This is a genomic window from Streptomyces sp. NPDC039424 (assembly GCF_055639495.1).
The window spans coordinates 167,546-225,216 of record NZ_JBVKAI010000010.1 but is presented as its reverse complement, the minus strand read 5'-3'; the positions used below and the strand labels follow the sequence as shown (position 1 = coordinate 225,216).

Here is a 57,671-nt window from a genome sequence, read left to right as displayed (position 1 = left end):
ACATTGGTGTCGAGCATCCGCTGCCACTCGTCGATGCGGCCGTCGCCGACCGGGTTCGGCAGCATGACGCCCGCGTTGTTGACGACCAGGTCGACGGGCCCGTACTCCTGCTGGATCCGCTCCTTGGCGGCGCCCACGGACGCGTCGTCGGTGACGTCGGCGACGACCGCCAGTGCCTGCCCGCCGTCGGCCCGGATCTTCGCGGCGATCTCCTCCAGCCGCTCCCCGCGCCGGGCGAGCAGCGCCACCCGGGCGCCCCGGGCCGCGAGCAGCACGGCGACGGCCTCGCCGATCCCGCTGGCGGCGCCCGTGACGACGGCGGTACGGCCGGAAAGGTTCTCGTACGACATGGGTGGCTCCCTCGGTTCGCGGCCGGGGCGTCTCCCCGGCGGCACTCACCACCCTGCGCCGCCGTCCCGGCCGTACCCAGGGATGCGTCTTTCCTGGGTCTGCCAGTACCAGGATCGGGGCCGGCCGTTCCCCTACGATCGAACCCATGGACGGGGACCTCGGAGACTTCCTTCGCTCACGCCGCGCCCGCATCCAGCCCGAGGAGGTGGGGCTGCCCTCGTACGGCCGGCGCCGTGTGCCGGGGCTGCGCCGCGAGGAGGTGGCGCAGCTGGCCGGGGTGAGCGTCGACTACTACATCCGGCTGGAACAGGGCCGCGGGACGAGCGTCTCGGACGCGGTGCTGGACGCGGTGGCGCGGGTGCTGCGGATGGACGAGACCGAGCACGAGTACCTGCGGACGGTGGCCCGCCCACGGCAGAAGGCGAGCAGGCGTGCGCCGGCGCCCCGCGTGCGCCCCGGCGTGCAGCTGCTGCTGGACGGCATGGAGCGCAGCCCGGCCTTCGTCATCGGCCGCCGCATGGACGTCCTGGCCTGGAACGCCCTCGGCGACGCGGTGAACGGCTTCAGCCGCATGGCCCCGGGCGAGCGGAACATCCCCCGTCATGTCTTCCTGGACCCCGCGGGCCGGGACGTCTACCCGGAGTGGTCCGCGGTGGCCGCGCAGACGGTGGCCTACCTGCGCCTGAACGCGGGCCTGCACGCCGACGACCCCGAGCTGTGCGCCCTGGTCGGTGAACTCTCCCTGAAAAGCGAGGACTTCCGGCGCCTGTGGGCCGACCATCAGGTCGCGGAGTGCGCGTACGGCGTGAAGAAGATCCGGCACCCGGTGGTGGGTCTGCTGACCCTCCCGTACGAGGCCCTGACCGTCCCGGCGGACCCGGAGCAGACCCTCGTGGTGTACACCCCGGAGCCGGGCTCGGAGACAGCCGAACGCCTTGCGCTGCTGGGCAGTTGGGAGTCGAGCCCCGCCCGCTGAGACAGCGGGCCGCCAAAGGTATGCGCGGGGACCGCCGCACCCCCGTTGCCGGGGGGCGGGACGACGGCGGTCCCCGCGAGGGACGCGGGCCGGGTCAGGGCCGGGCTTACGCGTCCGTGGCGTCCATGGAGGTCCGGGAGCCGCTCCGGAGGTCCTTGGCGCCGTTCGGCGCCGGCCGGGGCGGGGAGCCGCTCCCGCCCTGCCGACACCCACTACTGTGCCGGACGCGTGTTAAGCGGGTGCTGCGCGCACGTGACGCGCTCGTACCACTTCCGCGAAGTCCACCACTCCGGTAGGACACCGCAAGTTCCGCGCGGATACCGGCCGTTCACCGGACGTTCGCTACTGCTTCCCGCCCTTGGCCAGGAAGGCCAGCAGGTCCTGCCGGCTGACCACACCGGTCGGCTTGCCCTCGACGAGGACGATCGCCGCGTCCGCCGAACCGAGCACGGACATCAGGTCCTCGACCGGCTCGCCGGAGCCGACCTGGGGCAGCGGGGCGCACATGTGCTTCTCCAGCGGATCCTCCAGCGAGGCCCGCTTGTTGAACAGCGCGTCGAGCAACTCCCGCTCCACGACCGACCCGACGACCTCGGCGGCCATCACGTCCGGGTGACCGGCGCCCGGCTTGACGACCGGCATCTGCGAGACGCCGTACTCGCGCAGCACCTCGATGGCCTGGCCGACGGTCTCGTCCGGGTGCATGTGGACCAGGGACGGGATGGTGGCGCCCGCCTTGTCCTGGAGGACGTCGGCGACGCGGGCGCTGGGACCCTCGTCCTCGAGGAAGCCGTAGTCGGCCATCCACTCGTCGTTGAAGATCTTGCTGAGGTAGCCGCGCCCGCTGTCGGGCAGGAGGACCACCACGACGTCGTCCGGGCCGAGCCGCTCGGCGACCTCCAGAGCCGCCACGACGGCCATGCCGCAGGAGCCGCCGACCAGCAGGCCCTCCTCCTTGGCGAGGCGCCGGGTCATCTGGAAGGAGTCCTTGTCGGAGACGGCGACGATCTCGTCGGCGACGGTCCGGTCGTAGGCGGTCGGCCAGAAGTCCTCACCGACGCCCTCGACCAGGTACGGCCGTCCGGAGCCGCCGGAGTACACCGAGCCCTCGGGGTCGGCGCCGATCACCTGGACCCTGCCGTCGCTGGCCTCCTTCAGATAGCGGCCGGTGCCGGAGATGGTGCCGCCGGTGCCGACGCCCGCCACGAAGTGGGTGATCCGCCCCTCGGTCTGCTCCCACAGCTCGGGGCCGGTCGAGTGATAGTGCGAGAGCGGGTTGTTGGGGTTGGAGTACTGGTCGGGCTTCCAGGCGCCGGGCGTCTCGCGCACCAGCCGGTCGGAGACGTTGTAGTACGAGTCCGGGTGCTCGGGGGCCACGGCGGTCGGGCAGACGACGACCTCGGCCCCGTACGCCCGCAGCACGTTGATCTTGTCGGTGCTCACCTTGTCGGGGCACACGAAGATGCACTTGTACCCCTTCTGCTGGGCCACGATGGCCAGACCGACGCCGGTGTTCCCGCTGGTCGGCTCGACGATCGTGCCGCCCGGCTTGAGCTCCCCGCTCTGCTCGGCGGCCTCGATCATGCGCAGGGCGATGCGGTCCTTCACGGAACCGCCCGGGTTGAAGTACTCCACCTTGGCCAGGACGGTCGCCTGGATGCCCTTGGTCACGCTGTTGAGCCTCAGCAGCGGGGTGTTGCCGACGAGGCTGATCATCGAGTCGTGGAATCGCACCGTTGTCTCCGGTTGCTTGCAAAAGATGTGTTCGGGATTGGTTCCGTCAGCCTACGGCCCTGAGTCCCGGTGCGGTGGGCGTTCACTCCGCGTGGAGATTGGGCGACGGCCTGTACGGGGCAAGGAGTGGGTGTACGGGTACGAGGAGGTGGCGGCGACGCATGACGAGCATGTCGAGGGCGAGGGTGGCCAGGCGGATCGCGGCCGGCGCGGCTTACGGCGGCGGTGGGGTCGGGCTGGTCGGCGCGGCCGCCGTCGGTGTGGTGCTGGCCGAGCTGCGGATGGCCAGACGGCACGTGGGAAACGGCCCGAGAGGCGGCCGGGTGCCGGTGGCCGACGGCTTGTACGGGGGCGCGTACGACATCCCCGGCGAACCCCCGCTCCGCCTGACCATGCTGGGCGACTCCACAGCGGCGGGCCAGGGCGTGCACCGGGCGGGCCAGACGCCGGGCGCGCTGCTCGCCTCCGGCCTGTCGGCGGTGGCGGAGCGCCCGGTGCAGCTGCGCAACGTCGCTCTTCCCGGGGCACAGTCGGACGACCTGGACCGCCAGGTGTCCCTGGTCCTCGCCGACCCCTCCACCGTCCCCGACATCTGCGTGATCATGATCGGCGCGAACGACGTGACGCGCCGCATGCCCCCGACCCGCTCGGTCCGTCATCTGTCGGCGGCGGTACGGCGGCTGCGCACGGCCGGAGCCGAGGTGGTGGTCGGCACCTGCCCTGATCTCGGCACCATCGAGCCGGTGCAGCAGCCGCTGCGCTGGCTGGCCCGCCGCGCCTCCCGGCAGCTGGCGGCGGCCCAGACGATCGGGGCGGTCGAGCAGGGCGGCCGGACGGTGTCCCTGGGCGACCTGCTGGGCCCCGAGTTCGCCGCCAATCCGCGCGAGCTGTTCGGCCCCGACAACTACCACCCCTCCGCCGAGGGTTACGCCACGGCCGCGATGGCGGTCCTGCCGACGGTCTGCGCCGCCCTGGGCCTGTGGCCGGCGGAGGAGGAGCGTCCGGACGTCTCCCGGCGCGAGGGGTTCCTGCCGGTGGCCCGCGCGGCGGCGGAGGCCGCGTCCGAGGCCGGTACGGAGGTCACGGCGGCCATGCCCACCGGGCCCCGGGGACCGTGGGCGCTGCTGAAGCGCAGGCGCCGGAGGAGGGTGCCGGAGCCGGCGCCGGTCTCCGAGCCCACGCCTTCGACACCGCCCAGCTGACAAAGCAAGCGCTTAGAAAGTGCGGCCAGGGTCACACCGTGACACCAGTGACCCTGGCCATACGTACGGGTAACTTCCCAAGGAGCCCACCCAACTTCCCCGTACGCCAATGGAGCCGTGATGCCCGAAGCCGTCATCGTCTCGACCGCCCGCTCCCCCATCGGCCGCGCCGGCAAGGGCTCCCTCAAGGACCTGCGCCCGGACGACCTGGCCGCGACGATCGTCCAGGCGGCGCTCGCCAAGGTTCCCGAGCTGGACCCGAGGGACATCGACGACCTGATGCTCGGCTGCGGCCTCCCCGGCGGCGAGCAGGGCCACAACCTCGGCCGGATCGTCGCCGTGCAGATGGGCATGGACCACCTGCCCGGCTGCACGGTCACCCGCTACTGTTCCTCCTCGCTCCAGACGAGCCGCATGGCCCTGCACGCCATCAAGGCCGGTGAGGGCGACGTCTTCATCTCGGCCGGTGTCGAGATGGTCTCCCGCTACGCCAACGGCACCTCCGACATGCCGGGCACCCACAACCCGCTGTTCGCCGAGGCCGAGGGCCGTACGGCCGCCGTCGCCACGCAGGAGGGCACCACCTGGCACGACCCGCGCGAGGACGGCCTGATCCCCGACGCCTACATCACGATGGGGCAGACGGCGGAGAACCTCGCCCGCTGGAAGGGCGTGACCCGCCAGGAGATGGACGAGTTCGGCGTCCGCTCGCAGAACCTCGCCGAGGAAGCCATCAAGAACGGCTTCTGGGAGCGGGAGATCACCCCGGTGACCCTGCCCGACGGCACGGTCGTCAGCAAGGACGACGGCCCGCGCGCCGGCGTCACCCTGGAGGGCGTGCAGGGCCTCAAGCCCGTCTTCCGCCCGGACGGCCTGGTCACCGCCGCCAACTGCTGCCCGCTGAACGACGGCGCCGCCGCGCTCGTCATCATGTCCGACACCAAGGCCCGCGAGCTCGGCCTGACCCCGCTCGCCCGCATCGTCTCCACCGGCGTCTCCGGCCTCTCTCCGGAGATCATGGGCCTCGGCCCGGTCGAGGCCTCGCAGCAGGCCCTGCGCCGCGCCGGTCTCACCATCGACGACATCGACCTGGTCGAGATCAACGAGGCCTTCGCCGCCCAGGTGATCCCCTCCTACCGCGACCTGGGCATCGACCTCGACAAGCTGAACGTCAACGGCGGCGCCATCGCGGTCGGCCACCCCTTCGGCATGACCGGCGCCCGCATCACCGGCACGCTCATCAACTCCCTCCAGTTCCACGACAAGCAGTTCGGCCTGGAGACGATGTGCGTCGGCGGCGGCCAGGGCATGGCCATGGTCATCGAGCGCCTCAGCTGAGTTTTGAACGAGGTCCCGCACGGGTTCCCGTACGGTAACCGCCGCGGGACCTACGGTGACCGTTTGGCCCGGAGTTCGGAGAAACATCGAACTCCGGGCCGATTTGTGATCCAATCTCCCCCAGGATGTGACGCATCTCCCTCAGTGGAGGTGTTCACGCAGGTCAGAGCGACAAACGAGCAAACCCCGGGGCCAAAGTCCTGTCCGTTTCGTGACGTTACGCACTGACAGCTGGTTAGTCCGCCCTTCAAGCTGATGTAGGAAGTCGGGGGTCGACTTTGAACCGGGAGTACGTCAGTGAGCGCCATGCCGATCGTCTTGCTGCTCATCACGGCCGCCACCGGCGCCGTGGGCGTCGCCGTCCTGCGCACCCTTCTGGTGCTGCGCAGGCAGGTCGCGGCCCTGCACACGCAGCTCGCCGAGAACCAGGCCGCCGCGATGCGCGCCCTGCTGCCCGCAGCCCGAGCCGCGGCCGACACCACTGAGATACGCGCGGCCGTGGCCGAGGCGCTCGCCGAGGAGCGGGAGCGCGAGCTGGCCGAGGCGCGGGCGTTCTGGGCCGCCCAGGAGGCCCGCGACGCCTCCGACACGCCCACCCTGCTCGGTCTGGCCGACAGCGAGATGTTCCTCCCCCGGCAGACCGACTTCGCGGGCCTGGAGCCGGTGACCGAGTCCGGCGCGGACGCCGACGAGTTCGCCGGGGAGTCCCCGGAGCTGGCCGCGGCCCGCCGCCGCCACCCCTCCCATCCCGACTTCGTGCCCGTCCAGTCGCCCGTCGTCAACGACCACGAGCGCACGGTCACCATCCTCGAACAGCTCGCGGACTCCCGCACCGAGCTCACCGACGTCCGCCCGGGCCCCCTCGGCACCCTCGACGTCTACGTCTTCGCCGACGGCACCACCCTGTGCATGACCCCCGGCCACCGCGAGACGGCGGAACGCCTGGCAGCGGCCCTGCGCGCGGGCGAGCACCCCCACCTGCTGGGCGGCTCGGGCATCTCGGGCGCGTACACCCTGACGTTCACGTGCGGCGAGGAGACGGTCTACATCCTCGCGGACCGGGTCATCGCCTCGCTCTGAGGGTCAGACCCCCGCCCTCTTCTGCGCCTGGGCGACCAGCCGGACCGCCTCCTCGACCTCGGCGTCGCTTTCCAGCACGATCGCCAGGTCGTGCCCGGCCACGGTGATCTGATCGGCGGCCGCGAACATCCCCGCGTCCGGCATCTCCCGGGGTTTTCCCGAAGGATCCTCGATCCGCTGGGCCCACAGCGCCAACTCCCTGGCCAGTCCCAGCGCCTCGGCGGCAGCGCTCCGCTGGAGCCGACTCTGCGGCGCGGCCCGCAACCGGTCGGCGAAGTGATCCACGGCATGGGTCAGGGGCGTCGTATCAACCACGCGGTGAGCGTAACGCGTCCCAGCGGGACTGTTGCCAACACGCGGGAGCTAGGGCACGGTGACCTGAAGGACCGGCTTACATCCCCTTTGCGCACGGAGGCGCCGATGTCCCAACTCTTCTCCGAGGAGACCCACCGCAACCTGCTCGCCCGCATCCCCCACTGCACCGGCCGCGAAGTCTCCGACTGGCTTCGCGCCGTAGAAGAAGGCCCCGCTCTCTTCCGCTTCGAGGAGAAGGTCAGCTGGCTCCGGCACGAGCACAACCTCGCGTACGGCCACGCCAAGGCGATCGTCCATGAGTACGACCTGAGGAGGGCCGCGCGCAAGCTGCTCTAGGCGCGCACACCCGGAACCGTCCAGCACGACCGAAGGGCCCCGGGAGAACCCGGGGCCCTTCTCGTCACCGCTGGGCGGTGACTAGTCGCTGCTGCTGAAGATCGCCGCGAGCCGCAGCATCTCCACGTAGATCCACACCAGGGTCATGGTGAGGCCGAACGCGGCCAGCCAGGCCTCCTGGCGCGGGGCGCCGTAGGCGATGCCGTCCTCGATCTGCTTGAAGTCGAGGGTCAGGAAGAACGCGCCGATGACCACCGCGATGATGCCCACGACCGCACCCAGCGGGCCGAAGCTGCGCAGACCGCCGTCCGAGGCGACGCCGAACGCCACCAGCAGCAGGTTGACGGCCATGACCAGGATGAACGCCATGGCGATCGCCAGGCCGATCCGGGCGTACCGGGCGGTGACGCGGATCCAGCCCGCCTTGTAGATCAGCAGGGTGGCTGCCGAGACCGCCATGGTGCCGAGCACCGCCTGGAACGGGGCACCGCTCCACTCGCTGTTGTACATCTCGCTGATCACGCCGAGGAAGACGCCCTCGAAGGCGGCGTATCCCAGGATCAGCGCGGGCGAGGGGGTGCGCTTGAAGCTCTGGACGAGCGCCAGGGCCATCGCGACCAGGGCGGCCCCGATCGCCAGGCCCCAGCTGCCGGCCGAGACCGGCAGCAGGGCCCAGGCGAGGACCGCGCCGACGGCGACGGTGCCGAGCGTCATGGCCGAGCGCATGACGACGTCGTCCATCGTCATCCGGCCGGTGGAGACCGGGGCCTGCGGCGGGGCGCCGTACTGCTGGTCCTGCTGGGCGTACGGGTTGTTCGCGTAGGGGTTGCCCTGGGCGTACGGGTTGCCCTGGGCGTAGGGGTTGCCCGGTGCGTACCCGGCCTGCGGCGCGGTGTTGAAGCCCGCGTAGCCGTTGTCGCGGCTGAACCCCCGTCGCGAGAAGACCGGGTTACTGCTCCTCATTTCACTCCTCCATGGCCACCCTGCGTGGCCTTGGCTCAAGAGTAATGGATTGGCAAAAGATCGACCCTAGTACCTGGGGAGGATCTTTCCCGGATCCGGGTGGATCTTCCTCAGTTGGATCTTTCCCTGTCTGTGCTGGCCAACACGCTACGCGGATGCGTGATTCCCGGCCACGGAGGGATCCATTCCTGACCGAACCGGTACATGGCCGGAACCGGACGAGGATGTCAGTCCAGCGGAAACCCGGTGTAGGCCTCGGCGAGGTCCGTCTCGGCGGCCCGGGAGGAGGCGATCCGCTCCAGGCGGGCCCGCTGGAGACGGTCCTCGAAGGGGGTGGCGTCCGGGGCGCGGTGCAGCAGGGTCGTCATGTCGTAGGAGAACCGCTCGGCCTGCCAGACACGGCTCAGACAGGTCGCGGAGTAGGCGTCGAGCAGCTCCGGCGAGCCGGTCTCCCGCCGGTGGGCCAGCGCCCGCGCGAAGGTGACGACGTCGCCGACGGCGAGGTTCAGCCCCTTCGCGCCGGTCGGCGGCACGATGTGGGCGGCGTCCCCGGCGAGGAAGAGGCGGCCGTGCCGCATGGGCTCGTGCACGAAGGAGCGCATCGGCGTGACCGACTTCTGGGTGATGGGCCCGCGCTCGAGCCGCCAGCCGTCGGCGGTCTCGAACCGGCGCTCCAGCTCGTCCCACGTCTCCTCGTCACCCCAGCTCTCCGCCTCCGTACCGGCGGGCACCTGGAGGTAGAGGCGGGAGACGGACGGGGAGCGCATGGAGAGCAGGGCGAAGCCGCGGTCGTGGCGGGCGTAGACCAGCTCGTCGTGCGAGGGGGCGACGTCGGCCAGGATGCCGAGCCATCCGAACGGGTAGGTCCGCTCGAAGACCCGGGAGAGCTCGACGGGGACGGCCTTGCGGGACACGCCCCAGAACCCGTCGCACCCGACGACGTACTCGCACTCCAGCACGTCCTCACGCCCTTCGTACCGGAAGGGCACGCGCGGCCGGTCGGTGCCGGCCCCCTCCACGGCCAGCGCCTCCGCCTCGAACAGCAGCGGACCGCCGTCCTTCAGCTGCAGGGCGATGAGGTCCTTGCAGACCTCGGTCTGCGCGTAGACCATCACGGACCGGCCGCCGGTCAGCGCGGGGAAGTCGACCCGGTGGCGCCTCTTGTCGAACCGCAGCTCGATCCCGTCGTGCCGCAGCCCCTCCCGGTCCATCCGCTCCCCGGCCCCGACCGCCCGCAGCACGTCCACCGTCCCCTGCTCCAGGATCCCGGCCCGCTGCCGGTGCTCGACGTACTCGCGGTCGCGGCTCTCCAGAACCACCGAGTCGATGCCCGCGGCGCGCAGCAGCCGCGCGAGAAGCAGCCCGGCGGGCCCGGCTCCGATGATGCCGACGGTGGTGCGCATCGGTCGTTCCCTTTCGTTCGACGGTCGCGGGGCGACTCACTCTGTTCGCGTAGTGAAGTTTTCTTCACCAACTTCTCCGCGTGAGTCTCCGACCGCGTACGCCCGCTGTCAACGGTTGCGCGGCACATCGAACTGCGAAACGAAGCCGCACCGTTCAGGCTTTCGCGTCCGGCAAGAGGCGGGCTACGAAGGCGGCCGACCCGCTCCCGAGCCGAGTGGTCGGTCAGCCGGAAGACAGCCCAGCAGCGCGCCGGTCAGCGCCCGAGCTGACGGTGTACGAGGGGTGAGGGGTGAGGGGTGAGAGAACCGGCTCCAAGCCGTGAAGCGGGATGTGCCCGGAACCGGACTTGAACCGGTACGCCCGCGAGGGGCAGCGAGGTTTAAGCTCGCCGTGTCTGCATTCCACCATCCGGGCAGGCCATGGGCTCCGCTTTCGAGGTTCTGACCCTATCGGGATGCATCCCCCGAACAGCGGGCGGGCGGACCGATGTTGTCTTATTTTATTGAGGTCTGAGGGTGCATCAGCCCACGGAACACGCCATCCGCACTTGCCAGTAGCGTGACGTGCGGTGGGCGGCCACGTACGCGGAATGACGGAATTTCACCGTACGAACGAGGGGGCTCCACCTGTTCTCGACACCTCCTCCACCCTTCTCGGGGTCCGCCGTCATCCCCAGGTATGACGTGGCGTCGGCCCGTCCGACCGGAGTCGGCCCCCGGAACCGGAACAGGGGGTGACTCCAGGGCGGCGAGCGGCGGAGACGATGGAGCACGTCCCCTCGAACGCCGTCGTCCCGACAGGAGCACGTTTCCGTGACCACCACACCCACCGCCGACCGGACCACCGCCGTGGCCGCCCGCGCCACGGAGCTGTCGAAGATCTACGGGCAGGGTGAGACCCGGGTGGTCGCCCTGGACCAGGTCTCCGTCGACTTCCGGCAGGCCGAGTTCACCGCGATCATGGGACCGTCCGGGTCCGGCAAGTCCACGCTGATGCACTGCGTGGCCGGTCTGGACACCTTCTCCTCCGGGTCCGTGCGGATCGGCGAGACCGAGCTGGGCTCCCTGAAGGACAAGCAGCTGACCAAGCTGCGCCGGGACAAGATCGGGTTCATCTTCCAGGCGTTCAACCTGCTGCCGACGCTGACGGCGCTGGAGAACATCACCCTCCCGATGGACATCGCGGGCCGCAAGCCGGACAAGCAGTGGCTGGACAAGGTGATCGAGATGGTCGGCCTGTCCGGCCGGCTGAGCCACCGGCCGTCCCAGCTCTCCGGCGGCCAGCAGCAGCGCGTGGCCGTCGCCCGCGCCCTCGCCTCCCGGCCCGACATCATCTTCGGCGACGAGCCCACCGGAAACCTCGACTCGCGCTCCGGCGCCGAGGTGCTGGGCTTCCTGCGCAACTCCGTGCGGGAGCTGGGCCAGACGGTGGTGATGGTCACCCACGACCCGGTGGCCGCGGCCTACGCGGACCGGGTGGTGTTCCTGGCCGACGGGCAGATCGTCGACGAGGTGTACGGCCCGACGGCCGACTCCGTCCTCGACCGGATGAAGCGGTTCGACTCGAAGGGCCGTACCAGCTGATGTTCCGCACCGCCCTGCGCAACGTACTCGCGCACAAGGCCCGGCTCCTGATGACCGTGCTCGCCGTCATGCTCGGCGTGGCGTTCGTGTCCGGGACGCTGGTCTTCACCAACACCATCTCCGACGCCTACCAGAAGAGCTCCGCCAAGGGATTCGACCAGGTCGACGTCGCCGTCACCGCCGAGAGCCAGGAGGACAAGGGCAACACGATCGGCAAGACGCCCAAGCTGACCCAGGCGCTGCTCGACCGGAGCGCGAAGGTCCCGGGCGCCGCCTCCGCCACCGGCGTCGTGACCGGCTTCACCGCCATCGCCGACAAGCACGGCAAGCTGGTCGGCGGCGGCTGGCAGTCCGAGGGCGGGAACTACTGGGGCACCAAGGACGCCCGGTACCCGCTGGTCGGCGGTCACGCCCCGCGCGGCAAGGGCGAGGTGCTGATCGACTCCAGGACCGCCGAGCGGGCCGGCTACAAGATCGGTGACCGCGTGCGCATCTCGGTCGACGGACCCGTGCTCACCCCGGCCATCAGCGGCATCTTCACCACCGACGACGGCAACGTCGCCGCCGGCGGCAGCCTCGCCCTGTTCGACACGGCGACCGCGCAGAAGCTGTTCGGCAAGCCGGGCACGTACGACGAGATCGACGTGCGGGCCAAGGCGGGCACCAGCCAGGCCGCGCTGAAGTCCGCGCTGGACACCGCCCTGCCGAAGAACCTGGTGGAGACCACCACCGGGAAGGAACTCGCCGACGACCAGGCGGAGCTGATCTCCTCCCAGATGTCCGGGCTGAAGCAGGGCCTGCTGGTCTTCGCGGGCATCGCGCTCTTCGTCGGCACGTTCATCATCGCCAACACCTTCACCATGCTGGTCGCCCAGCGCACCAAGGAGCTGGCGCTGCTGCGCGCGGTCGGCGCCTCCCGCAAGCAGGTCACGCGGTCGGTGCTCGTCGAGGCGTTCGTGGTCGGCGCGGTCGCCGCCGTGGCCGGTCTGGTCGCGGGCATCGGCATCGGCGCCGGACTGCGCTCGCTGATGGGCTCGCTGGGCGCCACGGTCCCGGACGGGCCGCTGGTGATCTCCCCCGGCACGGTCGGCTCCGCCCTCGCGGTCGGCATCCTCGTCACGATGCTCGCCGCCTGGCTGCCGGGCCGCCGGGCCGCGAAGATCCCGCCGGTCGCGGCGATGAGCAGCCTGCACGCCCAGGCCACCACCAAGTCGCTGGTGCTGCGCAACACGCTGGGCGCGCTGTTCTCGGCGGCGGGCGTCGCCGTCGTCCTGGCCGCCACGTCGATGGAGGGCTCGGACGGGCAGGCCCCGATGGGGCTCGGCGCGGTGCTGCTGATCATCGGCGTCTTCATCCTCACCCCGCTGCTGTCCCGCCCGCTGATCGCGGCCGCCGCCCCGGTGCTGCGCGTGTTCGGGGTCTCCGGCAAGCTGGCCCGGCAGAACTCGGTGCGCAACCCTCGCCGTACGGCCGCCACCGCCTCCGCGCTGATGATCGGCCTGACCCTGATCACCGGTATGACGGTGATGGCGGGCAGCCTGCAGAAGTCGATCGACAAGATGGCGAGCGCGGCGATCCGCGCGGACTACGTGGTGTCGATGGCCAACGGCAACGAACTCTCCCCGGACGTGGACGAGAAGCTCGCCGCCACCGACGGCGTCACCGCCACCAGCCCGCTGCGCAACGCGGCCTCCCGTATCGACGGGCGGTCCGAGTACCTGACCGGCGTCAACGGCCCGGCGATCGGCAGGCTGACCGACCTCAAGGTCGACGACGGTTCGTTCAAGGTGGGCGGCTCGCAGGTCGTCGTCGACGACGAGACCGCCAAGTCGCACGGCTGGAAGGCCGGTTCGGACTTCACCGTGCACTACGAGGACGGCAAGGCGCAGAAGCTGACCGTCGCGGGGGTCTACGAGGGCAACGACATGATCCAGGGCATCATGCTGGACAACAGGGCCCTGACCCCGCACGTGACCGACCCGGCCGACATGCAGGTCATGGTCAAGACGGCGGACGGCGCCTCCGACGCGACCAAGGACAAGCTGGAGAAGGCGCTGGGGAACAACCCGGCGATCAAGGTCCAGGACAAGAAGGACCTGTCCGACTCCATCGCGCAGATGTTCACGCTGATGCTGAACATGGTCTACGGCCTGCTGGCGATGGCGGTGATCGTGGCGGTCCTCGGGGTCGTCAACACCCTGGCCATGTCGGTCTTCGAACGCTCCCAGGAGATCGGCATGCTCCGCGCGATCGGCCTGGACCGCAGGGCCATCAAGCGGATGGTCCGTCTGGAGTCCCTGGTCATCTCCGTCTTCGGCGGGGTGCTGGGCATCGGCCTGGGCGTGTTCTTCGGCTGGGCGGCCGGTGAGCTGCTCGGCACGAGGATGGCGACGTACGAACTGGTCCTGCCGTGGGCCCGGATGGCGGTCTTCCTGCTGCTGGCCGGCACGGTCGGCGTCCTGGCCGCCCTGTGGCCGGCCCGGCGGGCGGCCCGCCTGAACATGCTGACCGCCATCAAGTCGGAGTAGCCGCAGGGCCGCGAGGCCCCGTTTCTTCCGGGTGCGTACCGGAGGGAACGGGGCCTCGCGCGTTCAGTTCCAGGTGCGGGAGCGCAGCGGCAGACCGGACTCGCCGGAGTCGGGGGTGCGTACCGCCAGGACCTGGTTGACGCCGATGCGGTTGTGTTCGAAGGCGAGGGCGGAGGCCGCCATGTACAGCCGCCAGACGCGGGCCCGGCCGGGGCTGGTGAGCCGGACCGCGCGGGGCCAGTCGGCCTCCAGGTTGGCGACCCAGCGGCGCAGGGTGAGGGCGTAGTGCTCGCGGATCGACTCCACGTCCCGGACCTCGAAACCGGCCCGCTCCAGCTGGGTCACCGTGGTGCCGAGGGGGGCGAGCTCGCCGTCGGGGAAGACGTAGGCGTCGATGAACTCGTTCACGTGGTACGTCGTCTCGTCGCGCTGCGGTCGGCGGGCGATCTGGTGGTTCAGGAGCCGCCCGCCGGGCTTCAGCAGGGTGTACAGGTCCCTGGCGTACCCCAGGTAGCGTTCGGCGCCGACGTGTTCGGCCATGCCGATGGAGGAGATCGCGTCGTACGGGCCGTCGGTGATGTCCCGGTAGTCCTGCACCCTGATCTCCACCCGGTCGGTGAGTCCCTCGTCGGCGACGCGCTTGCGGGCGTACGCGGCCTGCTCCTGGGAGAGCGTGACGCCGACGACGGTCACGCCGTGCTCACGGGCCGCGTGCATCGCCATCGAGCCCCAGCCGCAGCCGACGTCCAGGAGGCGTCGGCCGGGCGCCAGGGCGAGCTTGCGGCAGACCAGTTCCAGCTTGTCGCGCTGGGCGGATTCGAGGGTGCCGCCCTTCTCCCAGTAGGCGCAGGAGTACACCATGGACGGGCCGAGGACGATCTCGTAGAAGTCGTTGCCGACGTCGTAGTGGTGGCTGATGGCGCGTCTGTCGCTGCGCCTGGTGTGCAGATGGTGGCGCCGGCGGACCTCCTCGCGGGGCGGCGCGGGCGGGAGAGGGGGCCCGGCGAGCCGGAGCAGCCCGCGGGCGGCGGACCTGACCTCGGGGTCGCGCAGCGCCTGGGCGAGGGTGCGGGCGTCCTCCCCGCGCTCCCACATCAGCCCGGCCAGCGCGTCGAGGGCGGTGTACAGGTCGCCCTCGATGTCGAGGTCGCCGGACACCCAGGCGCGGGCCAGGCCCAGTTCGCCCGGCTTGAACAGCAGCCGGCGCAGGGCGCGGCGGTTGCGCACGACCAGGGTCGGGGCGCCCGGCGGACCGGCCAGCGAACCGTCCCAGGCGCGGATGCTCAGCGAGAGCGGGTCTTCCAGCATCTGTTCGAGCAGGCTCTTGAGCCGCGACGCGGCGTCGGCCATGGCGCACACCTCCGTGCAAGGAATGGGCCCGTCTGATCCCGTCTCCCGGGACAACGGTCGCGTACGGGGACGTATTTCCCCGCCGCACACCCCAACCTGCACGGGGCCCGTTTCGTCACACTCCCGCCATGCCGAAGGGGCCGCCCGCACCACGGATGGCGGGCGGCCCCTTCGGGCTGTCGAGGTGACCTGGGGTCAGGAGGCCTTGGCCTTCTCCCCGGTCTTGTCGGCCTTGCTCGCGGCGGCGACCGGCGCCGGCTTGGCGGCCTCGTAGAACTCCTCGCGCGGGTTCTCCATGGCGCCGAGGGAGACGACCTCGCGCTTGAGGAACATCGCGAGCGTCCAGTCGGCGAAGACGCGGATCTTGCGGTTCCAGGTCGGCATGGCCAGACCGTGGTAGCCACGGTGCATGTACCAGGCGAGACGGCCCTTGAGCTTGATCTTCATCTTGCCCATGACGATCATCGCGACGCCCTTGTGCAGGCCGAGGCCCGCCACCGCGCCCTTGTTGGCGTGGCTGTACTCCTTCTGCGGGAAGCCCCGCATGCCGGAGATCACGTTGTCGCCGAGCACCTTGGCCTGGCGCAGCGCGTGCTGGGCGTTCGGCGGGCACCAGGCGTTCTCCACGCCGGCCTTGCGGGCGGCGACGTCCGGCACCTGGGCGTTGTCGCCCGCGGCCCAGATGTAGTCGGTGCCCCTGACCTGGAGCGTGGGCTCGCAGTCGACGTGGCCGCGCGGGCCGAGCGGGAGGCCGAAGCGGCCGAGGGCCGGGTTCGGCTTGACGCCGGCGGTCCACACGATGGTGTTGGAGTCGACCTCGAGGCCGTTCTTCAGCACCACGTGGCCGTCGACGCAGGAGTCCATGGAGGTGGACAGGTAGACCTCGACACCGCGGCCCTCGAGGTGCTCCCTGCCGTACTGGCCGAGCTTCGGGCCCACCTCGGGGAGGATCTTGTCGGCGGCGTCGACGAGGATGAAGCGCATGTCCTCACGGGACACGTTCTTGTAGTACTTGGCCGCGTCCCGGGCCATGTCCTCGACCTCGCCGATGGTCTCCGCACCCGCGAAGCCACCGCCGATGAAGACGAAGGTGAGCGCCTTGCGGCGGATCTCCTCGTCGGTCGTGGAGTCGGCCTTGTCGAGCTGCTCGAGGACGTGGTTGCGCAGGCCGATGGACTCCTCGATGCCCTTCATGCCGATGCCCTGCTCGGCGAGGCCGGGGATCGGGAAGGTGCGGGAGACCGCGCCCATCGCGATGACGAGGTAGTCGAAAGGCAGCTCGTACGCCTCGCCGACCAGCGGGGCGATCGTGGCGACCTTGCGGTCCTGGTCGATGGTGGTGACCCGGCCGGTGAGGACCTCCGCCTTCGGCAGCACGCGCCGCAGCGGGACGACGACGTGGCGAGGGGAGATGCTGCCGGCGGCGGCTTCGGGCAGGAAGGGCTGGTAGGTCATGTACGACCGGGGGTCGACGACCGTGACGGTCGCCTCGCCGTAGCGCATCTTCTTCTGGATGCGCCGAGCTGCGTACAGGCCTACGTACCCACCGCCTACTACGAGGATCCTGGGACGCTCCGTGGTGCTCATGGCATCGAGTATCCACCCGCCCCAGGGGGGTCGCTCGTGCGCCCCTTCACAAGGTTCTTGAGGGCCTGTGCTAAACTCCGCGGCCCGCGTGACGCAGGTCATGATTGCGTGGGGGAACCGGCCGGGCCCGCGACCCGTTGTCAATGCCGCGTGAGCTGCCTCTCCGGTCGTTCGGGCCCCCTGTGAGAGCTCGGAAACACCCCTCCCGGAGCACTGCCGGACACCGCCCCGCGACGCCCTCCTGAGCACGCTCTCGGGCCCGTTGGACCCCCGAACGGCTCAACAGAACCTCATTGATCCCCCTACCGGGCCGAATTCCTTGTGAAGAACTTCACGAACTTTTCCGGCGGAGCGTCGGCGGGGGGCCCGCGAAGGCCCCCCGAGAGTGCTCAAACGTTATCCGACCTGCTCACTCGACGGCTACCGATCGGTAACAAGTGAGACCCAGGCCACCGCTCTAGGCGACCGACCACGCGATGCCGTCGAGGATGTCGTGCTCGCTCACGACGACCTCCTCGGCCCCGATCCGCTCCATGATCGCCAGCAGCACGAGGGCGCCGGCGCCGATGACGTCGACCCGTCCCGGATGCATGGACGGGATCGCCGCGCGCTCGGCGTGGGTGGCACGCAGCAGCGCGCCCGCGATCTCGCGTACGCGGTCCAGCGGGATCCGGGAGTGGTGGATGGCCTCCGAGTCGTACTCGGGCAGATCCTGCGCGATCGCCGACACGGTGGTGACGGACCCGGCGAGACCGACCAGCGTGCGCGCCTCGCGCAGCGGAACCATCTCCTCGGCGAGGTCGAGGGCCGCCTCGATGTCCGCCCTTATCGCGGCGATCTGCTCCTCGGTGGGCGGGTCGCTCACCTTCCCGTAGCGCACCAGGTGCCGCTCGGTCATCCGCACACAGCCGATGTCGACGGAGCGGGCGGCGCGCACATGGTCGTCGCCGACGACGAACTCGGTGGAGCCGCCGCCGATGTCCACCACCAGGAAGGGCCGGGCGAGGTGGTCACGTCCCGTCAGTTCCCTCGTGGCGCCGGTGAAGGAGAACTCGGCCTCCTGGTCACCGGAGATGACCTCGGGCTCGACGCCGAGGATGTCCACGACCCCGCGCACGAACTCGTCCCGGTTCTCGGCGTCCCGGGAGGCGGAGGTGGCGACGAAGCGCAGCCGCTCGGCACCGTGCTCCTTGATGATCGCCGCGTACTCACGGCAGGCGGCGAAGGTCCGCTCCAGCGCCTCGGGCGCCAGCCGGCCGGTGCGGTCGACGCCCTGCCCGAGCCGCACGATGGTCATACGCCGGTCCAGCTCGACGAGTCCGCCCGTCTCCGGGTCCACGTCGCAGACGAGCAGACGGATGGAGTTCGTACCGCAGTCGACGGCGGCGACCCGGGTCACTGGGCGTCTCCCTCGATCGGCTTGGCGGCGAAGTGGCCCTTGCCGTCCTGAGCCGTCTCCACCTGGCAGCCCTCTCCGGACGGGGCCCCGGGAAGCGTCACGCACGGCCCCTTGCGCCACCACTCCGGCAGCATCGCGATCGCCTCGTCGCCCAGCGGGTTGACGCCCGGTCCGGCGGCCAGCGAGTGGGCGACGAGCACGTGCAGGCACTTCACCCGGTCCGGCATGCCGCCCGCGCTCGGGAAGCCCGTCAGCTCCTCGATCTCGTCCCGGCGCCGGACGTAGTCCTCGTGCGCGGCGCGGTAGGCGGCCGCGAGCTCCGGGTCGGTGGCCAGCCGCTCCGTCATCTCCTTCATCACGCCGTCGGCCTCCAGCGTGCCGATCGCCGAGGCGGCGCGCGGGCACGTCAGGTAGTACAGCGTCGGGAAGGGCGTGCCGTCGGGCAGCCGCGGGGCGGTCTCGACGACGTCCGGCTGCCCGCAGGGGCACCGGTGCGCGATGGCGCGCAGTCCGCGCGGCGGCCGGCCCAGCTGCTGCTTGAAGGCCTCGACATCCGCCTCGGTGGGCTCGGTGCGCGGGGTCTGGGGCGGGGGCGTTTCCATGCCTGTACGAAAGTCTCTCTGTCGGTTCACTGGTCGGAGGCGTCGGACTTGTCGACACCGTCCCAGACGTTCGCGTACCAGGGGCGGTCCGCCGCCCCCAGGTCGGCGCGGGCCGGCTTGGCCGCGTTCGGGTCGACCACGATGTATCCGGTCTCCCCCGGCATCACGTAGTGCAGCCGCCGCCGGATCTGCTGCTCGGCGTACGCGTCGTCCTGCCACCGCGCCTTGAGGTCGCGCAGCTGCTCGACCCGCTCCCTGGCCTGCTGCTTCTCCCGCTGCAGGTCGGCGATCTGGGCGCGCTGGGAGACGTACTGCCGCATCGGGTAGGCCAGCGCCACCACCAGCGAGCAGACCACGAGCGCGAGCAGCGCGGCCCGGCTGGTCAGCCGGGAGCGGTGGGCCTGCCGTTTGGTCTGGGAGCGGTAGACCCGGGCCGCGGTCTGCTCGCCGAGCAGCCGGATCCTGGTCGCGGTGGAGAAACGGTCCCGTTCCTTCGCGGCCATCTGGCTCTCCGCCTCCCCTGCGTGCTTCCTACGTGCGTACGTCCCCGGACACGGTACGGGACCGGGTACGGGGACGTACGTACGACTGGCTAGGCCTTGCCTATTTACGGCTTTGCGGCTCAGCCCTTGCCATGCCCACTGGTTCGCGGAGCGCTGTGCCTACTGGTTCGCGGAGCGAAACCGGGGGAACGCGCTGCGCCCCGCGTACACCGCCGCGTCGTCGAGGATCTCCTCGATGCGCAGCAGCTGGTTGTACTTGGCGACGCGCTCGGAGCGGGCCGGGGCGCCGGTCTTGATCTGGCCGCAGTTGGTGGCGACGGCCAGGTCGGCGATGGTGACGTCCTCGGTCTCGCCGGAGCGGTGCGACATCATGCACTTGAAGCCGTTGCGCTGGGCGAGCTCGACGGCGTCCAGGGTCTCGGTGAGCGAGCCGATCTGGTTGACCTTGACGAGCAGGGCGTTGGCGGTGCCCTCCTCGATGCCGCGGGCGAGGCGCTCGGGGTTGGTGACGAACAGGTCGTCGCCGACGAGCTGGACCTTGTCACCGAGCTTGTCGGTGATGACCTTCCAGCCGGCCCAGTCGTCCTCGAACAGCGGGTCCTCGATGGAGACGAGCGGGTAGGCCGCCACGAGCTCCTCGTAGTACTCGGTCATCTCGGCGGCCGAGCGGGACTTGCCCTCGAACTCGTACTTGCCGTCCTTGTAGAACTCGGACGCGGCGACATCGAGCGCGAGCGCGATCTGCTCGCCCGGCGCGTAGCCGGCTTCCTTGATGGCCTCGAGGATGAGGTCGAGGGCCTCACGGTTGGAGCCGAGGTTCGGGGCGAAGCCGCCCTCGTCGCCGAGGCCGGTGGACAGGCCCTTGCCCTTCAGGACCTTCTTCAGGGTGTGGTAGACCTCGGTGCCCCAGCGCAGCGCCTCGGAGAAGGACTCCGCGCCGATCGGGGCGATCATGAACTCCTGGATGTCCACGTTGGAGTCGGCGTGCGAGCCGCCGTTCAGGATGTTCATCATCGGCACCGGCAGCAGGTGCGCGTTCGGGCCGCCCAGGTAGCGGAAGAGGGGGAGGTCGCTGGCCTCGGAGGCGGCGTGGGCGACGGCGAGCGAGACGCCGAGGATCGCGTTGGCGCCGAGGGAGCCCTTGTTGTCGGTGGCGTCCAGGTCGAACATCGCCTGGTCGATCAGGCGCTGCTCGGTGGCGTCGTAGCCGACCAGCTCGGGGCCGATCTGCTCGATGACGGCGAGGACGGCCTTCTCGACGCCCTTGCCCTGGTAGCGGTTGGGGTCACCGTCGCGGAGCTCGATGGCCTCGAAGGCGCCCGTGGAGGCGCCGGAGGGGACGGCGGCACGACCGGTGCTGCCGTCGTCGAGGCCGACCTCGACCTCGACCGTGGGGTTGCCTCGGGAGTCCAGGATTTCCCGGGCTACGACGACGTCGATGGACGGCACGAGCATCTCCTTCTTGGATGTGACGCTGGAAGTGCGGGGCTGGTGTGCCTTGCGACTAGAGCCTAACCGTCCCCGGGGCGTCGGCAGCCGACCGACCGTCCCGTGGACACGGTGACGACAGGCTGACGGTACACATTGTTCCCTGACGGAACAAAGGGGGCGCAGAAAAAACCCCGCCCCGGTGCGTACGGGGGAGGACGCACCGGGGCGGGGAGCCCGTGGGGACGGGGGGTGACCCTCACGAGGCCTCCACTGTGGAGGCCCCGCCTAGGAGGGCGCTGTGGTTCGGCTACAAGCAGCGTGTCACTTCAGGTGCAGCTGCTGGCCCGGGTAGATGAGGTTGGCGTCCTCGACGATGTCCTTGTTCAGCTCGAACAGCTTCTGCCAGCCGCCCGCGACGTTCTGCTTCTGGGCGATCGAGCTGAGGGTGTCACCGGCGACGACCTTGTACTCGCCGTCGCCCTTCTTGACCTTCTTGCCGGTCGGGGTGGTGACGGTCTTGCTCGCGGCCGGACGCTCGCTGGAGCGGGAGGCGGCCTGCTGGTCGGTCGAGCGGGTGGTGGTGGAGCCCGCGGAGTCCGAGGAGCTGGAGGAGTTCGAGGAGCTGTTGCTCGACCCGGCGGAGGAGCCGGTGTACGCGGCGCTGGACAGGCCCTTGCCGCAGACCGGCCAGGCGCCCTTGCCCTGGGCGGCGAGGACCTTCTCGGCGACGGCTATCTGCTGGGCCTTGGAGGCCTGGTTGGCCTGCGGGGCGTACTGGGTGCCGCCGTACGCGGCCCAGGTGGAGGCGGAGAACTGCAGACCGCCGTAGTAGCCGTTGCCGGTGTTGATGGACCAGTTGCCGCCGGACTCGCACTGGGCCACGGTGTCCCACTCGGAGGCGGTGGCGGCGGAGGCGTTGCCGGCCGCCATCAGCGGGGCGGCGACGGCGGCGCCGGTGACACCGGCGACGGCGATGGCGCGGACGGCCTTGGACGGACGGCGGTGCTTGCCCTTGCTGGAAAACAGCATGGATCGATCCCCTCACCGACGCCTGCGAGGTGAGCTGTCGGGTTCGGGCCGGTTGAGTTGCCCGGCCGCACCTCGCGTGGTTCTCGTGCGAGGCGCGGCTTCACCCCAAGCCGTTCCCGGTCGTCTGAACTCCCGGGCCCGGCGCTTACCTTGGGTCCCCCGCTCCTGCCTACGGCGCTTTACGCGACGACTGTTCCCGGGCGGCCACTGGCAGGATTCGGCGTTGCGGCAGCCGGGGCTCGTGGTGACGAGCGGTCACGACCGTAGACACGCGGCCGACGGAATTTCAAAGACGATCAGGGCTTCTGAGACTCATCCCACACTTTCACCAAACAGGACATTGGGTGTGAAGTGGGGCGCCAACTCCGCCTACTTTTCGCCCGTTTCGGTACCAACTTCGAGGGTCTGACCGGGGGCGATGTTGTTCGGGTCGGTGCCGATGGCGTCCTTGTTGGCATCGTAGAGCACCCGCCATCCGCCCTCGAGGTCAAGGGAGTCGGCGATGGAGGCGAGGGTGTCACCGGAGTGGACGGTGTAGCCGCGTGCGGCGTGACGGCCGGAAGAAGCGGCGGTTTGACCGTTTGTCACGCTTTCGTCCGCACTGTCGCCCCGATGGCGGCCACTATTGACGGCCCCGGTGTCGACAAGACTCCAAGAACCCCCGGTCTGCCATGAATTGTCCGAGTCGTCGGCTTCGGGGGCAGTCGTGGAGGAGTCGCCACTCCCCTGAGTGCCTCCGGAGTCAGAAGATGCCGACTTGTCCGACTCGGTGGCATCGGAGGAGCCGTCCTTGGCATCGGCACCACTGCCCTTGCCCGCGCTCGGCGACGGGGAGGCACTGGAGGACGAGTCGGACGACGAGCCCGAACCGGACTTACCGGATGATCCGGACGAGGAGTCCGAAGGCTTCGAAGAGTCAGACGAACCGGAGGAATTGGAAGAACCGGAGGAGTTGCCGGAATCGGATGAATCGGAGTCCCCGACGCCGGTGTCCACATCGACCGAACCGGAGTCCGAGGTGAGTCCGGAGAGCAGGGCGCAGGTGGCCCAGGGGGTGGTGCCCTTGTCGTCGAGGATCTTCTCGGCGACCGCGATCTGCTGCGAGCGGCTGGCCTGGTCGGGGCTGGTGGCGTACTCCAGTCCACCGTGCGCGTCCCAGTCGTCCTGGGAGAGCTGCAGGCCGCCGTAGTACCCGTTGCCGGTGCTGGCGCTCCAGGAGCCGCCGCTCTCGCACTCGGCCACCTTGTCCCATGTGGTCCCGTCGGCCGCGTTCGCGGCGGTGGCGCCGAGGAGCGGGATGGCGATGGCGGAGCCGGTCACGCCGGCCGCGACGAGGAGAGCCGGAGCCTGACGGGGGCGACGGTGTCGACCGTTCCCGGAGAGCATGCGGTGACCTTTCGCAAGACAGCAGTGACCAGCGCGGCGGCTGCGGTGAGGCGCCGCGCTGCCGGTGAACGTATCGGCTGACGATCACTTGTCACAAGTTAATGCCGCGCAGATCACGTGAAGATCACAGACTTGAGCGCGTGTCACCTTCATGTCAGCGGAAGGTCCGGTTCCGGTCGATTACCGGACGGGGGTGAACTCCACGGGCAACGTACGCAGTCCACGCATGATGAGTCCCCCACGCCAGCGCAAATCGGCCGGATCCACCGCGAGTCGGAGGTCGGGAAGGCGGGTGAGGAGGGTGGCGAGCGCGGTCTGGCCCTCCAGCCGGGCGAGGGGGGCGCCGAGGCAGTAGTGGATGCCGTGGCCGTATCCCAGGTGCTGATTGTCACGGCGTCCGAGGTCCAGGACGTCCGGGTCCGCGAACCGCTGCGGATCCCGGTCCGCGGCGGCGAGTACGACGAGGACGGGGTCGCCGGCTGCGATGTCCTGTCCGCCGATGGTGAGCGGCCGGGTGGCGAACCGCCAGGTGGCCAGTTCCACCGGGCCGTCGTAGCGCAGGAGTTCCTCGACGCCGGTCTCCAGGAGTTCGCGTTCCCCCTCGGCGAGGGACCTCTGGAGGCGGGTTCGCTGCTCGGGGTGGGTGAGCAGGGCGTAGGTGCCGTTGCCGATGAGATTGACGGTGGTCTCGAAACCCGCGAACAGGAGGATGAACGCCATGGCGGCGGCCTCGTTCTCGGTGAGGTGCTCACCGTGGTCGGAGGCGCGGATCAGCCCGGAGATGAGGTCCTCGCCCGGGGTGGGTTCGGCGGGCAGCGCCTCCCGTTTGCGGTGGATGAGTTCGGCGAGATAGCCCCGCATCTTCTTGACCGACCGCGCCACCCCGCCGCGCGGCCCGCCCCCGTGACGGATCATCATCCCCGCCCAGTCCCGGAAGTCGTCCTGGTCCTCGCGCGGGACGCCGAGCATGTCGCAGATGGCGTAGATGGGGAGCGGGAAGGCGAACTCGTGGATGAGGTCGGCGCTTCCCCTGGCGGCGAACTGGTCGATGAGGTGATCGGTGAGCTCCTGGACACGGGAGGTGAACTCGGCGACCCGGCGCGGGGTGAAGGCCTTGCTGACCAGCCGGCGGAGCCTGGTGTGGTCCGGCGGGTCGATGTTGAGGAGATGGGTCATCAGCTCGGCCTTGCGCTCACCCGGGATCCCGGTCTTGCCCTTGGCGTGCGCGGGCTCGTCGTGGTGCGCCGGGTTCTTGCTGAGCCGCTGGTCGGCGAGGGCCTGCTTGGCGTCGGCGTAACGGGTGACCAGCCATGCCTCCACTCCGCTGGGCAGTCGTGTCCTGTGCACCGGGGCGTGCTCGCGCAGCCAGGCGTAGGCGGGATAGGGGTCGCTCGCGAACTCCCAGGTGAAGAGGTCGGGCGCGGGCGGCTTGGCGGCGGGCTGGTCGGTCACTCCCCGACGGTATCCGGAGCCTGCGCCCCGGGCGTCCACCCCTCGGCGGCCCGCACCGCGTCCCGGTAGGCCCGCGCCGCCGCCCGCAGGGCCGCCTCCGGGTCGACCCCGTCCGCCTCGGCGCGTATGGCGAGGTCGAGCAGGTGGTAGCCGATGCCCTCGCCCTGGGGCAGGGGCACCTCCAGGCCGGCCGTGCGCACGCGGGAGGCGAGCTTGGCGGCGAGCGCGAGGCCGGGCTGGCCGAGGGGGATGCCCTCGGTCACCGAGGTGCGCTGCTTCTCGACCGCCTTGGTGCGCAGCCAGTGCTCCTTGACCTCCTCGGGGGTCTCGGCGGTCTCGTCGCCGAAGACGTGCGGGTGGCGGTGGATGAGCTTGGCGACGATGCCGCCCGCCACGTCGTCGATGGAGAAGGGGGCCTCCGTGTCCTCCTCGGCTATGCGGGCGTGGAAGACGACCTGGAGGAGCACGTCCCCCAGTTCCTCGCGCAGTTCCTCGCGGTCGCCCTCCTCGATCGCCTCGACGAGTTCGTACGCCTCCTCGATGCCGTACTTGGCCAGGCCCTCGTGGGTCTGCCGGGAGGACCAGGGGCACTCGGCGCGGATGCGGTCCATGACCTGGACGAGGTCGAGGAGGCGGGCGCCGGGCAGGTCGTAGGAGGCGGGCAGCAGCTCCAGTTCCGGCATGCTGATCCGGCCGGTGCCTGCGAGGCGGGCCAGGCCGTCCGTGAGGGCCGGTTCGCCCTCGCCCGTCGCCACGACCACCACCGTGTGGCCACCAGCGCAGGTGTCGACGAGTTCCTGAGCCGTCGGGGACGCCTCGTCCACCGCTATACCCGCCTCACGCAGATACGGCAGCTGCGGATGCGCGCCGTCCGCGCACAGCACGCGGTCGGCGGCGCGCAGTGCCTGCCAGGCGGGCCAGGACAGCAGGCCGGGCGCGACACGGTGGCTGGTGGTGAGCAGGACGATCCGGCCCGGGGCCGCGTCCGGGCCCGGTACCTGGGCGTCTTCGAGGCTGGTGGTGTTCACGCTTCGAACGTAACGCACACCCGCCGCCGACCTCGCGGGTTGTCCACAGGACAGGGGCGATGATCGGTTCGTATGACTTGCTGGGGACTGACCTGTGCGGTGCGACCCGTGCGACGCGACCGGCTTACGCCGTCTGCTGCGTCCCGCTCGCCGTGACCTCCCGTACCCACGGCGTCTTCGCGTCGACCCGGCTGCTCTTCTGCACGTCCCAGGTGCCGTAGCGCGGGTTGAGGTCGACGTGGAGCTCCGCGGACGCGGCGGACAGGGCCTTCCAGAACGCGGGCTGGGTGGGGTCCGTGCCGAGCTTGTCGCCCAGCTTCGTCGCCTCGACCTGGAGGCGCAGGTTGTCGTCAAGACGCTCGGGCGCGATGCCGTACTTCTGCAGCCAGGTCGCCTCCAGGCCCTCGGCGCCGCCGGTCTGCTGCTCCAGGCGGGTGCGCATGGCCTGGATCTCCTTGCGGGAGACGGTGACGCCCTGGTCCCGCGCGGCGCGGTGCAGCACCCGGTCGAGGACCATGTTGTGCAGGGTGTCGCGGGTGAGACTGCTGGTGGAGGCGAGGACCTGCTGGTACTGCGTCTCGTCCGGCACCGCGGCCTTCTGCGCCCGGCGCACCTCCTCGACCCTGCTCTCCAGCTGGGCGACGGTGATCCGCTGTCCGCCGACGACGGCCGCCGCGCCGGGGTGCGCATCGTTTCCGCAGGCGGTGAGCAGAGGGGCCGCGGCGGCGATCGCGGCGGACAGGACGAGCGCGGTGCGACGGCGGCGGTGCAAGGAAACCTCCCGTTGGAGATTGTGCGACGGTGCACAAAGTCTTGCGGTGATCGATGGTAGGCAGTGGGCAGGCTCTGGCCAACCCATTCGACCAACGATTCGCGCGCGCTTCGGGCACCGCCGCGCCTCCGCCGGGGGCGGACGGTCAGCCGGTGATGGCCACCGGGGCGTCCCACGCGTCCCGGTCGACGGTGAGCGTGACGCCGCCGTGCGCCTCCTTGCTGTTGACCATGTACTGGTGGGCGCGGCTGTGGTTCGTGAACCGGGTGGAGCCCCACGGCCAGTCCGCGGTGGTGGTGTTCTGCTTGTCCCACAGCGCGTACCAGAGGTTGCCCGGCAGGTCGGTCCCGTCCGTGGCGGTCGCGACGGCCTTGGCGCTGGAGCTGGTGAAGCCGTAGAAGCCGCTGCGGTACGTCTTGGCGCGCAGCTGCTTGTCGAAGGCGCGGACGTACGTCAGCACGGCGTCGTTGCACGCCTTGTTCGTGATGTCGTACGGCTCCATGTCGAGGTAGATCGGGCTGCCCGCCTTCATCCCGAGTGCCGAGGCCTTGGCGACGGCGTCGGAGGCGTCGCTCGTGCCGAGGGAGGCGGCCGTGGCGGCGGTCAGCTTCTCCGGGTTGGAGCTGGTCTGGCAGGGCGGCTGGGCGCCGACGTAGATCGGGATGAGCTTCCAGCCGACCGTGCTGACCGACTTCACCCAGGAGGCGGTGAGGTTGGGCTGGGCGCAGCCGCGGTTCTTGCCGCCGACGTAGACGGCGGCGGCCCCGTAGAAGCCGGTGTGCCAGGCCTTCATGGTGGCGAGGGAGGGCGCGGTGCAGGTGTCGAAGGCGCGGCCGGTGTACGTCTTCTGCGCGGGCCAGGCGGTGGCGGCCATGGAGGTCTGCGCGGCGATGCCCGCCCCGGCGACCACGGCGGCACCGGCGACCGCCCACGTGATGTATCTGCGCTTCTTGGACTGCCGATGGCTGGACATGGACGAAGACCCCACCCCTGTAGTGCGTGCCTGGCGAAACGGAGCGCAACGTATCCCGGGCCGCCCCCGTGTTCGGGAAACTCCGCCCCCTGAGGGTCACAAGGATCTCTCAGGGAACGGCAAAACCTAGCCGCGCACCTGCCCCAGCCACTGCAGGGTCCGCCGGATCTCGGCGGCCAGCGGATGCCCGGGGCCGTGCACGCGCTCCACGTCCAGCAGCAGCCGCGCGAGGGTGTCGTGGGCGGCGGGCCGGTCGCCGAGGGCGAGCAGCAGATGGCCGATGCGGCGGCGGACGTCGTGGGCGAGCTGCGGGTCGCCGGAGACGTACTGGTTCTCGTAGTACGGCAGCAGCGCCCGGTACTCCGCGAGCGCCGCCGCCGGTTCGCCGAGCTGTTCCAGGCACTGGGCGGCGTCGAAGCGGAACCGCAGCGACTGCGGGTCGGCCTGGCCGGCCTCGGCGGCGCGTTCGTCGGCCAGGCGGCGCAGTTCGGGCAGCGCGCGCCGGTACTGGCCGTCGTCCATCAGCGTGGCCGCGTACTGCTTGCGCAGGGTGCGTACGACCGGGGAGTGCTCGCCGTGCTGTTCGGCCGCGGCGGGCAGGATCGCGCCCAGGATGTCGACGGCCTGGGTGATACGGCCCTCGCCGAGCAGCCGCTTGACCTCGTCGACGGCGGCGGCGACGTCGGGCTTCTCGGTGACGGACGGCACGGGCGCCACGGGCGCGGGCTGCGGCGCGGGCGTGCGCGCGCGGTCCGGCCAGGGGGCGTGCGGACGCAGGAAGGGGCGGGTGGGGTCGAGCGGCGCCCCGGTGGGCGTCCCGCGCGCGGGCAGGAGCAGCGCCAGGTGCTCGTACACCTCCTGCGCGGACGCGGGCCGGTGCTGCGGGTCCTTGGCGAGCAGGCGCAGCACCAGCGCCTCCAGCGCCTCGGGGACCTCCGGACGGATCCGGCGCACCGGCAGCGGCGGCTCGTACAGGTGCCGGTGCAGCACGCCGAGCGCCGTGGAGCCCGCGAACGGCACGTCGCCGCTGAGCAGTTCGTGCATCAGCACACCGAGCGCGTACAGGTCGGTGTACGGGCCCACCGCGCCGCCCATCGCCTGCTCCGGCGCCATGTAGGCGGGCGAGCCGATGGGCGAACCGGTGTGCGTCAGACGGGTGGTGTCGGTGTCCATGACGGAGGCGACGCCGAGGTCGAGGACGGTGACCGTGCCGTCCTGCTTCACCATCACGTTGCGCGGCTTCAGGTCGCGGTGAACGATCGGCACGGCGTGCACGGCGCTCAGCACGGCGCACAGCTGCGCGGCCACCGCGACCGCCCACTGCCACGGATACGGGTCGTGCTCGGCCAGGTGGTCGGAGAGGTCGGCGCCGTCCACGTACTGCATGACGAGGAACAGCTCCTCGCCCTCGCTGCCCGCGTCGTGCACGGTCACCAGCCCCGGGTGGTCGACCTGCGCGGTCACCCGGCACTCGCGCACGAACCGGCGGCGCAGCTCGTCGGCCTCCTGGCCGGCCACCTTGTCGGGGCGCAGCAGCTTCACCGCCACGCGCCGGTCGAGCCGCTGGTCGTAGGCCGTCCACACCTGGCCCATGCCGCCCTGCCCGATGAGCGTGGACAGTTCGTAACGGGAGGCGACGACGCGTCCCTGCGCCACGCTCACCTTCCGCCCTCGTGGTTGCCGTCGTGGTTGCGCAGGTAGTCACTCAGTTCGTCGAGCTCCGCGCGCACCTGGTCGATACGGGCGGGCGCCGGGCGCTGGGGCGGCGGCGGGGTGGCTATCGGCGGCTGGGGCAACGGCGTGTGCGGTATCGGGGGCGGCGTGTGCGGGGTGTGCGGGGTCTGCGGCACGGTCGGCATGGTCGGCACGGTCGCGGCGGTGAACGGCGGCGCCGGATAGCCGTACGCCGGCGCCATGGCCCGCTGCGCGTCAAAGGCGTGGCGGAGCTGGTGGAAGTGTCGTATGTCGGCCGCGAGGTAGTACGCGATCGCGGCCACCAGCGTGCCGAAGAGCAGGGTGAGGCCCAGATAGCCGCCGGGGGTGTGGATCTCGTCGCCCGGTTCGCTGGCCAGCAGCACGATGCTGAGGGTGTCCAGGGCCAGCACCGCCACGAACAGCCCCCAGTCCAGCGACCTGCGCGTCACGATGGCCAGGCGCAGCAGCATCGCGCAGGTGAAGAACCCGATGCTGAAGAACGCGATCACCACGAACAGCACACGCAGGAAGACCAGCCACCCGATGTGCGGCGGCTGCTTCACCGGCTGTGCGTAGCCGTGGCCTTGCATGGCTGCTCCTGTTGCCTGAAGAGGGCGTGCAGTTGTCGCTTCGAGCGTATAGGCCGACACGGACAAGCGGTCACGGGTTGTACCGAACCGTTGTGTGCTGATCACTTCGCTCAGCCCGGCGCCACCGTGCCGTCCGTCAGCCCGTCGTACATCCCGCGCACCAGCTGCTCCCCGAGGCGGCCCGCGTGTCTGAGCGCCCGCTCGAACTCGTCGAGGTCGCGGAAGCGCGCGCCGTAGCGCCGCTGTTCGTCGAGCGGGAGGCGGGGCAGCTGGAGGCGGCGCACGTCCAGCCGGGTGGCGGTGGACGCGTAACTGCTCGCCTGGCGGTTGTTGGCGGTGCCGCGCAGGAACCCGGCGAGGAACCACGGGTCGAGGGCGGTGGGATCGGGGCGCAGGAGCACGAGGTTGCGGCCCAGGGCGGCACCTGCCGTCGCCTCGTCGATCACACGCGTCACCGAGCCGCCGCCGATCACCGGGACGACCACGTCGCCCGGCTCGATGAGCACGGCCTCCTCGTCGCTCTCGGGAAGCGTCCCCGAGGGGGCCGTGCAGGCGAGGACGTCGTGGTCGGTGAGGACGGGCACGCGCGCGTGGCCGCCGTGTCCGCCCGTGCGCAGCACCAGGGCACCCCCGCGCGCGAGTTCGCCGATGGTGGTGAGCGGCCAGCGCGCGGGCCGCGCGGAGTCGGGCGGGGGCGGGGTGAGGTCGGCGGTCAGGCGCAGGGTCTCGCCGAGGCGCTCGCGCACGGCCGCGAGCTGTTCCGCGCCGTCGGCCGCCGCGGGCGGGGGCAGGTGGCGGGCGGGGGCGAGGTCCACGTCGTCGTCGAGGAGTTCGATGACGGGCACCGAACGGGCCAGCCCCGGCCGCTCTTCGAACCGCCCGTCGCGTTCGAAGCCACGCCAGGCGTCCAGCACCGCGTCCCGCACGGCCTGCCAGTCCGGCCCGCCGCGCCCCTCGGTGGCGAACCGCCCGGTGTCGGCGAGCAGCACCTCGGGCTGCGCGGGCGCCCGGTCCGGGCGGCGCAGCACCCATACGTGCAGGGGGATGTTGTACGGCGGCGCCGCACCCACCGGCAGCGCGACGACGGCGCGCAGCGCGCCCCGGCGCAGCAGGTCGGCCCGGATTCGGCGGCCGGAGCGGCGGGAGGCGGCGGCGGGCGGCATGAGCAGCACGGCGGTGCCGCCCTCCCGCAACCGGGCGAGCGCGTGCTGCACCCAGGCCAGCTCGGACTCGGTGCGGGCCGGGAAGCCGTACTCCCAGCGGGCGTCGTAGGCGAGCTCGTCGTGCCCCCAGTTGCGTTCGTTGAACGGCGGATGGCACAGGACGGCGTCGGCGCGCAGCTCGGGGTAGGCGTCCTGGCGCAGGGTGTCGCCGACGGCACCGCGCACCGTCACGCGCGCGTGCAGCGCGATCCGCAGCGCGGTGACCGCGGCGAGCTCGGGGGCGCTGTCCTGGGCGTACAGCTCCTGGCCGGGGCGGGTGTCGACGGCGCGCAGCAGGGCGCCGGTGCCGCAGGCCGGGTCGAGCACGGTGCGGACGGGACCGGCGAGCTCGGCCATGAGCCGGGCGAGTTCGGCCGGGGTGAGCGTGTACTGGCGCGGGTTGGCGTCCAGATGCCGTCCCAGCAGGAACTCGAAGGCCTGCCGCGCCCCGATCTCGGCGGCGAGCTCGGCGGCGCCGCGCAGCAGGGGGGCGGAGGGGAGGAGTTCGGGGCCGGTGGGGGTGTGCACCGCCGGTGAGGCGTGAACTCCGGGGCTGTGAGCCCCCGGGCTGTGAACGCGGGGCGGGGTGTGCGCCGGGTCCGGCGAGTTCACAGCGCCGGAGGTGTGAGCCGCCGTCGAGGCGTTCGCGGCGGCCGGAGGGTTCACAGAGGCCGAGGTGTTCACAGCACTCGGGGTGTTCCCGGCGCCCGGGGTGTTCACGGCGTTCGGAGCGTTCACAGCGCCCAGTGCGTTCACAGCCGCCGCCCCGCCCGCCCCGCCCGCCCCGCGCCGGGTGTGAACACGGCGGTCGCCCGTCGCGCCGAGGCGCGGGGTGAGGACCTGCTCCAGCGCGCCGGGCAGGATCGCGGCCAGGCGCGCGTCGGACCCGGCGCTCACGTCCAGCCAGACGGTGGGGCGTTCGTGGATGAGCAGCAGGACGCAGCCCGCGTGCACCAGGGCGGTGACCGGGCCCTCGGGGTGCCCGGCGAGCTGCTGCCAGACGCGTTCCCGCAAGGGGACCTCGGCGAGCTTGCCCTGCTTGCGCAGCCAGGCCTCGACCTCGGCGAGCGCGAAGGACGGGCTGGTCTCGGTGCCGCCGACGGGCTTGGGGAAGTCGGCGTGCCGGCGGCGCCAGTTGCTGACGGCGGCGCGGCCGACGCCTGCGAGCCGTGCGATTCCGGCGGCGGTCACTTCTGTCGCGTTGTCCTGCACCCGCCCCGCTCCCCTCGTGCTGTGTGTGACGCCGAGCATAGCGGCGTACACATGATCCACGCATTCACGCCCGTGTACACACTCAACCCTGTGAACCGTGTTGACTCGGTTCACAGGCTCTGATCTTATTGACCCAGCGAAACGAGCGACTGCCGGGACGGAGGCGGTCGCCACGTCGGGGAGGGGATTTCCATGGGCATGAAAGGCAAGGTCGCGCTGGGCGCCGTCGTGGGCGTCGTCGTCATCGGTGTCGTGTCGGCGAACGCCGGCGGTGACGGCAAGAACGCGGGGTCCGGCAACGACGGCAAGGAGTCCTCCGCCTCCGCCCGGCACAAGCCCGGCGGCAAGAAGGACACGGGCAGACCGGAAGCGAAGACGAGGAAGGCCGCGATCTCGGGGGACGGCGACTTCCAGGTCGGCAAGGACGTCAAGCCCGGCACCTACCGCACCACCGGCAACACCGACGACATGTGCTACTGGGAGCGGGCCAAGGACGCGTCGGGCGAGACCGACTCGCTGCTGGCCAACGACAACGTCACCGGCTCCAGTTACGTCACCATCAACGCCACCGACAAGCTCTTCAAGTCCAGCGGCTGCAAGCACTGGGAGGCGGTCGACCCGAAGGCGAAGGGCTCACCCGCCTCGACGATGGCCGGCGACGGCGGCATGTTCAAGGTGGGCACCGACATCGCCCCGGGGACGTACAAGTCGACCGGCAACGCCGACGACTCCTGCTACTGGGAGCGCACCAAGGACGCCGAGCAGGGGCTCGACTCGATCATCGCCAACGACAACGTGACCGGTACGGCCGTCGTCACCATCCGCTCCACCGACGCCTATTTCAAGACCACCGGTTGCGGGAACTGGAAGAAGACCGGCTGACCGCGGCGGTCCGGCGACCCGCCGCCCCGCGCCCACCCGCACCTCTCAATCCCACACCGCCCACCTCACCCCCACACCCGCACACCACCCAACCCCAACACCGCTCACCATCTCTCTCACCAAGGAATTCCCATGCGTCGCACCGCACTTGCCGCTCTCTGCCTCGCCGCCACGGCCGCCGCGGGACTCACCGGCTGCCTGCCCGGGCAGGACAAGGCGGACAGCAAGCCGAAGGGCCCGTTCGCCGGGCAGAGCGGCGGCGAGATCGCCGACCGGGCGATGAAGGCCACCACCGGGGCCTCGTCGCTGCGGATGAAGGGCGACATAGCCGACGACGAGAGCAGCGGCGGCACCATCCAGATCGACATGGCCCTGAACAAGAAGGGCGAGTGCGCCGGCACGATGAGCATGGGCGGCCAGGGCAAGGCCGACCTGGTCAAGACCGGCAGCACCGTCTACATGAAGTACGACGAGGCGTTCCTGCGCGCGCAGAGCGAGGGCGAGTCCAAGGAGGACACCGACGCGGCCGTGTCGATGCTGGCCGGCAAGTGGACCAAGATGTCCGCGAAGGGCCAGGACGCCAAGGACATCGCGGCCTTCTGCGACCTGGGCACGGTGCTCGGCGGCGCCGAGGACGGCAACTCCGACGCCACTCGCGGCAAGACGACCAGCGTCGACGGCACCCCCGCGATCGTGCTGCACGAGAAGGACGGCAAGGACCGCTACACGCTGTACGTCGCCACCGAGGGCAAGCCGTATCTGCTGCGGGTCGACGGCTCCTCCGCCAAGGACCCGGTGAAGCTGGCCTTCAGCGACTACGACCAGCCGGTCCCGGCGAAGAAGCCCACCGGGAAGATCATCGACCTGGACGCGCTGGGCGGCTGAGCCCGGTCCGCGGCTCGGGCCGCGGGGCCGAGGAGCTCATCGCGCGCTGAAGCGCTCCGGAGCCTCGGTGGGGTTGCCGCCGGTGGGGAGTTTCTGGCTGGGGCAGGACCGCAGGACCTTCTCCATCGCGGACTTCTCCGCCGCGGTGACCCACAGCCCGTACTTCTTCTTCACGGCGACCTGGGCGGCGACGTAGGTGCAGCGGTAGGCCTTGTTCGGCGGCAGCCAGGTCGCCGTGTCGCCGTCGCTCTTGCGGCGGTTGGTGCTCGCGTCGACGGCGATGAGGTTGAGGGGGTCGTTGGCCAGGGCTATGCGCTTGCCGGCGTCCCAGTACTTGGCGCCCTTCTGCCAGGCGTCCGAGAGGGCGACGACGTGGTCGATGTCGACCTGGCTGCGGCCGCGCCGGTAGGTGACGTCCTTGCCGGTGTAGGGGTCGGGGTCCAGCAGGCCGTAGGAGACCTTGCAGGTGCCGCCGGTGAACTTCACCTCCTTCAGGTCGCGTTTGAGGATGTCGTCCCGGGTGTCGCAGGAGTTGGAGTCGGTGTCGGCCCAGGCGGTGCCGAACCGGTCGCGGGAGTAACCGGTCTTCGGGGCGCGCCCCTTGACGGTCAGTGACTCCGCGGCGGCGAAGGCCGCGCCCCCGCTCCCTGTCGGTGCGGGCCCGGAAGAGCCCTCGGTCTGCTGTTCGGTGCACCCGGTCATGCCGAGCACGATGACCGCGGCGGTGACCGCCCCACCCCTCAGACGCCTCACGCGCGCCCCCCTCGCCTGCCCTGTTCCGCCCCCGCACGGGCGGACCGCTCCTGGTCCCACCGTAGCGGCCGGGAGTCCGGGAACGCAGGGCGCCCGGCGAGGGCCCGGAGGTGATCACCCCGGGCCCTCGTGGTGCCGCGGGCTAGGACCCCAGGATGGACGCGAGGAACTCCCCTACCCAGCCGAGCAGTTCCCGCCCGACCAGCGGCTTTCCTCCCACCTTGGCCGTCTTCGGTCGCGGCACCAGCACCTGGTGCACGGCCGGCTTGATGACGGTCCCCGGGTACAGCCGCTTGAGCCTGAGCTCCTGCGACTCGCGCAGCTCCACCGGAGCGAAGCGGATGTTGGTGCCCTGCAGCACGATCTCGCCGACGCCGCACGCACGCGCGAGCATCCGCAGGCCCGCCACCAGCAGCAGGTTCTCCACCGGCTCGGGCAACTTGCCGTACCGGTCGACGAGTTCCTCCCGTACGGCCTTGATGTCCTCCTCGGTGTTGGCGGAGGCGATGGCCCGGTAGGCCTGCAGGCGCAGCCGCTCACCCGGCGCGTAGTCGTGCGGGACGTGCGCGTCGACGGGCAGCTCGATCTTGACCTCGAGCGGCGGCTCCTCCTCGATCTCGCCGGTCTCCAGCTGGCGCCGGTAGTCCGCGACCGCCTCGCCGACCATGCGGACGTACAGGTCGAAGCCGACGCCCGCGATGTGGCCGGACTGCTCGCCGCCGAGGAGGTTTCCGGCGCCCCGGATCTCCAGGTCCTTCATGGCGACGTACATGCCCGCGCCCATCTCGGTGTGCTGGGCGATGGTCGCGAGCCGCTCGTGGGCGGTCTCCGTCAGGGGCTTCTCCGGCGGGTACAGGAAGTACGCGTACCCGCGCTCGCGGCCCCGGCCGACCCGGCCGCGCAGCTGGTGCAGCTGGGAGAGGCCGAAGGTGTCGCCGCGTTCGACGATCAGGGTGTTGGCGTTGGAGATGTCGATGCCGGACTCGACGATCGTGGTGGAGACGAGCACGTCGAACTTCTTCTCCCAGAAGTCGACGACGACCTGTTCCAGCGCCGACTCCGACATCTGGCCGTGCGCGGTAGCGATGCGGGCCTCGGGGACGATCTCCCGGAGTCTGGCGGCGGCGCGGTCGATGGACTCGACCCGGTTGTGGATGTAGAAGACCTGGCCCTCGCGCAGCAGTTCACGGCGGATGGCCGCGCCGATCTGCTTCTCCTCGTAGGGGCCGACGAAGGTGAGCACCGGGTGCCGTTCCTCCGGCGGGGTGGTGATCGTCGACATCTCGCGGATGCCGGTGACCGCCATCTCCAGGGTGCGCGGGATGGGCGTGGCGGACATGGTCAGCACGTCCACGTTCGCCCGCAGCTTCTTCAGCTGTTCCTTGTGCTCGACGCCGAAGCGCTGTTCCTCGTCGACGATGACCAGGCCGAGGTCCTTGAACTTCGTCTCGGAGGAGAACAGCCGGTGGGTGCCGATGACGACGTCCACCGCGCCCTCGCGCAGGCCCTCCAGGACGCCCTTGGCCTCGGTGTCGGTCTGGAAGCGGCTGAGCGCCCGCACGTTGACCGGGAACTGGCCGTAGCGCTCGGAGAACGTCCCGAAGTGCTGCTGCACCAGCAGGGTGGTCGGCACCAGCACCGCGACCTGCTTGCCGTCCTGGACGGCCTTGAAGGCGGCGCGGACCGCGATCTCCGTCTTGCCGTAGCCGACGTCGCCGCAGATCAGGCGGTCCATGGGGACCGACTTCTCCATGTCGTCCTTGACCTCGGCGATGGTGGTGAGCTGGTCGGGGGTCTCGGCGTAGGGGAAGGCGTCCTCCAGCTCGCGCTGCCAGGGGGTGTCCGTGCCGAAGGCGTGCCCCGGGGCGGCCATCCGCGCGCTGTACAGCTTGATGAGGTCCGCGGCGATCTCCTTGACCGCCTTCTTCGCGCGGGCCTTGGTCTTCGTCCAGTCCGCGCCGCCGAGCCGGTGCAGGGTGGGGGCCTCGCCGCCGACGTACTTGGTGATCTGCTCCAGCTGGTCGGTGGGGATGTACAGGCGGTCGCCGGGCTGGCCGCGCTTGGCGGGGGCGTACTCGACGACCAGGTATTCGCGGGTGGCGCCCTGGACGGTGCGCTGCACCATCTCGATGTAGCGGCCGACACCGTGCTGCTCGTGCACGATGTAGTCGCCGGTCTCCAGGGTGAGCGGGTCGATGGTCTTGCGGCGGCGGGCGGGCATGCGGGTGCCGTCGCGGCCGGCGGCCTTCTGCCCCGACAGGTCGGTCTCCGTCAGGACGGCGAGCTGTAGCGCCGGGTCGACGAAGCCGTAGTCGATCGAGCCGCAGGAGACGTGCACGACGGAGGGGGAGATCTCCGCGAGGTCGATGTCCAGACGGGCCGGGACGCCCTCGCCGCCGAGCACCTCGACCGTGCGGGCGGCGGGGCCGTGGCCCTCGGTGACGAAGACGGTGCGCCAGCCGTCGGCGAGCCAGCCCTTGGTGTCGGCCAGCGCTTTCGCCGTGTCCCCGCGGTAGGTCTCGGTCGCGTGCATCCCCAGCTTCAGGGTGTCCGCGTCGAGCTCCTCGTCCGCGGCGAACGGCGAGACCGACCACCACATCATGCCCAGCTCGCGCGCGCGGTCGCGGACGTCGGCGATGGACCACAGGGAGGCGGCGCCGACGTCGATGGGCGCCTCGCCGCCCCCGGCGGTGGCCGCCCAGGAGGCTTGCAGGAACTCCTGCGAGGTGGCGACGAGATCGGCGGCACGCGTGCGTACCCGCTCCGGGTCGCAGACGACGGCCATGGCGCCCTTGGGCAGCACGTCGAGCAGCAGCTCCATGTCGTCGACGAGCACCGGGGCCAGGGACTCCATACCCTCGACCGCGATCCCCTCGGCGATCTTGTTGAGCAGCTCGCCGAGCTCCGGGTGCTGTTCGGCGAGGGCACGCGCGCGTGTGCGGACGTCTTCCGTCAACAGCAGTTCACGGCAGGGCGGTGCCCACAGGCCGTGCTCGGCGACTTCGAGGGAGCGCTGGTCGGCGACCTTGAAGTAGCGGATCTCCTCGACGTCGTCACCCCAGAACTCCACGCGCAGGGGGTGTTCCTCGGTGGGCGGGAACACGTCGAGGATGCCGCCGCGCACGGCGAACTCGCCACGCTTCTCCACCAGCTCCACGCGCGCGTACGCGGCTGCCGCGAGGGCCTCCACGATCGCGTTCAGGTCAGCGGTCTGGCCGGTCTTGAGAGCCACCGGTTCCAGGTCGCCGAGGCCCTTGACCTGCGGCTGGAGCACGGACCGTACGGGGGCGACGACGACGGAGACCGGGCCGGTCTCGGGGTCGTCGGAGGTGGGGTGGGCCAGGCGGCGCAGGACGGCGAGGCGGCGGCCGACGGTGTCGCTGCGCGGGCTGAGCCGCTCGTGGGGCAGCGTCTCCCAGGAGGGGTACTCCGCGACGCCCTCCGCGGGCAGCAGCGTGCGCAGGGCGGCGGCCAGGTCCTCGGCCTCCCGTCCCGTCGCCGTGACCGCCAGTACGGGGCGGCCGGCCTCGCGGGCCAGGGCGGCGACCGCGAAGGGCCGGGCCGCCGGGGGGCCGACCAGGTCGACGTGCATGCGGTTGCCGTCCGCGGCCGCCCTGATCGCTTCCGCGAGGGCGGGGTCCTTGACTACGGCGTCGAGCAGACCGTGCAGGCTCATGGAGGGGCTTTCCGTCCTGGGGTGGGCAACGCGAATAGCCCGACCCTTGTGAGGGCCGGGGGTCTCCAGCGTACGACGCTGCGCTCGCGGGTGCCGGGGGCTGTGGACAACACCGCTTCCCGGCATCGAACGGCCCGGTGCCGGGAAGTCCGAAGACTTCCCGGCACCGGGCTCTCCCCCGCAACCCCCGTGTGCGGTGGTCGTACGGTCGTCCTGTCCGCGCGGCTACTCGGTCGCGATCGCGTTCAGTACGTTCATCCGCCCCGCCCGGAACGCCGGGACCAGCGCGGCGAACAGGCCCACGAAGGCCGCGCCGATGAAGACGGCGATGATGGTCGGCCAGGGGATCTCCAGGACGTTCAGGCCTTCCAGGGCGAGCAGCTTCTGGGCGGTGGCGCCCCAGCCCATGCCCAGGCCGAGGCCGAGGAGGGCGCCGAAGAGGGCGATGACCACGGACTCCAGGCGGATCATGCGGCGCAGCTGGCGGCGGGAGAGGCCGATGGCCCGCATCAGGCCGATCTCCCGGGTGCGCTCCACCACCGACAGGGCCAGGGTGTTCACCACGCCCAGGACCGCCACGATGATGGCCAGCGCGAGCAGGCCGTAGATCATGTTCAGCAGCTGGCCGATCTGGTCCTTCAGCGCCTCCTTGTAGTCGGTCTGGTCACGGACCTTGTACTGCGGATAGTCGTGCAGGGCCGACTTCAGCGCCTTGTAGGCGGCCGTCTGCTGGCCCTCCTCGGCTGTGCCGAAGACCAGGACGTCCAGCGGCATCCGGTCGGCGGGCACGTACTTCGCGACCGTGGCGATCGAGGCGTACATCGCGCCCTTGTCGATCACGGCGTCGTCGCTGGTGATCGCGCGGACGGTCAGCTTCGCCGTCGTACCGTCCTTGAAGTCGACCTCGACCTTGGAGCCGACGCTGATCCCGTGCTCCTTGGCGAAGCCCTCGAAGACGGACATCGAGTCGGGGCGGTAGGCGTCGGCGAGGCTGCCCGCGACCGTCTTGGACCGCAGGTCCTCGGCGTACGTCGGGTCGGCGGCGTTGATCGTCTCCTTCTTGGTGGTGCGGCCGTCGGGGGTGGTCAGGTTCGCGTCCAGGACCTTGTACTCCGTGACCCGCTCCAGTCCGGGCGCCGACTTCACGGCCTTCACCGCCGCCGGGATGATCGGCTGCTGCTGGTCGTTCTGGATGATGAAGTCGGTGCCGACGGTCTTGTCGAGCTGGTCGGTGGCGGAGGCCACCATGGAGGAGCCGACCACCGACAGGCAGGCGACCAGCGCCAGGCCGATCATCAGGGCCGCGCCCGTGGCGCCGGTGCGGCGCGGGTTGCGCAGGGCGTTGCGCTCGGCCATCCGGCCCACCGGGCCGAAGACGCGCAGCAGGACGGCGCCGAGCACGCGCACCAGGCCGCCGGCGAGCAGCGGGCCGATGACCACGAAGCCGATCAGGGTCAGCAGGATGCCCAGGCCCAGCCACGCGGAGCCGTCCTTGGCGTCGTCGGCCGTGCCGGCCACGTACAGGCTGCAGGCACCGGCGCCGGTGAGGAGGGTGCCGATCAGGGCCCGGACCCAGCCGGCCCTGGCGTCGGTGGGCGAGCCCGCGTCGCGCAGCGCGGCCATCGGGGAGACCTTGCCGGCCCGCCGGGCGGGCAGGTAGGCGGCCAGGACGGTGACCACGACGCCGAGGAGCAGGCCGACCGCCGGGGTCGTCCAGGCGACGGTCAGGTCGTCCGTGGACAGGTGCATGCCCATCTTGCCCATGAGCTTCATCAGGCCGACCGCGATGCCGATGCCCGCGCCGACACCGAGCACGGACCCGAAGACGCCCAGCAGCAGGGCCTCGACCAGCACGGAACGGTTGACCTGCTTGCGGGAGGAGCCGATCGCCCGCAGCAGGCCGATCTCCCGGGTGCGCTGGGCGACCAGCATCGAGAAGGTGTTGATGATCAGGAAGATGCCGACCAGGAAGGCGACCCCGGCGAAGCCGAGCATCGCGTACTTCATCACGCTCAGGAAGCTCTCGACGTTCTTCTGGTTGGCGTCGGCGACCTCCTTGGCGGTGCGCACCTTGTAGGCGCCGCCGAGTTCGGCCGTGAGGTTCTTCTTCAGCTGGGCGTCGCTCACGCCCTTGTCGGCGGTGACGTTGACGTCGGTGTAGACGCCGGTCTTTCCGACGAGCGTCCGCTGCGCGGTGCGGGTGTCCAGGTAGAAGATCGCCGCGCCGGGGTTGGTGACGGTGAAGGTGGCGATGCCGCAGACGCGCGTGGTGTGCGTGCCGACGGCGGTGATCACGCCGATCTCGTCGCCGAGCTTCAGATGGTGCTTGTCGGCGGTGTCCGCGTCGACCATGACCTGGCCGGAGTTCTTCGGCGCCGTACCGGAGGTGATCTTCATGGTGCGGGCGTCGTTGCCGTTCCAGTTGCCGACGACGGTCGGCGCGCCGCTGCTGGGCGAGAGGTTGTCCTTGTCGGCGTCGACGACGGTGGCCGCGGTGGAGAACACCGTGCCCTCGGCCGACCGCACGCCCTTCGCCCCGCGGACCTCGCCGAGCACCGAGGCGGGTATCACCGGCGGCTTGCCGGTGCCGGAGGTGGTGTCACCGCTGTCGGAGGCCGCCTTGGCGCTGACCGTCACATCGGACGACGTCGCCTGGAACAGGTTGTCGAAGGTGGTGTTCATCGTGTCGGTGAACACCAGGGTCCCGCTGACGAAGCCCACCGACAGCAGCACCGCTATCGCCGACAGCGCCATCCGGCCCTTGTGCGCGAAGAAGTTGCGCATCGAGGTCTTCAGGACGGTCATGACGTGCGCCCCCGGGCGTCGAAGTCCTTCATGCGGTCCAGTACCTGATCGGCCGTCGGCTGGTGCATCTCGTCGACGATCCGGCCGTCCGCGAGGTACAGCACCCGGTCCGCGTAGGAGGCGGCCACCGGGTCGTGGGTGACCATCACGATGGTCTGGCCCAGCTCGTCCACGGACGTGCGCAGGAAGCCGAGCACCTCGGCGCCGGCCCGCGAGTCGAGGTTTCCGGTCGGCTCGTCACCGAAGATGATCTCGGGGCGGGCGGCCAGGGCGCGGGCCACGGCGACGCGCTGCTGCTGGCCGCCGGAGAGCTGGGTGGGCCGGTGCTTGAGCCGCCCGGCGAGGCCGACGGTCTCCACGACCCGGTCCAGCCACGCCTTGTCGGGCTTGCGCCCGGCGATGTCCATGGGCAGCGTGATGTTCTCGAGCGCGTTCAGCGTCGGCAGCAGGTTGAACGCCTGGAAGATGAACCCGATCCGGTCCCGGCGCAGTTGCGTGAGCTTCTTGTCCTTCAGGCCGGTGATCTCGGTCTCGTCCAGGTAGATCTGACCGCTCGTCACCGTGTCCAGGCCGGCGAGGCAGTGCATCAGGGTGGACTTGCCGGACCCCGAGGGGCCCATGATCGCGGTGAACTGGCCGCGGGCGATGTCCACGTCGACGTGGTCGAGGGCGACCACGCGGGTCTCCCCGGACCCGTACGCCTTCACGACCTGCCGCGCCCGCGCGGCAACGGCCGTACGCCCTCCAGTGCCCCCGTGCCTGGGAATGGTCACAGCCGATGTCACGGTACGTCTCCTCTGTCGGTCAGCGGTCGGATCGCGAAGTGGTGCGTCGATCAGTCGCGAGGTGGTACGTCGATGAGTCTCGCGGGCGGCGGGGCCGCCGCGCGCTGGTGCGGAGCCCCGTCCTGCAAGGGGGGATAACCCCACCCCGCCGGTTCGGTCGGCCGCCCCCCAGCGGCGTAAAGCCAGGTTAAGGACGACCCCCGTGCCGTCTCGTCCTCCGGCGGTACGAAACCTCCCCGAGCCGTTGTACGGAGGAACCCCTAGGGGTGGTCCACCCACAGGTGGAGCCGGTCTCGGGGTGCGCCTCCACCCAACGGCCCAGTCAGGCTGCACCCTGCCGTCACGTGAGGGTCAAGTGGGAAGCTGTCGTCCGGCGATAGGTGCAAGGGACAAGAGACCAGGGGGGTTTCCGGTGGGCGGTACGGAACCGGCGACACGGGACACCGCACAGCACTCCGGAACCAGGCGGCGGGGCCCGGTCGTGGCCGCCCTCATGCTCACGATGGCGCTGGCCGCGCTGGACTCCACGGTCGTCTCCACGGCCGTACCGCAGATCGTCGGCGACCTCGGCGGGTTCTCCGTCTTCTCCTGGCTGTTCTCCGGCTATCTGCTCGCCGTCACCGTCACCCTGCCCGTCTACGGCAAGCTCTCCGACACCTTCGGCCGCAAGCCGGTCCTGGTCGCGGGCGCCGCCCTGTTCCTGCTCGGCTCGCTGCTGTGCGCCGCCGCCTGGAACATGGCCGCGCTGATCGCGTTCCGGATCGTGCAGGGCCTGGGCGGCGGCGCGTTGCAGGGCACGGTGCAGACCGTCGCCGCCGACCTGTACCCCCTCGCCGAACGGCCGCGGATCCAGTCCAGGCTGTCCACGGTCTGGGCGGTCTCGGCGGTCGCCGGTCCCGGGCTCGGCGGGGTGCTCGCCGCGTACGCGGACTGGCGGTGGATCTTCCTGGTCAACCTGCCCATAGGGGCCGCCGCCCTGTGGCTGATCGTCCGTCATCTGCACGAACCCGTCCGCGCCTCGGCGGTGCGCCGCCGGGTCGACTGGGCCGGCGCGCTGGCGGTCTTCGCGTGCGGCGGCGTCCTGCTGACCGCGCTGGTGCAGGGCGGGGTGGCCTGGGCGTGGCTGTCGGCGCCGTCGCTCTTCCTGTTCGGCACGGGACTCCTCCTCGTCGGGGTCGTGGTGGGGGTGGAGCGGCGGGCGGCGGAGCCGATCATCCCCGGGTGGGTGTGGCGGCGCCGGACGATCGCCGCCGTCAACCTGGCGCTCGGGGCGCTGGGCCTGCTGATGGTGGCGCCGGCGGTGTTCCTGCCGACGTACGCGCAGTCGGTGCTCGGCCTCGCCCCCGTGGCCGCCGGGTTCGTGCTGTCCGTGTGGACGCTGAGCTGGCCGTTGTCGGCGGCGCTCAGTCAGCATGTCTACCGGCGCATCGGCTTCCGCGACACCGCGCTGCTGGGCATCGGCGCGGCGACGCTGGTCCTGCTCGCCTTCCCCTTCCTGCCCTACCCGGGCCAGGCCTGGCAGCCGGCGCTGCTCATGCTGCTGCTGGGCGGCGCGCTGGGCCTGTTCCAGCTGCCGCTGCTCGTCGGGGTGCAGTCGACGGTCGGCTGGGCGGAGCGCGGCACCACCACCGCGTCGGTGCTCTTCTGCCGCCAGACCGGGCAGACCGTCGGCGCGTCCGTGTTCGGCGCGGTGGCCAACGGCGTGCTGGCCGCACGGCTGGGCGGCGCGGGCGACCTGGACTCGGTCACCCGGGCCCTCGCCGCCGGCACCGCCCCGCAGTCCACCCGGCACGCCATCGCCGACGCCGTCCACGCGGTCTACCTGGGCGCCGCGTGCGCGGCGGCACTGGCGTTCCTGGTGCTGCTGGTACTGGCGCCACGACGGTTCCCGGTCCTCGACGAGTGAGCCGCCCCAGCATGTCCGGCTCGACGACAGAGTGGCCCCCACCCCGTCAAGGCAGCCGGACCGACACCTCCGGGTTCCGCGGTGACGGTCCGTCGAGGAGGGGCTGGGGGGTTCCCTTCAGGTGCAGGTCGAAGAAGGCGGCCACGTACGTTCGGGTGATCGCTTCCGAGCGTCCCGAGGGAAGGACGTCGGGGTCCGCCGCGCCGATCAGTTCCGCGAGGAGGGGCGTGTCGGTGAAGGTGCCGTGGTCGGATCCGGCGACCGTCAGCCAGCGCTTCCAGCCGTCCAGGTGCTCCCAGGCCCGGTCCCAGGTCTTGTCCGTCCTGGGCTGCCCGAAGAGCAGGAAGGGGCGGCCGTCGAGGCCGGTGTCGGGGACCGGGGCGAAGAAGGTGCCGTCCATGTTGACGCCGGCCCGTACCCGGTCGTCGGCGGCCATGGTCGCGGCGGCCGCGTCGCCGCCGATGGAGTGCCCGGCCATGCCGATCCGCTTGGGGTCGATCATGCGCGCGTACCGCCACGCGGGATGCCGGCCGGTGAGCCGGTCCAGCACGAAGGAGACGTCCGCGGCCCGGCTCTCGGCGATGGCCGCGGGCCCGCCCGCCGGGGGCTCGTCGCAGATGGCGCAGGGCAGGGTCCGGCCGTCGGGGAGGGTCGTACCGGTGGTCTCGTAGAGGTGGTCGACGAGGGCGACGACGTACCCGCGGCTCGCGAGGTCCTCGGCGAGGCCGGTGAGCGTGGCGCGCGGCAGCGTGAAGCCGGGCGAGAGCACCACCAGCGGGAACGTGCCGTGCGCCGGGCGGGCACCGGGGTGCGCCCAGGTCCGTACCCCGCTGATCACCTCGGGGGGCACGGTGGAGTCCGCAACCTTCGCCGCCAGCAGGAGCCGGGCCTCCTCCTCGGTCATGTACGGGGCCGCCGGGCCGCCCGTTCCGCGCCGGGCCGGGTAGTACATCGACACCATCAGCTGCCGGGGGCCCGCGGACGGCACCCAGGGGTCCCGGCGGTGGGTGTCGACGAGGTGCAGCGTGCCGCGGCCGACGGCGTGCGGACCGGTCGGGCGGGGCAGCGCGGCCGGGGCCCGGTGCGCGGCCGAGGCGACGGCGGGCGCGGGGGCGGCGGAGGCGGGGGCCGCGGCGAGGACCGGCAGCGACAGGGCGAGCGCGAGCGCGGTGGCGGTGACAGCGGCTAAGTGGTGGGCTCCACGGGATCTGTTCATGCCCAGGACGGTAGGCGGCCGCTCGGGGCCTGACATCGCCTCAGGGGCGTACGGGCTGCTGGTCCTGTGGGCGCACGAAGGCCCCGCCCACGGGCGGACCGCAGGGCCCGCGCGTCAGACCCCGGTCGTACGCCCCCGGGTTAACGCGGGTAACACCCCAGGTCAGACGGTCTGCCGCGTAGTAAGCGCATACCGACCGTCCAGTTTGGTGAAAACGCCGCGCGAGCCGGAAGCCTGCGAGTAGCGTGCCGACCCGCTCCCCCACCCCTCCCTGCGGTCCGCCGCCACGGGCCCGAGCCACGCAAGGAGCCACGGGATGTCCCACGACCCGTACCCGCCCCGCCCCTCGCCCCGCCCCAACCCCACCTACCTCACCGACCAACCGCCCGCCACCTACCCCTGGCAGCCGCCACTCCCGGCACCGCCCCGCCCCTGGCAGGGGTCCCGCCGCGAACCGCTCGGCCACCACAGCGACCTGCGCATCCTTCGCGGCGCCTACCGCCGCCAGCGCCGCACCGCCACCTTCACCGCCCTCGGCTACTTCACCCTGTTCCTGGTGCTGTCCGCGTTCGCACCGGACCTCATGGCGCGCACCGTCTCCCCCGGCATCCCCACCGGCCTGCTGCTCGCCCTGCTCCAACTCCCGGTCACCTGGCTGGCGATAGCCCTGTACGAGCACACCGCGCGCCGCCTCGTCGACCCGCTCGCCGACCGCATCCGCAAGCAGGCGGAACTGGACGCCAGACGAGGGGCGGCACGATGACCGGCTTCAGCGACTCGGCGCAGGCGATGTCCCTGGTCGCCTTCAGCGTCGTCGCCACCATCACCTTGCTGCTGTGCGTGATGACCGGCCCGGGCGGAAACGACCTCGACGAGTTCTACACCGGCTACGGCTCCCTCTCCCCCCTGCGCAACGGCCTCGCCATCGCCGGCGACTACATCTCTGCGGCGACCGTGCTCGGCACCGGCGGAGTAATCGCCCTGTGCGGCTACGACGGGATCGTGCTGGCGCTCAGCACCGCCCTGTCACTGATGCTGCTTATGTTCCTGCTGGCCGAACCCCTGCGCAACGCGGGCCATTTCACCATGGGCGACGTGCTGGCCCGCCGCATGCCCGGGCGCTGCGTACGGATCACCGCCTGCGCGGTCACCATCGCCGCGCTGCTGCCCATGATGCTGATCCAACTGGCCGGCGCCGGACAGCTCGTGGCGTTCCTGCTCGGCTTCTCCGGCGAGTCGCTGAAGACCGGCTGCGTGATCGGCATCGGCGCCCTGATGATCAGCTACGCGGCGATCGGCGGGATGAAGGGCACCGCCCTCATCCAGATCCTGAAGATCGTGATGCTGCTCGGCTCCGGCGCCGTCGTCGCCGTCCTCATCCTGCACCGCTTCGACTGGCACCCGGGCGCACTGTTCGACGCCGCAGCCCGGCAGAGCGGCGCCGGAGAGGCCTTCCGTCGCTCCGGACTGCAGTTCGCGGGCGGCCCCGCACCCCGCCTGGACATGATCACGTCTCAGCTGACGATCGTGCTGGGCGGTGCCTGCCTGCCGCACATCACCATGCGCGTGTACACCGCCTCCAGCGTCCGCCAGGTACGCCGCTCGATGTCCTGGGCGGTGTCCTGCGTGACCTTGTTAGTACTGGTCATCATGGTCGTGGCGACCGGTGCGACGGCCCTGGCCGGCCGCGGCGCCATCGCGGCGGCCGACCCGCACGGCAACACCGCCTACCTGCTGGGCGCACGGGCGGCGTTCGGAACCGAGGTCTCCACGGCGGAGACCCTGCTGTTCACCACCGTCACATCCGCGATCTTCCTGACCCTGCTCGCCTCCGTCGCCGGCATGATCCTCGCCTGCGCCAACTCCCTGGCCCACGACGTCTTCGCCGCCCGCGTACAGGAGATGCCCGCCCCCCGCGAGATGGCGCTGGCCCGGCTCTCCGCCCTCGCGATCGGCATCCCCACGATCCTGCTGGCCACCCTGGTCCAGCACCACAGCCTGCAGCCCCTGGTGATCCTCTCCTTCTGCCTCGGCGCCTCCGCCATCGCCCCCGCCCTGGTCTACGGCCTCTTCTGGCGCCGCTACACCCGAACCGGCCTGCTGAGCACCCTGATCGGCGGCTCCCTCACCGTCCTCCTGCTGATGCCGGGCACCAAGCTGGTCTCCGGCTCCCCCACCGCCGCCTTCCCGCACGCCGACTTCAACTGGTTCCCCCTCACCACGACGGGCCTGGTCTCCATCCCGGCGGGCTTCCTCTTCGGCTGGCTCGGCACGATCGCCAGCGGCCGGCGCAACGCGGAGGAACAGCGGCGCCGGTACGAGGCCGTGGAGAGCCGGATCCTCGCGGGAACGGCACGCGAGGGAACCTGACGGACAGCCGGGGCCTCGTCCCGGCTGCCCGACCGGCCACCCCGGCTACTCGACCGGCCGCCCCGTCAACGAGATGAGACTGCTGCGCACATGGTCCATCTGCGTCTGCATGTCGTCCCACGTCTCCCCGTGCTCGCACAGCACCCGTTCCGTCTCCCGGGCGATCCGCTCCGCCCGCGTCTGCGCCTGAACGAGAATCTCGGCGGCCCGCACATGCGCCTCCTCCTGGCAGCGCCGCGCCACCTCCTCCGCCTCCCCCAGCTCCCGCTTCGCCTCCGACAACGCCGCCTCCGCCCGCGCCACCAGTTCGACGTGGAGCGCGTCGAGCGCGACCGACCGCTCGGCCTCCTCCCGCTCCAGAGCCGTCCACCGCTCGGCGTGCTCCCGGACCTGCTCGGCCAGCATCCCGGAGGTCCGCTGGCGCACCTCCCGCAACGCCGCGAGCGCCTCACCGCGCCGTGCCTTCACCTCGCGCCGCGTGCCGACCCGGATCTCCTCGGCCTCGGCGCGCGCCGCGGCAAGCCGCTGCCCGGCCCACTCCTCCGCCTCCGCCAGCAGCACCTGAGCCCACTCCTCGGCATCCCGGCGCACACCCAGGGCATACGCCTGCACCCGCGCGAGCTCCTCCTGCGCCTCGCACCGCGCGGACTCCCGTACGGCCCGCGCCTCTTCCACCCCGAGCTGGAAGAGACCGCGTGCGCGCTCCCCGAGCGTCTCGTACGTCTGCGGCGCGAGCCCCGCCACCGTCTCGCGCAACCGGGCCGCCTCCGCCTCCATGTCCTTGGCGAGCACGGTGAGCCGGGCGGCCCGCTCCCAGGCGGCGTCCCGATCCCGCGAGAGCGCCTCGGCGAAGGCGTCGACCTGGTCGGGCCGGTAGCCGCGCCCCCGCACGGCGCCGAAGCCGTGCGGCGACACCGGTGCGCTGCTCATCCTGTGACCCCTCTCCGCCGGACACACACGAAATGATGATTTCGGGCATATCTTGATGGATCGGGCGCAAGTGTCCCTAACGCGACACACGAAAGGGCCGGACCCGTCACCCGGGCCCGGCCCCACGAACTACGGAACGCGCGCTACAGCAACCCGTCCCACATCTGCTCCAGCAGCACCGACCACCAGCTCTCCGGCGACCCGAGCGCCGCCGGGTCCAGCGACGCCAACTGCGCCTGGAAGTCGACGGTCCAGCGACCCGCCTGCTCCGGATTCAGACCGAACCTGAGCCGCCACATCCGGCCCAGCAGCGCCAGACAGCGCGCGAACTCGGGCAGCCCCGTGTTCACGAACTGCGGCGGCACGGGCCCACCGTCCGGCCCCGCCTCCACCGGCACGGCGACGATGTTCGCCGTCCCGTACTGCACACAGAGCGCCTTGCCGAAGTCGGTACCCATCACCAGGTACGACCCCGCGTCCGGCGCCGGCCGCACCCCACGCTCCTGCGCCAGCTCCGCCAGCGTCGGCACCGGACGGTTCTGCTGGGTCTGCGCCCAGAAGAACGGGCCCATGTCCGCCGGCAGCCCCGCCACCACCAGAGTGTGCGCCACGATCGGCGGCACCCCCTGACGCGACACCGCCGCCTGATCGAACCGGAACACACCCGGCCCGAACGCCGCCGCCAGCTCCTGCGCGATCGCCTCGGGCGGAATCGGCGGCGCGGGCTGCACCTGCGGCAGCGGCGCCCGCACCGGCGCCGGCCGCGCCGGACCGTCCGCGACCTGGTGCAACTCGCCCTGGTGCGCCAGCAACTGCTGCATGCCCTGCTGCCGGCTCGCGTGATCCGTCCCGTACGGCGCGATGCTCGCGATCCGCGCCTGCGGCCACTGCTCCCGGATCATCCGCGAGCAGTACGCACCCGGCAGCTCGCACGACTCCAGCTCCGTGTGCAGCTCCAGCACCTGGTTCGGCGGAACGTTCATGGCGCGCAGCTCGTGGTAGATCTGCCACTCCGGATGCGGGGTGCCCGGCGCCGAACGCCGGATCAGCTGCTGCTCCGAACCGTCCTGCGCGCGGTAGCGCAGCACCGCCTGATAACCGGGGCCCACCATCGGCTGCCCCTGCTGCGGATACCCGTACGCCGGAGGCTGCCCGGGCGGGGGCATCGCACCGGGCGGCGGCATCGCACCGGCCGGGGGCGGCGGCATGGCACCCGGCGGCGGCATGGCACCCGGGGGCGGCATCGCACCGGGCGGCGGCATGGCCCCGGGCGGCATCGGCTGCGGGGCGCCCGGCACACCGGGGCCACCGGGCATGCCCGGCGCCTGCGGAGGCGGAGGCGCGCCGGGACCGGCCACCGGAGGCGCCGCCAGCACGGTCTCCGCGTGATGCACGGCCCCACGCCCGGCCCCCGGGGCACCGGGAACACCAGGCGCGTTGGGCACACCGGGAGCACCCGGCGCACCCGGAGGCTGCGGCGCGCCCCCGCTCATCGGGTTCGGGCCGGCCAGCATGGTCGCCGCGTGGTGGGCCTCACCGGGAGGCGTACCGCCCGGGACCCCCGGCGGCTGCGGACCGCCCGGAGGCGTCGGCACACCGGGAGCGGACGGCCCCTCGGGCCCGTCCGGTCCGAGCGCCGACACCATCTGCGTCGGCACATACCCGCCCGCCGCACCCGGCGTCCCAGGCGCACCCGGCGGAGGCAGCGGCGCACCCGGCGTCCCAGGCGCACCCGGCGGAGGCGGCGGCGCACCCGGCGTCCCAGGGGCACCCGGCGGAGGCGGCGGCGCACCCATCCCCCCGCGCGCCCGGCGCGGCGGCGGCGCGGCCTTGCTCGTCGCGGCGTCCGCGATGTCCCCCGCGTTCGGCGCCAACGGCCGCCCCGGCCCACCCGGACCGCCGACCGGAGGCCGAGGCGCGTCCGGAGCACCCGGGACACCCGGGGCACCCGGGGCACCCCCCGGAGCCTGCGGATAGCCATAACCGGGCGCACCCTGCGGGCCACCCGGAACCGGCGGCGGAGGAGGCGGAGGCGGCGCACTCCCCCGCGGCACACCGGGAACCGGCGGCACGGGCGGCGGAGTACCAGGAGTTCCCGGCACCTGCGGATAGCCGTACGGCGGCGCGGGCGGCGGAACCGAAGCGTCCGCCACCGGCTCGACCGCCGTGGGCGGCAGCTGACTGCCCCCCGAGAGCAACGCGGTCTTCGCGTCCGGCGGAGTCTGCGGACCGTCGTCGGAATCGCTCAGCGGCGGCGCGAACACCGTCGCGGGCAACGGAACGGAACGATCCTCACCCGCGTCCGCGTTCGTGTCCGTCCCTGCCCACGGAGTCGCCCCCACAGGCACCTCCGGCGCATCCGAACCACCCCGGCCACCGGGTCCACCGGGTCCACCAGGCACAGCATCCTCAGGCTCGGCAGCCGGCACCGGCACCCCCGCCTGCGTCTCCGGCAGCGCACCATTGCCCGCACGCCGGTCCGGGATCCCCAGCTTGTCCGCGGCCTCCTGCAACCACTCCGGCGGACTCAACAAGAACGACGTCTGATTCAGATCCACCCGCGCCGCGGGCGCCGGCACCGCGTCCGCCACCTCGTCCTCACGGCCGTACTCCTCCTCGTACCGGCGGATCACCTCACCCACCGGCAACGCGGGCCACAGCGTCGCCTCACCGCTGTCCCGCGCGATCACCAGCCGCTGCCCGCCCGCGTCCGACCGCGGACCCTCCGCACGGTCCTCGCCCCACACCACGAAGCCGAGCTCGAACTCCCGTACCCGCACCTCACGGTGCTGGTACACCGGCACATCCCCGTTGATCCACTCTTCCGCACGCTCCTGCGCCTGCGCGAACGTCACCATCGCCGAAGCTCACTCCCCCACGGAAGAAACCGGAACGGCACGCGCGAAACCGCCGTCCACCATCAGGTTCGCCACCGTCTCCAGCTCCGGCGGACTGCCCGCCAGCCGCGACAGGAAGGCATCGAAGTCATCACCGCACGGCAACAGCAACCGCTCCACCCGCTCGGCCGGCGACCACCCCGGATCCACGTCCCGCACATCGTCGTACGCGCAGAACCACACCGAACCGGCCCGCTCGCCGCGCACCTTCACCGCCAGCAACCCACCCTGCACGAAGGACACCCCCAGGTAATCCTTCGTCAGATGGTCACGCAGACACTTGTTCACATACACCAGGTCATTGACCGCCGCCTCGTCCCGCACCGTGAAGAACGGCTGGTCCACCAGCAAGCCCAACTCCGCGTCCAACGCCGTACCCACCGGCGCACACCCGCCGGCCGCCTTCAGAAAAGACCGGTACGCGCCCGGCAGCCGGTACCCCAGGTCCTCCTCGACCCCCTGCACCTGCTGCTCCGTCACCGCCACACCCGACTTGGGCAACCCGAAATGCGCCGGACGCGTCTCCTGCAACGGCCGCGTCCCCCGCTTCCCCTGATCCACCCGAGCCGTCGCCACCCCACCGTGATGCCGCAGCAACGCCTTCACCTCGACCGGAACCAGCTCCAGCCGCCGCGAACCCACCACGTGATGCCACGTCCACCCATGCGGCGTCGCCACATCCGGCACCGTGTCCCACAGCTCGTGCCCCGACGCCGCCAACGCCGCGTTCGCCGACACATAGTCCGTCAGCCGCAACTCATCGACACCGAAACCCTCGGGCGGATCGGCGACCTCAGCCGCCGCACGCGCATAGGACGAGAAATCGGGGTACCCGCCCTCGTCAACACGTACCCCTCTCGGGTGACGTGCCGCCCGGACCGGATCCGGGAAATGCACGACCTGCCCGGCATAGGCCGCATTCGGCGGCGCGGCTTGCTGCCCGAGCCGACCTGTCGTCATGGCGGTAGCCCCCTGCGGCGTCATCTCTGGCCTGTACGGCGGTGTTCGATCGCGGACGCCGACAGCCTATGCGGTACATCGACCCCGGTCACCGGGCCTCCACTTCCGTGACCAGCCGTCACCCCGCCGTGACAGCCAGCCCAAACCCGGGCGTGTCGCGCCGCCCCAGCTTCCCCACCAGCCACGGCATTTGGCACTCTGTGTCCTTCGGGTGAAGCCCGGGAGGGAAGATGACCATGAACACCATGCAGGCCGGAGGCGGTGGAAACATGCGGGCCGGCGACCCCCGCATCGGCTGGAGCAGCACCGAAACACTCCACACCCCCACCCTCCTGCACCGCCGCGACGGCATCCTGCCCACCGTCGCCGCCGCCCTCTCCGTCCGCGGCACCACCCTCACCGGCACCGCCGCCCGCGGCGATCAGCCCCCGCCCCTGCACCCCCTCGTCCAGGACTTCCTCGACACCCTCAGCAGCGCCCAACGCGACCGCTTCACCGGCCGCTGCGCCGAAACCATCCTCATCTCCCGCCAACTCGCCGCCGCCGACGCCGCCCGCAGCAGACGCGCCGCCCGCAAGCCCATGACCAACGGCGAAGCCCGCAAAGCCCTCAAACAGGCCAAACTCACCGCCCGCCGTATACGCGAGGACGGCGACCCCCTCCACGGCAGCTTCGCCACCCCCTGCCGCGCCTGCACCGCCCTCAGCGCCCACTTCGGCGTCCGCATCGTCGACCCCGCCACGGCCGCCGACTGAGCCGCCGACCGAGCCGACGACCGGCCCCCACCGCCACAGCACCCCGCACAGGCACGACGAACGAAGGGCAGATGCACACCGACCGCTCCTCCACCACACGCTTCGCCGTACCCGTCGACGCCGCCCTGCGCGCCGCCGGCTGGCAACCCGGACGCTGGGACATAAAGCAGGCCGAATACTGGGCCGACGCCCTCCGCGACCACACCTCACCCGCCGGACACCGCCACACCGTCTTTCCCGCCGCCGTCGAGGCCTGGGCGGAATTCGGCGGCCTGCACATCACCCCCACCGGCCCCGGCCGCCAGGTCGCCCCCGCCACCCTGCACCTCGACCCTCTGCACGGCCTCCACCTCGCCCGCACCCTCGGCGACCTCGGCCGCGCCCTCGACACCGACGTCTGCCCCCTCGGCGAGGAAAGCGACACCCACTCCCTCCTCGCCATCGACGCCACCGGCCGCGTCTACGCCCTCGACCACACCGGCGACTGGTACCTCGGCCCCGACATCGACCACGCCCTCACCGCACTCGTCGCGGGCATAGAACCGGTACGGCTCACCGCGGTCTGACCCCGCTACGCCGCCGGAATCACCGCCGACACCCGGAAACCCCCCGCGTCCGTCGGCCCCGACACGAACACACCACCCAGCGCCGCCACCCGCTCCCGCATACCCAGCAGACCGTTACCCCCCGAAGGCAACCGCGCCGCCGACGCCGACCCCGGCTCCGGCGGCGGCCCGTTCTCCACCTGCATCGCGATCTCCGACACCCGATGCGCCAGCCGCACATGCGTCTTCGCACCCGCCGCGTGCTTGTGGACGTTGGTGAGGGCCTCCTGCACCACCCGGTACGCCGTCTGCTCCACCTCCGGCGCGTAGTCCCGCACATCGCCCTCGACCGACAGATCCACCACCATCCCCGCGGCGGCCGACTGCCCGATCAACTCATCCAGCTCCGACAGGCACGGACCCTCCGCCCCCGCCTCCTCCTCCACCAACCGCGCAGCGGCGACCACGCTCACCGACGCCACCGGCACCGGCGCGCCCGACCGCAACACCCCCAGCATCTCCCGCAACTCCGTCAGCGCCTGACGCCCCATGTCCCCCACCAGCGCCGCGTTCTTCACCGCCTTGTCGGGGTCCTTCCGCGCGACCGCCTGGAGCGCGGCTGCGTGCACGACCATCAGACTGACGCGATGCGCGACGACGTCATGCATCTCCCGGGCGATCCGCGTCCGCTCCTCACCCCGCGCCCACTCGGCCCGCTCCTCCGCCCGCTCCGCCAGCAACTGAAGCTCCCGCTCCAGACTGTCGGCCCGCTCTCTGAGACTCTCCATGAGCCGGCGCCGCGCACCGACATACAGCCCCATGAGGATCGGCGGCGCCGTCAGCCCGAGAGACGTCGTGATGGCAGCGAACGGAACGAACCAGTCACCCAGGGTCAAATCACCCCGAGCCATGTCCTGCCGCACCCGCACGAACGTCACGATCATCGTCCCCACCAGGGACATCCCCGCCAACGCCACCAGAATCCGGCGCGGCAGCTCACACGCCGCCAGCGTGTACAGGCCCACGATCCCCATCAGAAAGCCCATCTGGGCCGGCGTGATCGCGATCGCCACCAGCACGACCGCGATCGGCCACTTACGACGGAGCAACAACACGGACCCGGCGATCAACCCGAACACGATCCCGACCGCCAGCGGGATCCCCGCATCCCGGGCGAACGGGATCCCCTCCGCCCCACACTCCACAGCCGACACCAGCGCGAGACCCCCGTCGAGCACCGCGCTGCGCCACCTGGCCCACCACCATGGGCCGGTCAGGGCCCTGGCGTCCTCTTCCCCCGTCGTGGTCATGCGTCCAGCCTACGGTCGGCAGGTGCCGCTTTTCCGGTGAGTTTCGCGGACTGGCCTACACCACACTCCGTAATCGAATAACAGTGAAACCGTCCGGTATCCCTCGAACTGCTGAACCACGCCCGTTCGAGGCCGGAACCGGGCATTCCGGCTGGACGGTGTTCCTGGAGGGCGCCCTGTACGGCATAGTAGGAGGCGTCGCTCAACGACCTGACTGAATGTCTGGTTTAGTTAAGCTTGATCCCCCGTGGTGTAATTGGTAAGCACTGTGGCTTTTGGTGCCATCTGTCCGGGTTCGAGTCCTGGCGGGGGAGCACATACTCAGTTCGGGCCCTGACAGCACTGTCAGGGCCCACTCTCGTGTCCCCCAAGAAACGCCCCGGTATCCTGCGGATGTCACCCCACCCATCAGAGCCGAAGGGCAACTCCGTGAGCGCCATTCGCCCGGCAGCCGTCGTCGTTCTCGCAGCGGGTGAGGGCACCCGTATGAAGTCGGCCACTCCGAAGGTCCTGCACGACATCTGCGGCCGTTCCCTGGTCGGTCATGTGCTGGCCGCCGCACGCGAGTTGGACCCGCAGAACCTGGTCGTCGTCGTGGGCCACGCCCGGGAGCAGGTCACCGCGCACCTGGGCGAGATCGACCCGGACGTCCGCACCGCGGTGCAGGCGCAGCAGAAGGGCACCGGACACGCCGTACGGATGGGTCTGGAGGAGCTGGGCGGCGGGGGCGACGGGACCGTGGTCGTGGTGTGCGGGGACACTCCCCTGCTCACCGGGGCGACCCTGAAGCAGCTCGCCGGGACGCATCACGCCGACGGCAACGCGGTCACCGTGCTGACGGCCGAGGTCCCGGACGCGACCGGATACGGCCGCATCGTCCGCGACGAGGCCACCGGTGCCGTCACCGCGATCGTCGAGCACAAGGACGCGACCGAGGCCCAGCGGGGCATCCGTGAGATCAACTCGGGGGTGTTCGCGTTCGACGGGCAGCTCCTCGCGGACGCTCTGAAGAAGGTGCGGACGGACAACAGTCAGGGCGAGGAGTACCTGACCGATGTGCTCGGGATCCTCCGTGAGGCGGGGCACCGGGTCGGGGCCTCCGTCGCGGGTGATCACCGGGAGATCGCCGGGATCAACAACCGTGTGCAGCTCGCGGAGGCGCGTCGCATTCTCAACGACCGTCTGCTGGAGAGCGCGATGCTGGCCGGGGTGACGATCGTCGACCCGGCGAGCACCTGGGTCGACGTCACCGTCACCTTCGAGCAGGACGCGGTCGTGCATCCGGGTACGCAGCTCCACGGTTCCACCCACCTCGGTGAGGGCGCGGAGGTGGGTCCGAACAGCCGACTGAGGGACACGCAGGTGGGCGCGGGGGCCCGGGTGGACAACACGGTCTCGGACGGCGCCCGTATCGGGCCGCAGGCGAGTGTCGGCCCGTACGCCTACCTGCGCCCCGGCACCCGTCTCGGCGCGAAGGGCAAGATCGGCACCTACGTGGAGACGAAGAACGCGTCCATCGGGGAGGGGACCAAGGTCCCGCATCTCTCGTATGTCGGTGACGCGACGATCGGTGAGTTCACCAACATCGGTGCGGCGAGTGTGTTCGTGAACTACGACGGTCAGGAGAAGCACCACACGACCGTGGGCTCTCACTGCCGTACGGGTTCGGACAACATGTTTGTGGCTCCTGTCACGGTCGGGGACGGTGCGTACACCGCCGCGGGGTCCGTGATCACGAAGGATGTGCCGCCCGGTTCGCTGGCCGTGGCCCGTGGTCAGCAGCGGAATATCGAGGGTTGGGTGGCTCGTAAGCGTCCGGGGAGCGCGGCGGCGAAGGCGGCCGAGGCGGCTTCCGGCGGGGGCTCGGGCGAAGACTGACCGGAATCGAGTGCGTCAAACACGGCGTACCGTGATAAGTGCACACCCGCACGCCACCAGCTGAGACACCTCTGAGGAGACAGTGCTGTGACCGGGATCAAGACGACCGGCGAGAAGAAGTTGATGTTCTTCTCCGGCCGCGCCCACCCCGAGCTTGCCGAGGAGGTCGCCCAGCAGTTGGGTGTCGGGGTCGTCCCGACGAAGGCCTTCGACTTCGCGAACGGCGAGATCTATGTGCGTTATCAGGAGTCGGCGCGTGGTGCGGACTGTTTCCTGATCCAGAGCCACACGGCTCCGATCAACAAGTGGATCATGGAGCAGTTGATCATGATCGACGCGTTGAAGCGTGCGTCGGCTCGTTCGATCACCGTCATCGTGCCGTTCTACGGTTATGCGCGGCAGGACAAGAAGCACCGTGGGCGTGAGCCGATCTCGGCGCGTCTGATCGCGGACATGATGAAGACGGCGGGCGCGGACCGCATCCTGACGGTGGATCTGCACACGGATCAGATCCAGGGCTTCTTCGACGGGCCCGTCGATCATCTCTTCGCTCTTCCGCTGCTCGCGGACTACGTGGGTGCGAAGGTGGACCGGGACAAGCTGACGGTCGTCTCGCCGGACGCCGGGCGGGTGCGGGTGGCGGACCGCTGGTGCGACCGGCTGGGCGCGCCTCTTGCCATCGTGCACAAGCGGCGTGACAAGGACGTGGCGAACCAGGTGACCGTCCACGAGGTCGTGGGTGAGGTCAAGGGCCGGGTGTGTGTCCTGGTCGACGACATGATCGACACGGGTGGCACGATCTGCGCCGCTGCCGACGCGCTGTTCGCGCACGGTGCGGAGGATGTGATCGTGACGGCGACGCACGGTGTGCTGTCGGGTCCGGCGGCGGACCGGCTGAAGAACTCGCGGGTGAGTGAGTTCGTGTTCACGAACACGCTGCCGACTCCGGGTGAGCTGAACCGGGAGCTGGACAAGATCACGGTGCTGTCGATCGCGCCGACGATCGCGAGTGCGGTGCGCGAGGTGTTCGAGGACGGTTCGGTGACGAGCCTGTTCGACGAGCAGTGATCCCTGCTTGATGGCCCGCGCCCGTAGGG

The 57,671-nt window shown here is 71.1% G+C and carries 45 protein-coding genes, 2 tRNA genes and 1 riboswitch (1 of these 48 cut by a window edge); of the genes, 17 read left to right on the top strand and 30 right to left on the bottom strand.

Annotated features, from left to right (window positions below; translation table 11 throughout):
* Positions 1-350: the 5' portion of an SDR family oxidoreductase gene (locus tag ACZ7L0_RS25190; RefSeq protein WP_471244792.1), read on the bottom strand. It extends 412 nt beyond the left edge of the window; the window shows 350 of its 762 coding nt (coding positions 1-350); it begins with the start codon at positions 348-350; its stop codon lies beyond the left edge, outside the window.
* 146 nt (positions 351-496) lie between these two features.
* Here ACZ7L0_RS25190 and ACZ7L0_RS25185 point away from each other — a divergent pair, with 146 nt between their 5' ends.
* Positions 497-1,327, top strand: coding sequence for a helix-turn-helix transcriptional regulator (locus ACZ7L0_RS25185; RefSeq protein ID WP_471244791.1), 831 nt, complete (start codon positions 497-499; stop codon positions 1,325-1,327).
* A 342-nt stretch (positions 1,328-1,669) separates the two neighbouring features.
* On the opposite strand, the gene ACZ7L0_RS25180 is transcribed toward ACZ7L0_RS25185, so the two are convergent.
* On the bottom strand, positions 1,670-3,061 hold the full coding sequence (locus tag ACZ7L0_RS25180) for a cystathionine beta-synthase (protein ID WP_471244790.1): 1,392 nt from the start codon (positions 3,059-3,061) through the stop codon (positions 1,670-1,672).
* Between the two features lie 161 nt (positions 3,062-3,222).
* On the opposite strand from ACZ7L0_RS25180, the gene ACZ7L0_RS25175 reads away from it, so the two are divergent.
* The 3 genes from ACZ7L0_RS25175 to ACZ7L0_RS25165 all read left to right on the top strand — a co-directional run bounded on the left by ACZ7L0_RS25175 (position 3,223) and on the right by ACZ7L0_RS25165 (position 6,681).
* Positions 3,223-4,263, top strand: a complete 1,041-nt coding sequence (locus ACZ7L0_RS25175; protein WP_471244789.1) for an SGNH/GDSL hydrolase family protein — start codon at positions 3,223-3,225, stop codon at positions 4,261-4,263.
* Between the two features lie 120 nt (positions 4,264-4,383).
* On the top strand, positions 4,384-5,601 hold the full coding sequence (locus tag ACZ7L0_RS25170) for an acetyl-CoA C-acetyltransferase (RefSeq protein WP_471244788.1): 1,218 nt from the start codon (positions 4,384-4,386) through the stop codon (positions 5,599-5,601).
* 297 nt (positions 5,602-5,898) lie between these two features.
* Positions 5,899-6,681, top strand: a complete 783-nt coding sequence (locus ACZ7L0_RS25165; RefSeq protein ID WP_471244787.1) for a hypothetical protein — start codon at positions 5,899-5,901, stop codon at positions 6,679-6,681.
* 3 nt (positions 6,682-6,684) lie between these two features.
* Here the strand turns inward: ACZ7L0_RS25165 and ACZ7L0_RS25160 are convergent, their stop codons facing one another.
* The gene (locus ACZ7L0_RS25160; protein WP_471244786.1) at positions 6,685-6,996 is read right to left on the bottom strand and encodes a hypothetical protein; all 312 of its coding nucleotides are present in this window, start codon (positions 6,994-6,996) and stop codon (positions 6,685-6,687) included.
* Between the two features lie 105 nt (positions 6,997-7,101).
* On the opposite strand from ACZ7L0_RS25160, the gene ACZ7L0_RS25155 reads away from it, so the two are divergent.
* On the top strand, positions 7,102-7,332 hold the full coding sequence (locus ACZ7L0_RS25155; protein ID WP_388803168.1) for a DUF4287 domain-containing protein: 231 nt from the start codon (positions 7,102-7,104) through the stop codon (positions 7,330-7,332).
* Positions 7,333-7,413: 81 nt separating this feature from the next.
* On the opposite strand, the gene ACZ7L0_RS25150 is transcribed toward ACZ7L0_RS25155, so the two are convergent.
* The 3 genes from ACZ7L0_RS25150 to ACZ7L0_RS25140 all read right to left on the bottom strand — a co-directional run bounded on the left by ACZ7L0_RS25150 (position 7,414) and on the right by ACZ7L0_RS25140 (position 10,113).
* Positions 7,414-8,295: a Bax inhibitor-1/YccA family protein gene (locus ACZ7L0_RS25150; protein ID WP_471244785.1), complete on the bottom strand. Its 882-nt coding sequence runs from the start codon at positions 8,293-8,295 to the stop codon at positions 7,414-7,416.
* 227 nt (positions 8,296-8,522) lie between these two features.
* The gene (locus ACZ7L0_RS25145; protein WP_471244784.1) at positions 8,523-9,698 is read right to left on the bottom strand and encodes a 4-hydroxybenzoate 3-monooxygenase; all 1,176 of its coding nucleotides are present in this window, start codon (positions 9,696-9,698) and stop codon (positions 8,523-8,525) included.
* Between the two features lie 332 nt (positions 9,699-10,030).
* A tRNA-Leu gene (locus ACZ7L0_RS25140) sits at positions 10,031-10,113 on the bottom strand.
* A gap of 398 nt (positions 10,114-10,511) precedes the next feature.
* Between ACZ7L0_RS25140 and ACZ7L0_RS25135 the strand changes: the two genes are divergently transcribed.
* Together ACZ7L0_RS25135 and ACZ7L0_RS25130 are read left to right on the top strand one after the other, a co-directional pair.
* A complete protein-coding gene (locus ACZ7L0_RS25135) occupies positions 10,512-11,282 on the top strand; it encodes an ABC transporter ATP-binding protein (protein ID WP_471244783.1) in 771 nt (256 codons plus the stop codon).
* Positions 11,282-13,810: an ABC transporter permease gene (locus ACZ7L0_RS25130; RefSeq protein WP_471244782.1), complete on the top strand. Its 2,529-nt coding sequence runs from the start codon at positions 11,282-11,284 to the stop codon at positions 13,808-13,810. The genes ACZ7L0_RS25135 and ACZ7L0_RS25130 overlap by 1 nt, the downstream gene beginning before the upstream one ends.
* A gap of 63 nt (positions 13,811-13,873) precedes the next feature.
* Here ACZ7L0_RS25130 and ACZ7L0_RS25125 read toward each other — a convergent pair whose 3' ends face one another.
* From ACZ7L0_RS25125 to ACZ7L0_RS25055, 15 genes are all read right to left on the bottom strand, one after another.
* On the bottom strand, positions 13,874-15,160 hold the full coding sequence (locus ACZ7L0_RS25125) for a class I SAM-dependent methyltransferase (RefSeq protein WP_471244781.1): 1,287 nt from the start codon (positions 15,158-15,160) through the stop codon (positions 13,874-13,876).
* A 195-nt stretch (positions 15,161-15,355) separates the two neighbouring features.
* Positions 15,356-16,747 carry an NAD(P)/FAD-dependent oxidoreductase gene (locus ACZ7L0_RS25120; RefSeq protein ID WP_471244780.1) on the bottom strand — a complete coding sequence of 464 codons (1,392 nt, stop codon included), beginning with the start codon at positions 16,745-16,747 and terminating at the stop codon, positions 15,356-15,358.
* 457 nt (positions 16,748-17,204) lie between these two features.
* Positions 17,205-18,146, bottom strand: a complete 942-nt coding sequence (locus ACZ7L0_RS25115; RefSeq protein WP_471244779.1) for a Ppx/GppA phosphatase family protein — start codon at positions 18,144-18,146, stop codon at positions 17,205-17,207.
* Entirely contained in the window at positions 18,143-18,748 is a 606-nt protein-coding gene (locus tag ACZ7L0_RS25110) for a DUF501 domain-containing protein (protein WP_471244778.1), read from the bottom strand. The genes ACZ7L0_RS25115 and ACZ7L0_RS25110 overlap by 4 nt, the downstream gene beginning before the upstream one ends.
* Positions 18,749-18,774: 26 nt before the next feature.
* Complete coding sequence (locus tag ACZ7L0_RS25105; protein ID WP_471244777.1) at positions 18,775-19,251, bottom strand: FtsB family cell division protein; 477 nt, start codon at positions 19,249-19,251, stop codon at positions 18,775-18,777.
* Between the two features lie 159 nt (positions 19,252-19,410).
* The gene (eno, locus tag ACZ7L0_RS25100) at positions 19,411-20,700 is read right to left on the bottom strand and encodes a phosphopyruvate hydratase (RefSeq protein ID WP_471244776.1); all 1,290 of its coding nucleotides are present in this window, start codon (positions 20,698-20,700) and stop codon (positions 19,411-19,413) included.
* A 303-nt stretch (positions 20,701-21,003) separates the two neighbouring features.
* Complete coding sequence (locus ACZ7L0_RS25095; protein WP_471244775.1) at positions 21,004-21,711, bottom strand: transglycosylase family protein; 708 nt, start codon at positions 21,709-21,711, stop codon at positions 21,004-21,006.
* Between the two features lie 4 nt (positions 21,712-21,715).
* Positions 21,716-21,898, bottom strand: a riboswitch (cyclic di-AMP (ydaO/yuaA leader).
* A gap of 182 nt (positions 21,899-22,080) precedes the next feature.
* Positions 22,081-23,097 carry a transglycosylase family protein gene (locus tag ACZ7L0_RS25090; RefSeq protein WP_471244774.1) on the bottom strand — a complete coding sequence of 339 codons (1,017 nt, stop codon included), beginning with the start codon at positions 23,095-23,097 and terminating at the stop codon, positions 22,081-22,083.
* A 180-nt stretch (positions 23,098-23,277) separates the two neighbouring features.
* Positions 23,278-24,549, bottom strand: coding sequence for a cytochrome P450 family protein (locus ACZ7L0_RS25085; protein ID WP_471244773.1), 1,272 nt, complete (start codon positions 24,547-24,549; stop codon positions 23,278-23,280).
* Entirely contained in the window at positions 24,546-25,577 is a 1,032-nt protein-coding gene (locus tag ACZ7L0_RS25080) for a nucleoside triphosphate pyrophosphohydrolase (RefSeq protein WP_471244772.1), read from the bottom strand. Before ACZ7L0_RS25080 ends, ACZ7L0_RS25085 begins: the two co-directional genes overlap by 4 nt.
* 124 nt (positions 25,578-25,701) lie before the next feature.
* On the bottom strand, positions 25,702-26,349 hold the full coding sequence (locus ACZ7L0_RS25075) for a SurA N-terminal domain-containing protein (protein WP_471244771.1): 648 nt from the start codon (positions 26,347-26,349) through the stop codon (positions 25,702-25,704).
* 145 nt (positions 26,350-26,494) lie between these two features.
* Positions 26,495-27,322, bottom strand: coding sequence for a glycoside hydrolase domain-containing protein (locus ACZ7L0_RS25070; RefSeq protein ID WP_471244770.1), 828 nt, complete (start codon positions 27,320-27,322; stop codon positions 26,495-26,497).
* 126 nt (positions 27,323-27,448) lie between these two features.
* Positions 27,449-28,942, bottom strand: coding sequence for a protein kinase domain-containing protein (locus ACZ7L0_RS25065; protein WP_471244863.1), 1,494 nt, complete (start codon positions 28,940-28,942; stop codon positions 27,449-27,451).
* Positions 28,943-28,980: 38 nt separating this feature from the next.
* Positions 28,981-29,607, bottom strand: a complete 627-nt coding sequence (locus ACZ7L0_RS25060) for a hypothetical protein (protein WP_471244769.1) — start codon at positions 29,605-29,607, stop codon at positions 28,981-28,983.
* Between the two features lie 110 nt (positions 29,608-29,717).
* A complete protein-coding gene (locus tag ACZ7L0_RS25055; protein WP_471244768.1) occupies positions 29,718-32,021 on the bottom strand; it encodes an N-6 DNA methylase in 2,304 nt (767 codons plus the stop codon).
* A 192-nt stretch (positions 32,022-32,213) separates the two neighbouring features.
* Between ACZ7L0_RS25055 and ACZ7L0_RS25050 the strand changes: the two genes are divergently transcribed.
* Positions 32,214-32,903 carry a hypothetical protein gene (locus tag ACZ7L0_RS25050; RefSeq protein WP_471244767.1) on the top strand — a complete coding sequence of 230 codons (690 nt, stop codon included), beginning with the start codon at positions 32,214-32,216 and terminating at the stop codon, positions 32,901-32,903.
* 132 nt (positions 32,904-33,035) lie between these two features.
* A complete protein-coding gene (locus tag ACZ7L0_RS25045; protein ID WP_471244766.1) occupies positions 33,036-33,788 on the top strand; it encodes a hypothetical protein in 753 nt (250 codons plus the stop codon).
* A gap of 36 nt (positions 33,789-33,824) precedes the next feature.
* Here ACZ7L0_RS25045 and ACZ7L0_RS25040 read toward each other — a convergent pair whose 3' ends face one another.
* From ACZ7L0_RS25040 to ACZ7L0_RS25025, 4 genes are all read right to left on the bottom strand, one after another.
* Positions 33,825-34,490, bottom strand: coding sequence for an HNH endonuclease family protein (locus tag ACZ7L0_RS25040; RefSeq protein WP_471244862.1), 666 nt, complete (start codon positions 34,488-34,490; stop codon positions 33,825-33,827).
* A gap of 193 nt (positions 34,491-34,683) precedes the next feature.
* Positions 34,684-38,217: a transcription-repair coupling factor gene (gene mfd / locus ACZ7L0_RS25035; protein WP_471244765.1), complete on the bottom strand. Its 3,534-nt coding sequence runs from the start codon at positions 38,215-38,217 to the stop codon at positions 34,684-34,686.
* Between the two features lie 225 nt (positions 38,218-38,442).
* Positions 38,443-41,022: an ABC transporter permease gene (locus tag ACZ7L0_RS25030; RefSeq protein ID WP_471244764.1), complete on the bottom strand. Its 2,580-nt coding sequence runs from the start codon at positions 41,020-41,022 to the stop codon at positions 38,443-38,445.
* On the bottom strand, positions 41,019-41,807 hold the full coding sequence (locus ACZ7L0_RS25025; RefSeq protein ID WP_388803080.1) for an ABC transporter ATP-binding protein: 789 nt from the start codon (positions 41,805-41,807) through the stop codon (positions 41,019-41,021). Before ACZ7L0_RS25025 ends, ACZ7L0_RS25030 begins: the two co-directional genes overlap by 4 nt.
* Before the next feature lie 412 nt (positions 41,808-42,219).
* Between ACZ7L0_RS25025 and ACZ7L0_RS25020 the strand changes: the two genes are divergently transcribed.
* Positions 42,220-43,713, top strand: a complete 1,494-nt coding sequence (locus tag ACZ7L0_RS25020) for an MFS transporter (RefSeq protein WP_471244763.1) — start codon at positions 42,220-42,222, stop codon at positions 43,711-43,713.
* Positions 43,714-43,759: 46 nt separating this feature from the next.
* Here the strand turns inward: ACZ7L0_RS25020 and ACZ7L0_RS25015 are convergent, their stop codons facing one another.
* Entirely contained in the window at positions 43,760-44,929 is a 1,170-nt protein-coding gene (locus ACZ7L0_RS25015; protein WP_471244762.1) for an alpha/beta hydrolase family protein, read from the bottom strand.
* Between the two features lie 316 nt (positions 44,930-45,245).
* Between ACZ7L0_RS25015 and ACZ7L0_RS25010 the strand changes: the two genes are divergently transcribed.
* Together ACZ7L0_RS25010 and ACZ7L0_RS25005 are read left to right on the top strand one after the other, a co-directional pair.
* The gene (locus ACZ7L0_RS25010) at positions 45,246-45,692 is read left to right on the top strand and encodes a DUF485 domain-containing protein (RefSeq protein ID WP_471244761.1); all 447 of its coding nucleotides are present in this window, start codon (positions 45,246-45,248) and stop codon (positions 45,690-45,692) included.
* Positions 45,689-47,299 (top strand): sodium/solute symporter, encoded by a 1,611-nt coding sequence (locus ACZ7L0_RS25005; RefSeq protein ID WP_471244760.1) that lies wholly within the window; start codon positions 45,689-45,691, stop codon positions 47,297-47,299. Before ACZ7L0_RS25010 ends, ACZ7L0_RS25005 begins: the two co-directional genes overlap by 4 nt.
* 45 nt (positions 47,300-47,344) lie before the next feature.
* Here ACZ7L0_RS25005 and ACZ7L0_RS25000 read toward each other — a convergent pair whose 3' ends face one another.
* The 3 genes from ACZ7L0_RS25000 to ACZ7L0_RS24990 all read right to left on the bottom strand — a co-directional run bounded on the left by ACZ7L0_RS25000 (position 47,345) and on the right by ACZ7L0_RS24990 (position 52,086).
* Positions 47,345-48,229 (bottom strand): cellulose-binding protein, encoded by an 885-nt coding sequence (locus tag ACZ7L0_RS25000; RefSeq protein ID WP_471244759.1) that lies wholly within the window; start codon positions 48,227-48,229, stop codon positions 47,345-47,347.
* Between the two features lie 143 nt (positions 48,230-48,372).
* Positions 48,373-51,087: an SUKH-4 family immunity protein gene (locus tag ACZ7L0_RS24995; protein WP_471244758.1), complete on the bottom strand. Its 2,715-nt coding sequence runs from the start codon at positions 51,085-51,087 to the stop codon at positions 48,373-48,375.
* Between the two features lie 9 nt (positions 51,088-51,096).
* Positions 51,097-52,086 carry an SMI1/KNR4 family protein gene (locus ACZ7L0_RS24990; RefSeq protein WP_471244861.1) on the bottom strand — a complete coding sequence of 330 codons (990 nt, stop codon included), beginning with the start codon at positions 52,084-52,086 and terminating at the stop codon, positions 51,097-51,099.
* A 236-nt stretch (positions 52,087-52,322) separates the two neighbouring features.
* On the opposite strand from ACZ7L0_RS24990, the gene ACZ7L0_RS24985 reads away from it, so the two are divergent.
* Both ACZ7L0_RS24985 and ACZ7L0_RS24980 read left to right on the top strand, forming a co-directional pair.
* Positions 52,323-52,841, top strand: coding sequence for a YwqJ-related putative deaminase (locus tag ACZ7L0_RS24985; RefSeq protein WP_471244757.1), 519 nt, complete (start codon positions 52,323-52,325; stop codon positions 52,839-52,841).
* A gap of 71 nt (positions 52,842-52,912) precedes the next feature.
* Complete coding sequence (locus ACZ7L0_RS24980; RefSeq protein ID WP_471244756.1) at positions 52,913-53,407, top strand: SUKH-3 domain-containing protein; 495 nt, start codon at positions 52,913-52,915, stop codon at positions 53,405-53,407.
* 5 nt (positions 53,408-53,412) lie between these two features.
* Here the strand turns inward: ACZ7L0_RS24980 and ACZ7L0_RS24975 are convergent, their stop codons facing one another.
* Positions 53,413-54,696, bottom strand: a complete 1,284-nt coding sequence (locus ACZ7L0_RS24975) for a sensor histidine kinase (RefSeq protein ID WP_471244755.1) — start codon at positions 54,694-54,696, stop codon at positions 53,413-53,415.
* A gap of 241 nt (positions 54,697-54,937) precedes the next feature.
* Between ACZ7L0_RS24975 and ACZ7L0_RS24970 the strand changes: the two genes are divergently transcribed.
* The 3 genes from ACZ7L0_RS24970 to ACZ7L0_RS24960 all read left to right on the top strand — a co-directional run bounded on the left by ACZ7L0_RS24970 (position 54,938) and on the right by ACZ7L0_RS24960 (position 57,642).
* Positions 54,938-55,010: transfer RNA gene (locus ACZ7L0_RS24970), tRNA-Gln, on the top strand.
* Positions 55,011-55,125: 115 nt separating this feature from the next.
* A complete protein-coding gene (gene glmU, locus ACZ7L0_RS24965; protein ID WP_471244754.1) occupies positions 55,126-56,574 on the top strand; it encodes a bifunctional UDP-N-acetylglucosamine diphosphorylase/glucosamine-1-phosphate N-acetyltransferase GlmU in 1,449 nt (482 codons plus the stop codon).
* An 87-nt stretch (positions 56,575-56,661) separates the two neighbouring features.
* Positions 56,662-57,642: a ribose-phosphate diphosphokinase gene (locus ACZ7L0_RS24960; RefSeq protein ID WP_471244753.1), complete on the top strand. Its 981-nt coding sequence runs from the start codon at positions 56,662-56,664 to the stop codon at positions 57,640-57,642.
* Positions 57,643-57,671: the final 29 nt, after the last annotated feature.

Bases quoted from the DNA above. Each gene is read 5' to 3' on its own strand.
- ACZ7L0_RS25000 (WP_471244759.1), bottom strand. From the start codon at position 48,229: ATGAGCAGCGCACCGGTGTCGCCGCACGGCTTCGGCGCCGTGCGGGGG.
- ACZ7L0_RS25010 (WP_471244761.1), top strand. From the start codon at position 45,246: ATGTCCCACGACCCGTACCCGCCCCGCCCCTCGCCCCGCCCCAACCCC.
- ACZ7L0_RS25105 (WP_471244777.1), bottom strand. From the start codon at position 19,251: ATGGCCGCGAAGGAACGGGACCGTTTCTCCACCGCGACCAGGATCCGG.
- ACZ7L0_RS24975 (WP_471244755.1), bottom strand. From the start codon at position 54,696: ATGACCACGACGGGGGAAGAGGACGCCAGGGCCCTGACCGGCCCATGG.
- ACZ7L0_RS25175 (WP_471244789.1), top strand. From the start codon at position 3,223: ATGACGAGCATGTCGAGGGCGAGGGTGGCCAGGCGGATCGCGGCCGGC.
- ACZ7L0_RS24985 (WP_471244757.1), top strand. From the start codon at position 52,323: ATGAACACCATGCAGGCCGGAGGCGGTGGAAACATGCGGGCCGGCGAC.
- ACZ7L0_RS25185 (WP_471244791.1), top strand. From the start codon at position 497: ATGGACGGGGACCTCGGAGACTTCCTTCGCTCACGCCGCGCCCGCATC.
- ACZ7L0_RS25090 (WP_471244774.1), bottom strand. From the start codon at position 23,097: ATGCTCTCCGGGAACGGTCGACACCGTCGCCCCCGTCAGGCTCCGGCT.
- ACZ7L0_RS25095 (WP_471244775.1), bottom strand. From the start codon at position 21,711: ATGCTGTTTTCCAGCAAGGGCAAGCACCGCCGTCCGTCCAAGGCCGTC.
- ACZ7L0_RS24990 (WP_471244861.1), bottom strand. From the start codon at position 52,086: ATGACGACAGGTCGGCTCGGGCAGCAAGCCGCGCCGCCGAATGCGGCC.
- ACZ7L0_RS25060 (WP_471244769.1), bottom strand. From the start codon at position 29,607: ATGCAAGGCCACGGCTACGCACAGCCGGTGAAGCAGCCGCCGCACATC.
- ACZ7L0_RS25050 (WP_471244767.1), top strand. From the start codon at position 32,214: ATGGGCATGAAAGGCAAGGTCGCGCTGGGCGCCGTCGTGGGCGTCGTC.
- ACZ7L0_RS25070 (WP_471244770.1), bottom strand. From the start codon at position 27,322: ATGTCCAGCCATCGGCAGTCCAAGAAGCGCAGATACATCACGTGGGCG.
- ACZ7L0_RS25045 (WP_471244766.1), top strand. From the start codon at position 33,036: ATGCGTCGCACCGCACTTGCCGCTCTCTGCCTCGCCGCCACGGCCGCC.
- ACZ7L0_RS25005 (WP_471244760.1), top strand. From the start codon at position 45,689: ATGACCGGCTTCAGCGACTCGGCGCAGGCGATGTCCCTGGTCGCCTTC.
- ACZ7L0_RS25170 (WP_471244788.1), top strand. From the start codon at position 4,384: ATGCCCGAAGCCGTCATCGTCTCGACCGCCCGCTCCCCCATCGGCCGC.
- mfd (WP_471244765.1), bottom strand. From the start codon at position 38,217: ATGAGCCTGCACGGTCTGCTCGACGCCGTAGTCAAGGACCCCGCCCTC.
- ACZ7L0_RS25110 (WP_471244778.1), bottom strand. From the start codon at position 18,748: ATGGAAACGCCCCCGCCCCAGACCCCGCGCACCGAGCCCACCGAGGCG.
- ACZ7L0_RS25120 (WP_471244780.1), bottom strand. From the start codon at position 16,747: ATGAGCACCACGGAGCGTCCCAGGATCCTCGTAGTAGGCGGTGGGTAC.
- ACZ7L0_RS25125 (WP_471244781.1), bottom strand. From the start codon at position 15,160: ATGGCCGACGCCGCGTCGCGGCTCAAGAGCCTGCTCGAACAGATGCTG.
- ACZ7L0_RS25040 (WP_471244862.1), bottom strand. From the start codon at position 34,490: ATGACCGGGTGCACCGAACAGCAGACCGAGGGCTCTTCCGGGCCCGCA.
- ACZ7L0_RS25130 (WP_471244782.1), top strand. From the start codon at position 11,282: ATGTTCCGCACCGCCCTGCGCAACGTACTCGCGCACAAGGCCCGGCTC.
- ACZ7L0_RS25150 (WP_471244785.1), bottom strand. From the start codon at position 8,295: ATGAGGAGCAGTAACCCGGTCTTCTCGCGACGGGGGTTCAGCCGCGAC.
- ACZ7L0_RS25155 (WP_388803168.1), top strand. From the start codon at position 7,102: ATGTCCCAACTCTTCTCCGAGGAGACCCACCGCAACCTGCTCGCCCGC.
- ACZ7L0_RS25015 (WP_471244762.1), bottom strand. From the start codon at position 44,929: ATGAACAGATCCCGTGGAGCCCACCACTTAGCCGCTGTCACCGCCACC.
- ACZ7L0_RS25030 (WP_471244764.1), bottom strand. From the start codon at position 41,022: ATGACCGTCCTGAAGACCTCGATGCGCAACTTCTTCGCGCACAAGGGC.
- ACZ7L0_RS24995 (WP_471244758.1), bottom strand. From the start codon at position 51,087: ATGGTGACGTTCGCGCAGGCGCAGGAGCGTGCGGAAGAGTGGATCAAC.
- ACZ7L0_RS25145 (WP_471244784.1), bottom strand. From the start codon at position 9,698: ATGCGCACCACCGTCGGCATCATCGGAGCCGGGCCCGCCGGGCTGCTT.
- ACZ7L0_RS24980 (WP_471244756.1), top strand. From the start codon at position 52,913: ATGCACACCGACCGCTCCTCCACCACACGCTTCGCCGTACCCGTCGAC.